General features: G+C 48.6%; 42 protein-coding genes (2 of these 42 running past the window's edge). 13 read left to right on the forward strand and 29 right to left on the reverse strand.

Annotated features, from left to right (window positions below; all coding sequences use genetic code 11):
- Nucleotides 1-443: the final stretch of an oxidoreductase gene (locus ACJJIV_RS04615; RefSeq protein WP_444890914.1), read on the forward strand. 1,594 nt of this gene lie to the left of the window's left edge; 443 of the gene's 2,037 nt are visible here — the last part of the coding sequence; the start codon falls outside the window, past its left edge; its stop codon occupies nt 441-443.
- A gap of 139 nt (nt 444-582) precedes the next feature.
- Here the strand turns inward: ACJJIV_RS04615 and ACJJIV_RS04620 are convergent, their stop codons facing one another.
- Nucleotides 583-1,854 carry an MDR family MFS transporter gene (locus tag ACJJIV_RS04620; RefSeq protein WP_444890915.1) on the reverse strand — a complete coding sequence of 424 codons (1,272 nt, stop codon included), beginning with the start codon at nt 1,852-1,854 and terminating at the stop codon, nt 583-585.
- A 574-nt stretch (nt 1,855-2,428) separates the two neighbouring features.
- On the opposite strand from ACJJIV_RS04620, the gene ACJJIV_RS04625 reads away from it, so the two are divergent.
- The 3 genes from ACJJIV_RS04625 (at nt 2,429) to ACJJIV_RS04635 (ending at nt 9,475) form a co-directional block, all read left to right on the forward strand.
- Nucleotides 2,429-6,808, forward strand: a complete 4,380-nt coding sequence (locus tag ACJJIV_RS04625; protein ID WP_444890916.1) for a CapA family protein — start codon at nt 2,429-2,431, stop codon at nt 6,806-6,808.
- A 542-nt stretch (nt 6,809-7,350) separates the two neighbouring features.
- Nucleotides 7,351-8,916, forward strand: a complete 1,566-nt coding sequence (locus tag ACJJIV_RS04630; RefSeq protein ID WP_444890917.1) for a carboxylesterase/lipase family protein — start codon at nt 7,351-7,353, stop codon at nt 8,914-8,916.
- A gap of 10 nt (nt 8,917-8,926) precedes the next feature.
- Nucleotides 8,927-9,475 (forward strand): histidine phosphatase family protein, encoded by a 549-nt coding sequence (locus ACJJIV_RS04635; protein WP_444890918.1) that lies wholly within the window; start codon nt 8,927-8,929, stop codon nt 9,473-9,475.
- Nucleotides 9,476-9,553: 78 nt separating this feature from the next.
- Here the strand turns inward: ACJJIV_RS04635 and pepN are convergent, their stop codons facing one another.
- Nucleotides 9,554-12,184 carry an aminopeptidase N gene (pepN, locus tag ACJJIV_RS04640; protein WP_444890919.1) on the reverse strand — a complete coding sequence of 877 codons (2,631 nt, stop codon included), beginning with the start codon at nt 12,182-12,184 and terminating at the stop codon, nt 9,554-9,556.
- 996 nt (nt 12,185-13,180) lie between these two features.
- Between pepN and ACJJIV_RS04645 the strand changes: the two genes are divergently transcribed.
- From ACJJIV_RS04645 to ACJJIV_RS04655, 3 genes are all read left to right on the forward strand, one after another.
- Nucleotides 13,181-16,171 carry an intermembrane phospholipid transport protein YdbH family protein gene (locus tag ACJJIV_RS04645; RefSeq protein WP_444890920.1) on the forward strand — a complete coding sequence of 997 codons (2,991 nt, stop codon included), beginning with the start codon at nt 13,181-13,183 and terminating at the stop codon, nt 16,169-16,171.
- A 191-nt stretch (nt 16,172-16,362) separates the two neighbouring features.
- Nucleotides 16,363-16,557 carry a YnbE family lipoprotein gene (locus tag ACJJIV_RS04650; RefSeq protein ID WP_252085095.1) on the forward strand — a complete coding sequence of 65 codons (195 nt, stop codon included), beginning with the start codon at nt 16,363-16,365 and terminating at the stop codon, nt 16,555-16,557.
- Nucleotides 16,558-16,568: 11 nt separating this feature from the next.
- Nucleotides 16,569-16,895, forward strand: coding sequence for a YdbL family probable chaperone protein (locus ACJJIV_RS04655; protein ID WP_444885655.1), 327 nt, complete (start codon nt 16,569-16,571; stop codon nt 16,893-16,895).
- A 115-nt stretch (nt 16,896-17,010) separates the two neighbouring features.
- Here the strand turns inward: ACJJIV_RS04655 and rpoS are convergent, their stop codons facing one another.
- From rpoS to ACJJIV_RS04725, 14 genes are all read right to left on the reverse strand, one after another.
- On the reverse strand, nt 17,011-18,060 hold the full coding sequence (rpoS, locus tag ACJJIV_RS04660; RefSeq protein ID WP_444890921.1) for an RNA polymerase sigma factor RpoS: 1,050 nt from the start codon (nt 18,058-18,060) through the stop codon (nt 17,011-17,013).
- A gap of 202 nt (nt 18,061-18,262) precedes the next feature.
- A complete protein-coding gene (locus ACJJIV_RS04665; protein WP_444890922.1) occupies nt 18,263-19,000 on the reverse strand; it encodes a peptidoglycan DD-metalloendopeptidase family protein in 738 nt (245 codons plus the stop codon).
- Nucleotides 19,001-19,221: 221 nt separating this feature from the next.
- Nucleotides 19,222-20,184, reverse strand: a complete 963-nt coding sequence (locus tag ACJJIV_RS04670; protein ID WP_444890923.1) for a DUF368 domain-containing protein — start codon at nt 20,182-20,184, stop codon at nt 19,222-19,224.
- A complete protein-coding gene (locus ACJJIV_RS04675; protein WP_444890924.1) occupies nt 20,181-20,852 on the reverse strand; it encodes a protein-L-isoaspartate(D-aspartate) O-methyltransferase in 672 nt (223 codons plus the stop codon). Before ACJJIV_RS04675 ends, ACJJIV_RS04670 begins: the two co-directional genes overlap by 4 nt.
- Nucleotides 20,853-20,900: 48 nt before the next feature.
- Nucleotides 20,901-21,863 (reverse strand): tRNA pseudouridine(13) synthase TruD, encoded by a 963-nt coding sequence (gene truD, locus ACJJIV_RS04680; protein WP_444890925.1) that lies wholly within the window; start codon nt 21,861-21,863, stop codon nt 20,901-20,903.
- Nucleotides 21,856-22,341, reverse strand: coding sequence for a 2-C-methyl-D-erythritol 2,4-cyclodiphosphate synthase (gene ispF / locus ACJJIV_RS04685; RefSeq protein ID WP_252085088.1), 486 nt, complete (start codon nt 22,339-22,341; stop codon nt 21,856-21,858). The genes truD and ispF overlap by 8 nt, the downstream gene beginning before the upstream one ends.
- Nucleotides 22,341-23,060, reverse strand: a complete 720-nt coding sequence (gene ispD, locus ACJJIV_RS04690) for a 2-C-methyl-D-erythritol 4-phosphate cytidylyltransferase (protein ID WP_252085087.1) — start codon at nt 23,058-23,060, stop codon at nt 22,341-22,343. Before ispD ends, ispF begins: the two co-directional genes overlap by 1 nt.
- Nucleotides 23,057-23,344 carry a septum formation initiator family protein gene (locus ACJJIV_RS04695; RefSeq protein ID WP_252085086.1) on the reverse strand — a complete coding sequence of 96 codons (288 nt, stop codon included), beginning with the start codon at nt 23,342-23,344 and terminating at the stop codon, nt 23,057-23,059. The genes ispD and ACJJIV_RS04695 overlap by 4 nt, the downstream gene beginning before the upstream one ends.
- A gap of 85 nt (nt 23,345-23,429) precedes the next feature.
- Nucleotides 23,430-24,716 carry a phosphopyruvate hydratase gene (gene eno / locus ACJJIV_RS04700; RefSeq protein WP_444888392.1) on the reverse strand — a complete coding sequence of 429 codons (1,287 nt, stop codon included), beginning with the start codon at nt 24,714-24,716 and terminating at the stop codon, nt 23,430-23,432.
- Nucleotides 24,717-24,942: 226 nt separating this feature from the next.
- On the reverse strand, nt 24,943-25,788 hold the full coding sequence (gene kdsA / locus ACJJIV_RS04705; protein WP_444890926.1) for a 3-deoxy-8-phosphooctulonate synthase: 846 nt from the start codon (nt 25,786-25,788) through the stop codon (nt 24,943-24,945).
- A gap of 55 nt (nt 25,789-25,843) precedes the next feature.
- Nucleotides 25,844-27,478 carry a CTP synthase gene (gene pyrG / locus ACJJIV_RS04710; RefSeq protein WP_252085084.1) on the reverse strand — a complete coding sequence of 545 codons (1,635 nt, stop codon included), beginning with the start codon at nt 27,476-27,478 and terminating at the stop codon, nt 25,844-25,846.
- A 125-nt stretch (nt 27,479-27,603) separates the two neighbouring features.
- Nucleotides 27,604-28,926, reverse strand: a complete 1,323-nt coding sequence (tilS, locus tag ACJJIV_RS04715; RefSeq protein WP_444890927.1) for a tRNA lysidine(34) synthetase TilS — start codon at nt 28,924-28,926, stop codon at nt 27,604-27,606.
- A gap of 199 nt (nt 28,927-29,125) precedes the next feature.
- Complete coding sequence (locus ACJJIV_RS04720) at nt 29,126-31,672, reverse strand: glycoside hydrolase family 3 protein (protein ID WP_444891694.1); 2,547 nt, start codon at nt 31,670-31,672, stop codon at nt 29,126-29,128.
- 290 nt (nt 31,673-31,962) lie between these two features.
- A complete protein-coding gene (locus ACJJIV_RS04725) occupies nt 31,963-33,330 on the reverse strand; it encodes a sugar MFS transporter (protein ID WP_444890928.1) in 1,368 nt (455 codons plus the stop codon).
- A gap of 353 nt (nt 33,331-33,683) precedes the next feature.
- Between ACJJIV_RS04725 and ACJJIV_RS04730 the strand changes: the two genes are divergently transcribed.
- Nucleotides 33,684-34,856 carry a sensor histidine kinase gene (locus ACJJIV_RS04730; protein WP_444890929.1) on the forward strand — a complete coding sequence of 391 codons (1,173 nt, stop codon included), beginning with the start codon at nt 33,684-33,686 and terminating at the stop codon, nt 34,854-34,856.
- The gene (locus ACJJIV_RS04735) at nt 34,853-35,689 is read left to right on the forward strand and encodes a LytR/AlgR family response regulator transcription factor (RefSeq protein ID WP_444890930.1); all 837 of its coding nucleotides are present in this window, start codon (nt 34,853-34,855) and stop codon (nt 35,687-35,689) included. Before ACJJIV_RS04730 ends, ACJJIV_RS04735 begins: the two co-directional genes overlap by 4 nt.
- A gap of 181 nt (nt 35,690-35,870) precedes the next feature.
- On the opposite strand, the gene ACJJIV_RS04740 is transcribed toward ACJJIV_RS04735, so the two are convergent.
- The 7 genes from ACJJIV_RS04740 to ACJJIV_RS04770 form a co-directional block, all read right to left on the reverse strand.
- Nucleotides 35,871-37,130, reverse strand: a complete 1,260-nt coding sequence (locus ACJJIV_RS04740) for a sugar MFS transporter (RefSeq protein WP_444890931.1) — start codon at nt 37,128-37,130, stop codon at nt 35,871-35,873.
- Nucleotides 37,131-37,457: 327 nt separating this feature from the next.
- A complete protein-coding gene (locus ACJJIV_RS04745; protein ID WP_252085077.1) occupies nt 37,458-38,414 on the reverse strand; it encodes an acetyl-CoA carboxylase carboxyltransferase subunit alpha in 957 nt (318 codons plus the stop codon).
- 92 nt (nt 38,415-38,506) lie between these two features.
- Nucleotides 38,507-42,025 carry a DNA polymerase III subunit alpha gene (gene dnaE, locus ACJJIV_RS04750; RefSeq protein ID WP_444890932.1) on the reverse strand — a complete coding sequence of 1,173 codons (3,519 nt, stop codon included), beginning with the start codon at nt 42,023-42,025 and terminating at the stop codon, nt 38,507-38,509.
- Nucleotides 42,026-42,083: 58 nt separating this feature from the next.
- Entirely contained in the window at nt 42,084-42,299 is a 216-nt protein-coding gene (locus ACJJIV_RS04755) for a DUF1289 domain-containing protein (RefSeq protein ID WP_444890933.1), read from the reverse strand.
- On the reverse strand, nt 42,292-42,828 hold the full coding sequence (locus ACJJIV_RS04760; RefSeq protein ID WP_444890934.1) for a gamma carbonic anhydrase family protein: 537 nt from the start codon (nt 42,826-42,828) through the stop codon (nt 42,292-42,294). Before ACJJIV_RS04760 ends, ACJJIV_RS04755 begins: the two co-directional genes overlap by 8 nt.
- 98 nt (nt 42,829-42,926) lie before the next feature.
- Nucleotides 42,927-43,451: a methylated-DNA--[protein]-cysteine S-methyltransferase gene (locus ACJJIV_RS04765; protein ID WP_444890935.1), complete on the reverse strand. Its 525-nt coding sequence runs from the start codon at nt 43,449-43,451 to the stop codon at nt 42,927-42,929.
- On the reverse strand, nt 43,448-44,914 hold the full coding sequence (locus tag ACJJIV_RS04770; protein ID WP_444890936.1) for an AlkA N-terminal domain-containing protein: 1,467 nt from the start codon (nt 44,912-44,914) through the stop codon (nt 43,448-43,450). Before ACJJIV_RS04770 ends, ACJJIV_RS04765 begins: the two co-directional genes overlap by 4 nt.
- Nucleotides 44,915-45,518: 604 nt before the next feature.
- On the opposite strand from ACJJIV_RS04770, the gene ACJJIV_RS04775 reads away from it, so the two are divergent.
- Complete coding sequence (locus ACJJIV_RS04775) at nt 45,519-48,104, forward strand: thrombospondin type 3 repeat-containing protein (protein ID WP_444890937.1); 2,586 nt, start codon at nt 45,519-45,521, stop codon at nt 48,102-48,104.
- A 58-nt stretch (nt 48,105-48,162) separates the two neighbouring features.
- Here ACJJIV_RS04775 and ACJJIV_RS04780 read toward each other — a convergent pair whose 3' ends face one another.
- The 6 genes from ACJJIV_RS04780 to ACJJIV_RS04805 all read right to left on the reverse strand — a co-directional run bounded on the left by ACJJIV_RS04780 (nt 48,163) and on the right by ACJJIV_RS04805 (nt 55,460).
- A complete protein-coding gene (locus tag ACJJIV_RS04780; RefSeq protein WP_444890938.1) occupies nt 48,163-48,945 on the reverse strand; it encodes a PhzF family protein in 783 nt (260 codons plus the stop codon).
- Nucleotides 48,946-49,143: 198 nt separating this feature from the next.
- Nucleotides 49,144-49,575, reverse strand: a complete 432-nt coding sequence (locus ACJJIV_RS04785) for a hypothetical protein (protein WP_252085069.1) — start codon at nt 49,573-49,575, stop codon at nt 49,144-49,146.
- A 385-nt stretch (nt 49,576-49,960) separates the two neighbouring features.
- Nucleotides 49,961-50,620, reverse strand: a complete 660-nt coding sequence (locus ACJJIV_RS04790) for a glutathione S-transferase family protein (RefSeq protein WP_444888376.1) — start codon at nt 50,618-50,620, stop codon at nt 49,961-49,963.
- Between the two features lie 309 nt (nt 50,621-50,929).
- A complete protein-coding gene (locus tag ACJJIV_RS04795) occupies nt 50,930-52,648 on the reverse strand; it encodes a DUF8614 domain-containing protein (RefSeq protein WP_444888375.1) in 1,719 nt (572 codons plus the stop codon).
- A gap of 72 nt (nt 52,649-52,720) precedes the next feature.
- Nucleotides 52,721-54,553 (reverse strand): ABCB family ABC transporter ATP-binding protein/permease, encoded by a 1,833-nt coding sequence (locus ACJJIV_RS04800; RefSeq protein ID WP_444890939.1) that lies wholly within the window; start codon nt 54,551-54,553, stop codon nt 52,721-52,723.
- Nucleotides 54,554-54,674: 121 nt separating this feature from the next.
- Nucleotides 54,675-55,460 carry an SDR family NAD(P)-dependent oxidoreductase gene (locus ACJJIV_RS04805; RefSeq protein WP_444890940.1) on the reverse strand — a complete coding sequence of 262 codons (786 nt, stop codon included), beginning with the start codon at nt 55,458-55,460 and terminating at the stop codon, nt 54,675-54,677.
- A gap of 430 nt (nt 55,461-55,890) precedes the next feature.
- Here ACJJIV_RS04805 and ACJJIV_RS04810 point away from each other — a divergent pair, with 430 nt between their 5' ends.
- The 3 genes from ACJJIV_RS04810 to ACJJIV_RS04820 form a co-directional block, all read left to right on the forward strand.
- Complete coding sequence (locus tag ACJJIV_RS04810; RefSeq protein WP_444890941.1) at nt 55,891-56,331, forward strand: DoxX family protein; 441 nt, start codon at nt 55,891-55,893, stop codon at nt 56,329-56,331.
- Nucleotides 56,332-56,493: 162 nt separating this feature from the next.
- A complete protein-coding gene (locus ACJJIV_RS04815; protein WP_444890942.1) occupies nt 56,494-57,369 on the forward strand; it encodes an SMP-30/gluconolactonase/LRE family protein in 876 nt (291 codons plus the stop codon).
- Nucleotides 57,369-57,671, forward strand: partial view of a cupin domain-containing protein gene (locus tag ACJJIV_RS04820; RefSeq protein WP_444890943.1) — the 5' portion only. 153 nt of this gene lie beyond the right edge of the window; only the first 303 of its 456 coding nucleotides appear in the window; it begins with the start codon at nt 57,369-57,371; its stop codon lies beyond the right edge, outside the window. The genes ACJJIV_RS04815 and ACJJIV_RS04820 overlap by 1 nt, the downstream gene beginning before the upstream one ends.

Raw genomic sequence — 57,671 nt, forward strand, 5'->3', positions numbered from 1 at the left:
ATAAAGAAGAGTTCTTTAGTGAATGGGGTGTGGATATTGAGCTGGAACAGCGCTCTGGCCTGAAACCCCGTGAAGCGGTAAGCACCCCTCGCCAGGTTTATCTGCTACAGCGCAAAACCACCAAAGTGGGTGCGGGCCTGGGTAAAACTACTGGCTGGATTCACCGTGGCAGCTTGCAACACCGCAAGGTTGAGATGATTGCCGGTGCTCTTTACGACAAAATTGACGAGCAGGGATTGCATGTTCGTGTAGGCGATGAAGAGCGACTGCTAGAGGTGGATAACATTATTGTCTGCGCCGGCCAGGAACCTGCTCGCAAACTGTATGAAGCGCTGCAGGAGCGCGGAGTAAAGACCCACCTAATCGGTGGTGCCGACGAAGCCGCAGAACTCGACGCCAAGCGCGCCATTGACCAAGGCTCACGCCTCGCCGCAGAGATCTAAAAAAATTCCCCGGCAATATTCTTGTCGGGGATTTTCTCAGGCAAATCAGAACGGGAAACTCCATGCTTACTACTGGATTTCCCGTTTTTTATGCCTCACAGACACCATCTATTTCTATATCTGAAAAACCTCTTTTTAACTATCCAGTGATTTTGGCACTTTCACCTGAAGAGATTGTCTGCTCTTTCTGCTCCGGCCACTGTGGGCGGGAGAGGTAAGCTGTTGTGCGATAAAGCGCGAATACTACACCGCAAAGCGCCAGCAACATCCAATAAAGCGTCGGTCCACCCCACCACTCTAAAACCACCCCTCCAGCCAAAGGAGCCAGGGCCCAACCAAGAGCGTAAAAGGAAGAGGCCCCAAAATAGGTACCGCGTAAATGCTCAGGCGCCAACCGGTCTATCTGTACACTCATGGTTGGAAAGAGAATCGCTTCAGCCAAACTGAGGACAAAGGTCGCCCCCATCCAGCCCCAAAACCAGTGCACCGGATTGAGGGCAAACCACATTTGTGCCGCGGCCAATATCACCAGCCCGATCATAATTCGCCCATTAATATCCAGCTTGCGCATCAACTGCATGAGTGGAAACTGCAATAACACGATGGTCATTGCGTTCACAAAGATCATACTGGATATCAGCTCAACCAATCGCGGAGCCTCCGCCCGTGTCAGATATTGCACCAGACTGGAATCCATATGGGCATAGATAAACATCGTGAGAATATTGGCAAAAATCACCACCATAAACACATGGTCCCTGCGCAATATCGCCAGGGTACTGCCTAAATCGACAGAACCATCACCATTGCTCTTTGAGAGCTGTCCCTTCTCTGTTTTTGCAAATCCCCAAATAAACGCCAGCGCCAAAAGCAGATAACTGAGAGAAGTTAAGCCAAAGGTGGACTGCTGCGCACTAAGCCCCGCCCAGACACCAACAATGGGCCCTAATGCCGCTCCCGCATTAATAAGGAAGTAACGCAGCTGCAGAGCTAACTCACGACTCGCCTGGTTATCAATTAAGTCGCCAATCAATGCGCTGGCTGGCGGTTCCCAAACGGCGCGACCAATTGAGCAAAGAGTCATCGCCAGAATAAATCCCGCTAATGTCTGGGTCACTGCCAACAGCGCAAAAGAACATAAGTTTATTAGCGAACCTAATAGCAGGATATTCCGACGCCCATAGCGATCAGACAAGGCCCCCACAAAAAAGCCCAATAGCGCCGCACCAATTGCTGAGGCACTGAGAATCAAGCCAATTTCCGCTGCACCCAACTCAAATTTATTGAAAAGAAGAATGGCCAGAAAAGGCCAAACCATAAAATAAGTGCCACGACTAAAAAAACTGCCTACTAATATTATCCAGACCAGAGGAGGAAATCCCCTGAGGTTCTGCCACCAATTCCAACGCATTGCCTAATACTCCACTTCTATTTCTTCCTTGATCTCTAAAAGCCCTCTAAGACTCTTTGAGCTCCGCACCAGGTAGTAAAATTCAAACAAAACCAGGGAGGACAACCCTTCGCACAGACTTAACGCCCATGTGCCGCCTTAAAAATCGACAGGGTAATCAACCGCGAGAACCAATCTTTAATTGGTCGGTTAATAGTTTTCTGACAAAAAACCCGAAAGGGTCGCCTTTCGGGTTTTAGGGATTGGCAAGCGTATAACCTGCAAACTCATTCAACCTGGAGTTAACCCTTTTAAGTTGCTTATGGGTTAATTGTGAGAACCTTCGACACTTTGCGTGCCTTCTATTCTTAAGCGCGGTATCCCTAATACTATCCAAGTGGATTAGTTTTGAAAACCTAATTTTCTATATTCATAAAAAATTTACCTGATCAGATTTTTCCTGCAAGATTTCTCTCATTACCAGCAGAATCTGTTCGCATGTCTATACTCCAGCAGGAAAGTCCTCTTTTAGTTACCCAGTAAAGCTATACGAATAATGTAGCCGTCACCCCGATCCACAGAGAATAATAGCGACATGTCCCTATCCAGCATGCTTAGACGAGCACGCCCCATGGTAGAACGGGCACTGCGTGATCTCAGCCCACCCTATACGCTTTTTTTTTCTATCAGTGACGCCAAGCAACGAGCTCAAGTACGGCACACCCATGCTAAGGACTTCCCAAGCGCTTGGCAGACTCTCACTGAAATTACCCATAGGGCAGCTAAAAGCTCCAAAATAGAACCCTGCTGGCTACGGGTAGATTGGGTTACCCGCAGGAGTACAATGACTCTTGCCGGTTTACATGAACTTCTCCAGGACACCAAGCGCTCCTACTTCCGCTACGGCCTTGCATTGGATGTCGATTGCAAATTTGCTTTTCTCGAACAAGAGCTAAACGGGAATGCCATGCTACATGGCGGCGATAAAATCGAGCATGGATTCCTCAGTGAAAAGAATTTTACTTCATACTTCAAAAAACGTTTTGACCAGCAAGAAGATCTGGATTTTTCCGATGAACGAAGCATTGTACTTCTGACCACTGCAGGGCTTTTTTGCGAAGAAGAACTGGAGCCTTTGTGCCTATATGAATCGGGATTGAATACTGGACGCCGGGTTATTGAAGAGCTGGATAGCCAGAATGTTACAAAGATTATTGAAAGTAGCAGCCACTATCTAGCTGGTCAGATAACGCCCAGTGGGCATTTTTACTATGGATGGCATGCCTGTTTCGATCAAGAGATTATCAATAACAAAAACTTATGCCACGCAAGTAGTATCTGCGCGATGGTTGAGGCCTGGGAAGTCACCAAAGAGCATTCTCTATTGGAAGCCATAGAGGAGGCATTGAAATATCTTACCTCTAAATTAATCCAAATAACTCTCCCAAACACAAGTGAAGTCGCTGCCTTTTGGGTAGAACAGCATAGTGAAATCAACCTAGCTAGTAACGCGGCAAGCCTATTAGCTCTGGTTAAATATTCTGAGGCTTTGCAGTGCAGAACTTATGCAGACCTGATGGAGCAATTAGCCAGGGGCATAGAATTTATACAAAACACGGACACTGGGCAGCTTCCCCTTGTTCTGGAGTTTTCTTCTTTCACCATTAAACAACAGCCGGCCTCGAATAACCCTCTGGGTAAAGCAGCTTTCGCATTAATATGCCTTTATGGCTGGGATAAGAATCCGCGCTGGTTAACACTGGTAGAGAAAAGCTTGGATCATTTTATAGCGGCTGAGCACTGGCGCACTCACGATCACTGGGTGAGCCACTGTGTAAACCTGCTCACGATTTATAGGCCGAAGGAGAAATACTATCAGTTCGGTATCCGTAACTTTGCCAGTATTCTGGACTTTGTTGAGAAGCATATAACTGCATCCCCAAGGTTACTCGAGTTAATGGTGGCTGCGGCAAAGATGATCTCGGATCTAAACACCCAAGAGGCATATCAATATCTACTGGACCAAATTGATCTTGAACACTTTTATCGTGCATTACATGGTAGGGCCCATCACCTATTAAACGGCTATTTTTGGCCTGAGATTGCCATGTTCTTTAAGAATCCGACGAGAGTCACTGGCAGTTTTTTTACTCGTCATGAAAACTTCAGGGTCAGATTAGACGAAGTGAGTCATTGTCTTTCTAGCTTGATCGCCTATAGGAAATATCTTTTATCCCAAGCAACTAAAAAAACAGGGGCTACTGCCAATCTATACCATTCCAAAATCATTACTGATGGGCAAGCCACCGCGCCCCCTGTCGCTCAAGATCAGCCAGTGATTGCCTGGGGCGGTGATGTAAATCTGGGGCGCAGACAACACTACCGTACAGCCCAGCTGGGCAATGAACAGGTTCTGGGGCATGTCCCAGCAATGAATAATGCCGATCTCAGCGTTATCAATCTGGAGTGCGTGATCGCCACTAGCGGTGAGCAGGGTATTCCTAAGGGAGAGGCCTCCCCATGTTATTACCGCGCTAGACCAGAGATGCTGTCCATACTCATTAATGCAGGAATAGACATAGCCTGTACTGCTAACAATCACAGTGGCGATTATGGGCCTGCCGCATTAATGGAACAGGGGCAGTGGCTTGATTGCACAGGGATTGGACATTCAGGTTCCGGCAGGAATCTTGAGGAGGCACTCAGCCCTGTAATCAGACCTGCTGGAAATATTAATGTAGCGATATTCTCTCTTGATGCCACCCAGCCTCGTTATGCTGCCGGCCCCACGCATCCTGGTTGTGCTCACCTCCCCCTATCAGTACCAGAGCTATGGTACGACACTCTGCGGCCCCTTATTACTGCAGCTCGCAAGAAAGCCCAGGTGGTTCTGGTAGCCGTGCACTGGGAAGCAAACCCTAAGGCTCACCCCTGTCCGCAGCAAGTCATCGCAGCCCACAAAATTATAGAGGCTGGCGCAGATGGTATTCTGGGCTCTGGCAGTCACAATCTACAAGGTATAGAACTATATCAACAGCGCCCTATTATCCACGGTGCCGGGGACTTACTCTTTGATTGTATCCGTGAAAGCGTGTCCGATAGTGGCGTTTTTCGCCTGCACCTAAGTACCAGCGGCATTGAGCAAATCACATTTGCTCCTGTTGAAGCTGGTTTTGGCTACTCAAAGCAATTATATGGTGAAGCTGCTAAAGCACACTGTAAAAGGTTTTCCCAAATTTGTTTGTCACTGGGAACCCAACTCCATTTATGTGAAGACGGCACAGCCAATCTAAAGCTTACTCCGCCCTCACGCCTGGCAAGAAAACTCTCTATTAGTAGCAAAACCACTTATCGGCAAGAAAAGATATTAGCAAAACGCCCAATAAACCCCCAATGGCAGGTTCCTTCGGTACCTGTTGATGCCCAAATCCCCCCCCAAAAAATTGGCCCTCTAGTGCTACTGGGGGTTAAATTAACTCCTAGAGAGCTAATATCCCGGCAGATGCTATGGGTGGAGTCCTTTTGGAAAATCGAAAGTAAACTCTCTGAGGACTTCAGACTGGACTTCCGCGCTATACCAACTTTGCAGAGTTCCATGCCCTGCTGGGGAACCTCTATGGACCACGACCCCTGTGACTGGCAGCTCCCCACTAGCCACTGGGAGCCCAACACGATTTACCGTGATTTTTTTGGGCTTAGAGCCCCTGCAAGCAGAGATCTTAGTGATGCGGAGCTACATCTATATGTCGGTTTGATTTCCAATAAAACTAAAATCAAGCCAATACCTATTCCAGGAGTAATGAGCAAACTAAGCCTCACTCCGCAACGTGAATACCAAAAGAGCAAAATTCCAGTTTATAGAACCAAGTTTCCAGACATTATTTATAATCATCTACCTGGGCAAACTTGGAATGCAGAACAGCTGGCCACTATCTCTGGAGGCACCTGGCTGGAACCTCCCCCTAAAGATAAAGAGTGGTTCGTAAGCAGTGTAGTTTCAGATAGTGGATTTATTGAAGCATCATCAGAGCCAGTTCTCTTCGTTGCACACACAAACTTGGATCGCTCCTACCATGCGCCGATTCCGAAGGTCTCAGCAAAATTCTGGGATTCTCACAAAAAACTACCATCGTTTGCTGACCGAATTGCCGGAGCTATAGTCTCACGCCCTATCCCCGGACTGCCTAAAGGACTGCCAGTGTTAAAGGTGGATGACCCTCTTAAGACGATCATAGAGCTAGGTCTTGCAGCCCGCGAGCGTTTCGATGGTGAAGTCATTGCTATTACTGGCACATCAGAGGGGCTTCCTATACGAAACATGATCACACATACACTTGGTCCAAAGGATAAAGTTCTAACTAATTCTGGTGCAGACAACTCATGCATAGCAGCCCCATGTGTGTTGGCCAGTCTAAATAAGGATCATGAAGCTGCGATTATTGAAGTTACGCAAATTGCCCTCAGTATGAAGCCTGGGCCAATTACACATCGTATTAAACCGACAATATCTTTAATTACTGAAATTGATTTACCGTCCACTAACCAAACGGCAACTTCGATAGCCGAAATGGCCAAATTGAGCTCTCGGATTTTTGAAGGTTTAACCGGTCCTGCTATTGCAATAGTTGGAGAACACCTTCAATGCTTTGACTATATATACAAAAAGGCTAAGAAACACGCTCGAAGAGTTATTCTATTTGGGGAAAGCACTAATGCTGAAGTCCGTATCAATAAAATATGCGCAAACGACAATGATAACTCGGTTTCCCTACAGTTACCAAACCGAGAATTAGAAATAAGTTTACCAAACTCAAGTAACGAAGTTTTATATCGCATAGCAGGAGTAATTAGTATCATCTATGCAATGAATGGCAATATTGAAGAGGCAGTTTCTAAACTTCAAAAAATCAATTTGAATGCGAAGTCCAAGCAACAAGAAGCCATCTCTCCACCACAATATATCAACTGGACATGATCACTAAACACACAAACCAAGTTACAATGGTCATCATTAAGGGAACGCATGAAGATCTTCAATCTCATAAAAATAACAATCGACTAAAAAGTGGGACAAATTATCTCAAACGAGGCATGTTTCTCATAAACGTTATAAATAGTGAAGTCAGCGTTTTCAAAGACAAGAAATATGAAAATATGAATTTTTTATGAATGTAACATGACCAATCAGATTGCAACATAAAATTCATGAAATCTCCAACCACTTTTTAAGGCCATCACTTAATACCCGACCAGCAGTGCACTCCCCCATGACTAATCATCCTTAAAAACCCTAATCTAAACAAACCTCAGACTAATAGACAGCTAATACCCCACCGTCAGCAATCCGCTGACTAAATTATAATTCACCTCATTAAAATTACGCTCATGGTATAAGTATGCACTCCCCAACAGCGACTTTTTGTAAATATGATTTCAGTTGAGCCTGTAACAGTCATGCAACCATTCACACTGAAAAAACAAATCTGAGATTTCATTTTAGAGATAGGGGCGCCAGAAATGACTAAGGATCCAGATATTGGCAAACACTTAAATAAAAATCTGACGCCAATAATAGAAACTAGCTCTGGCCCCATCATCGGTAAAAGTGATTTGAAATTGGGGATCCATAAGTTTCTTGGGATACCTTATGCCCGCCCCCCCGTAGGAGAACTACGCTGGAGTCCTCCTGAAGAGCTCCCCCCCTGGACAACTCCATATCATGCAGAAGAATTCGGCATGCCGGCTGCGCAAAACCCATCCACATTAATGGAAGTCCGAGGACGAGATGGCGAAATTCCTGAGCGGGAGGAGTGTTTACATCTCAACATTTTTTCTCCCTCAGTCAACCCCTCACAGAAGCTTCCAGTTATGTTCTGGATTCATGGGGGATCTTTCTATATGGGCTCTGGCTGTCAACCTATTTACAATGGTAGTTACTTAGCTGCCAGTGGCAGGGCCATCATCATTACATTCAACTATCGACTAGGCTCTTTTGGGTTTTTGCGCCTCAAGGACATCAGCGAGATTCCCTCTACCGGTAATGAGGGCATTCTGGATCAAATTGCCGCACTTAAGTGGGTAAAGAATAACATCTCCGTATTTGGTGGAGACCCAGACAATATTACACTTTTTGGCGAGTCTGCAGGCGCCATGAGTATCGCCTCTATTTTGAATATTTCTGAATGCCAAGGATTATATGCTCGTGCCATTGTGCAAAGCGGCCACCCCAGAACCCTTCACTCTATCGAGCAGGCAAACCAGATGGCAGAAGCCTTTACTTTTCATCTCAGGAAAATAAGTAAAGGAAAATCACTTTATCACTATACAGCAAAAGAACTTTTACAAGCACAGAAAAAAATTCTAGAAGCTACACAGCTACATCAAAAATGGGGAAAACTTCCGTTTAAACCCGTTATTGACAATAAACTTATAAAAGATACAAAACTTAGTAAAAAACCAACAGAAAAAGACCTCCCACTCCTTTTAGGAAGCAATCTAGAAGAATGGAACTTGTTTAGTGCATCCAATCCGGAAATATATACACTTACTTATCAAAAGATTTGTAAACACCTAGAGTGGTTAATTCCTGAAGATAAGCTAAAACCCATTATCAATTATTATTATCAACAAGCCTCTATAACTAAAGATAATCATTGGCCAATATGGAGTAAAACCTGGAATCTAATGCTTACAGATATGGTATTTACCCTCCCAGGCCTCAGGCATCTCAATGGATATCCCGGTAATTGTTTTCACTACCATTTCACACAACCCCTTGCCTCTCAACCTCTGTTAGGGGCTTGTCATGCAGTAGAGCTCGGCTATGTATTTGGAACCCATGGCGAAGATTCTCTTAAGATGCTGTACGGTGGAGAAACCGAGGCCCATCTGCTCAGCGCCTCTATTCAGGGAGCCTGGCTTAGCTTTGCTGAAATAGGTACTCCTGGAGGGGATTGGGCTGTCTATTCAGGAACCAACAGTAAGCGATTAGGCCAAAATTCAACCTCTAGAGAATTTAATGCCACGGATTTACTCAACTTATGGCAAGATATTCCCAATGAAGCCTTAAATAAATACCTATAAAATCAAAAGCATGATAAAAATTCTACTTGCCCGTCATGGTGAGGCCGAAAAAGGTCCTCTTATACCTGACCCAACTCTCACCACCTTGGGACATAAACAAGCCTCAACTTTAGCTCAAAGTTTCACTGAAAATACGGATCTTAATATAGTTAGTAGTCCCAAACTTCGCGCACAGCAAACTGCACAACCTTTAGCAGAGAAGTGGAGGAAAATCGTTACTTTAGAAAACAGAGTCAGCGAAATCCCTACACCCAAAGGGGTCACATTACAGCAACGCTTACCTTGGCTACGTTCTTTATTAGATCAGAATTGGGACCCCAACAATACACAACAAAAGAAGTGGCGTGACGGAATCATTCACTATCTTTTAAGTGTTCAAGAAGACACTATAGTATTTTGCCACTTTATGGTAATCAATTCTGTAGTAGCACATGTTCTGGATAACTCTAAAATTCAGCAGTTCCGCCCTGACTATACATCCATTACCGAACTAAAACTACTCAACGAAAAACTTAACTTAGTTAGACTTGGCAGCGAGCGGATAAGACCAATATTATAAAGAAATTTAGAGTGCTTCACGCTCAAGTCACAAGTGGGGCAATTTATCGCCCCATTTAACGAACTCGACAACTGAGCTTTAGTTTATACTTTTACTCACCACCTCAAAAACATCCTTAGATAACTCACCAGAATCAAGAATACCCTGAAGAGCCTCTCTCATTTTACCCGAAAGATCATCACTGTATTTTTGCCAGCGTGTAATCGGCACAACAAGCCGTGCTGCTATCTGTGGATTAATTTTATCTAGCATAACGACCTGCTCAGCAATAAAGAAGAAGCCGCTACCATCTTCCTTATGAAACTGCTTAAAGTTTCGATTAGCAAAGCCACCGAGTACCGCTCGAACTTTATTTGGATTTTTAATCTCAAAGGAGGGATGCTTTATTAAATTTTTGATATTGGCAAGAGTCCCGTTTCGGGCACTGCTACTTTGCAGCCCTAACCAAAGCTCCACAACTTGAGTATCATCTTTCCAGCGCTGATAGAATTCTTGTATTGCTGAATCAACCTTCGGAGCACTTCCGTAGTTAATCAATGCACTAAGTGCGGCGGCGCTATCAGTCATATTCCCAGCTGTCTCAAACTGCTTTTGTACAATATTTAACGCATCATCTTTTTCTGTAGCTGCAAGATAAGATAAGCAAGTATTTTTCAAACTTCGCTCAGCAATATCTTTTGCATTGGGACTATAGGGTTTCTGGTGATCCAACGCTGTATATCTTTGTAACAGCTCAGGAGCCAATGCCGTTGCCAAAGTTTTTAAGGCGAAATCTCGCGCTACAACTATCGCTTCAGCATCAATAAGATCATTCATCTCTGCAACGGATTGCTCACTTGGCAATCGTAGTATTTCTGCCACTAAGGCGGGATCTAGTGTGCTATCTTTTAGCACATCCCGGTATGCCTCTATCAGTTCAGGCTGTAACTGAAGTGCCTCTCCACTACGATAGTCTTGCTGTAGTTGTGTAAGGGCCATAAATGCAAGACGCTGCGATGCATCCCAACGGTTAAACGTATCTGAATCATTACGCATCAGGAAAATCAACTGTTTCCCGGTATAGGGGTAACGAACCTTGACAGGCGCAGAAAAATCACGCAGAAGTGATGGCAGGGGTTTTTCCCGAAATCCACTAAACTCAAAGAGTTGCTCAGGCTGAGTAACCTCTAGAACTTCCTCAATGTCCCCTTCATTGTTGAGAATAGAGTTATTTCCATCCACATCCAGCAAACCAATTTTAATCGGGATATGAAGTGGTAGACTTTTATCCTGGTTCGCCCTAGTTGGGCAAGACTGAGAAACTTTAAGGCTATATCTGCCCGTTGCTTGATCAAAGCTGTCTGTAACCTCTAAGATTGGAGTTCCAGCTTGGCTATACCAATGTCGAAACTGGGTGAGGTTTACCTGATTAGCATCTTCCATCGACAGGATAAAATCTTCACAGGTTGCTGCACTTCCATCATGTCGTTCAAAATAGAGATCGCTACCTTTGCGAAACTTCTCCTTCCCCAATAGGGTGTGCAACATCCGGACTACTTCCGCGCCTTTTTCATATACTGTTAATGTATAGAAATTGGAAATCTCTATGTAAGAATCTGGTCTTATTGGGTGAGACATGGGGCCCGCGTCTTCAGCAAACTGGTTGGTTCGTAATAGTGAAACATCTTCGATACGCTTAACAGCCCGAGAATTCATATCAGCAGAAAATTCGGCATCACGAAACACCGTAAAACCTTCTTTTAAACTGAGCTGAAACCAATCCCGGCATGTAACTCTATTTCCCGACCAGTTATGAAAGTACTCATGCCCAACGATAGATTCTATTCTCTGGAAGGCAGAATCGGTTGCTGTCTCAGGACTCGCCAGCACACAAGCTGAATTGAAGATATTTAGCCCTTTATTTTCCATGGCCCCCATATTGAAATGATCTACCGCCACGATCATAAAAATATCTAGATCATATTCTCTGCCATATACTTCCTCATCCCAACTCATAGCCTTTTTCAGGGAGCGCATGGCATGCTCGCATTTACCGATGTTTTTTGCTTCAGTAAAAATTTGCAGTTTTACTTCACGCCCGCTACTAGTAGTAAAAGTATCCTCTACATTTTCCAAATCCCCTGCCACCAAAGCAAATAGATAAGATGGTTTCGCAAAAGGATCCTCCCAGGTCGCAAAATGACGACCATCCTCACAATCGCCAAAATCAATCTGATTACCATTGGATAGCAATACAGGATGATCTTTTGGCGCAACGATAGTAGTGGTGAATTTCGACATCACATCTGGACGATCGGGGTAAAAAGTTATTTTTCTAAACCCTTCTGCCTCACATTGTGTGCAATACATACCATTTGAAAGATACAAACCTTCTAAAGAAGTATTATCTTCAGGATTAATTCTATTATGGATTTCCAATATGAATTCAGGCTTATCCACCAATATAGACAATCCCTGGAGGGTTTCTTGATATGAGACCTCGGGAAGAATTGAACCATCAATTGCAATAGATAACAGCTCTAAATCGACGCCATCCAGAAGTAAAGGCGGCAAACCTTGACCTGCCTTGGGGTTCCTACGGATTTTTAGCTGTGACTTTACCAGAGTCGCCTTGGGCTCCAATTCAAAATGAAGATCTGTGCTATCTACCAGATAATCTGGTACTTGATAATCTTTGAGGTAAATAGTCTTCGGCTGAGCGTCTTGCATTTTTTAAATATCCTCATTCAATTCGCCCCCATGGAAGATTAATTCCGTGTAAATTGGGCTTGTATATGCCAACACAGGCTAAAGAAAACATAAATAGATAATACCTCTTCTAATTTTGAATATCTCTAAGATCCATCCCCTGTTTACCAATCACAAATTAGGCTCAACTTGCACAGCTCAAGCAAAGGTTCCTAAACAGATTCAATACCCACCCAGTATCATCTCCGTGTTTATCCCTCTAGCGGATGGTCAATTTTTTAGCTATTTAAGCCTCTCTCCACCAATCACCGACTAAAAACCTTATATTTTTAGTTTGATAAGAATGGGGTTCTTGAACTGTTTGTTGGTCCATTGACAGAGGTAGTCGTTTAGTAGGGGTAAACTGATCGGTTATCTTCTAATCAATGAAAACTTCTAGTTACCCGCCACTCCTGTGGCAGCTTTCAGCCTGGACAGCAACTCTAACCACGTACGGACTGCCCCCTATCGTGCGAGAGAAACTCCATAACATAAACAATTAGAAGACCCTCAATAATAGCTTCAGGCTATTTAATATGCACCTTAATCACTGAGTGAGTCTTTAAAAGATTCCAGGTGTTACAGGTCAAGATACCCCTCCCTCATGAGGTATCTGCATTGCTATCAAAGCCCAATACAGCCTTAATACTTCATTCGAATGGGACTGCATGGCTAAGCCTGTTGCTTTCTGGCTTTTACACCCAAAGCCGGAGAATAATAACAGATGCAATGACACCTAAAACTGCTGCAGGACAGAGTGGCTGATATCTTATGACTCAACATTCATTTCTCATTTTGGTGGGTAGGTGAACCATCTTAGTAGTCAATAATCTAACTCTCACAAAGTATTATCCTGACAGTCTGATAAGATATCTTGTTACAGATATGCAAAAGACGCTATTAACCCGTTACACGACTGCTGCAGTTTTCTAGCGATTATACAAAATCACCTCCACTCTATAAGTTAAGAGTTTTAAAGTGCGAAAACCCCTTATTCTTATCATTGTGACTACAGTACTCTTAGCTACCTTTCTAGTTGGTAGTTGGTGGAAAAAAGATATTGTTGTCTCTCAGATGATCAACCTATTTGCAGGCGAAGTTGTTATTCAGCAATTATCCGGATTGAAATTAGGCATCAAGGAAGCTTCTATCGAACAAGTCCGCCTTCAGTCCAACCGAAAAAATAGCCTTATCCTGAACAAGGTTAAAATACTCTATCCTTTTCATATTATTTTTGATCGGGATAATACCCAAAAGATTGAGCTATCAATTGGCAAACTCACATACTCTAAAATAAAAAACTCTACATCAAGCAAACCTAACAAAACTGAAAAGATACCCTCTAAAGAAAACACTCTCACCTTAAGTAATTTAACTCAGAATATAATAAGCTTTATACCTGGATCAGTATTCGTAAGAGAAATTGAATTTGGTGGTGATTTGAAGGCTGGCCCACTGAAAATTAACCGGCATAATACAGAGATCCATATACAAACACCTTTCAGCTCAATCAAAACCGGAAATCACGAACTTTCACTAAAAGCCAATTTGACTTCAAGCGACATTACTACAGTTACAGAAATAAGCTCTGACTTAATTAAAGAACCTTCTCGACTGGAAATAGATATATCCAAAACCCATAAAAATCAATGGGAACTAGATGCGAGTGCATCATCAAACCTAAATTCCATTGAGTCGATTCTAAACATCTCTGAAGTATTGGCCGAAACCCCTGTAGATGGGATGAGAGCCAGTGGGAATATACTGATTAATGCTCGCGCCTTCATTCCAGACGAAATCTTATCCAAGGCAAACTATCAGGATATTCTATTTAAAGTTGAGAGTGATAACCTGGGATTGAGCTTACCCATTGAATCTTCCAATAAAAAGATACAGGCTCACTTGTCAACTCAGTCACCCATAGAACTCAAACTAAAGACTCTAAATCCTATTCAGTTAGAGTCCGTCACTGGTTCTGGCTCAATTGAGGTTTCAACACTAAAAGATTCTGGCAGCAAAAATCTTTTGGCAAATCTTAGGTTCGAATATAGCGAACTAACACCCAACCCTAAGTTCCAATTGAAGGGCTCTGTCGATCTGGCTGGCGCAGAACCACTAATCAAGCCCCTTTTGACTAAGAATTACTTTCCCTCACTCAAAATTACCAATCCCAAAGGATATCTCAGTTTTCAAAGTGAGGCTCACTTAAATTTTACCGAAACATCGTCTATAAATAAAAACTGGCTTGAGCAAATTCGTCTAACTATCTTACCAAAAAGCAATTTACTGTTTGATGCAGAAATAACCGGTCTGAAAGAAGAGTCTCCCTTACTCACCAGCGGGTTAAATCATAATCATATTCAAGCCGAAGTTAAGAAGAACATTCATATTACCGGGAGCCCCTCGGAATCCAACTCCTTCAACTTACAAATTCACGATGGATTAATTGTCACTCAGCTAAAAGCCAAAAACACCCCTAATTCAGCCTCTTCAAAAATTGAACACATTCAGTGCAACATCAAAAATTTTACCGAGTGCAGGTTTAAGCTCGAGGCCAAATCTCCTGTGCTAATTGATATGCCCGCGGGTGTTATTCTCAACAAAATGGATATCTCCTCTACCATTCACTTCCAGGAAGATGGCGACATTCAGAATTTAAAACTGGAAAAAGTTAAAGCCTCATTTGGAGAACTGAAAGCTAAGGAATTCAAGATTAGGGAAGCGAAATTTATAGCGCCTAAAGTCAATTGTGAAATTTTATCAGGCATCACAAGTTGCATTATTGAGAAATCAAACAACCATTTTAACAACCTCTCCAATGAGCATGCGACTTTATCTGGAACACTAGATCTGAATAATATAAAAGTAATATCTTCAAGAGATAGCACACAGTTCAGCAGTGACTTTAGTAGTAACAGACTTAAGGTCGCTACCCCTGAAAATTATACCCTTGAGACTTCTCTTACTGGCTCTCTCTCCCTGGACGGGAGTAAGCTTGAGGGACAAAGCCAAGTTAAGGCCGGTAATTTACAACTCACCTCAAGTTTGCATCATGATATCGAGTTAGCAGTTGGCGCTTTTCAATTTTCACTGCCATATGTTGAGTTCAATTCCGCAGCACCCCTCAGTAAGGTTTTCCAAGGCTTACCTTTAGATATCGTTTCTGGGGGGCTTTCTGCCAATGGCGCTATATCATGGCCTCGCCAATCAACTGATACTATCGACATAAGTTTAACTAATATCGCTGCGATCTACGATAGTAGCTTTGCTGCAGGAGTTAATGGGAATGTTCTGGTGGAAACTCATAGAGGAAAATGGTTTACATCTAAACCACAGCCTCTGACTATAGAATCCATCAACGCAGGATTACCTCTAAATAATTTGTCCTTTTCTCTGTCTGTAAATAAAACACAAGATCTTATCCTAAACGATTTTTCTGCAGAGTTTCTTGATGGAAAACTGTCTTCCGAAGCTTTGTATTGGAATCTGGATAATATAGAGCGCAACAGTACCTTGTACGCAGAGCATGTATCTCTTGAAAAGCTAGCTCAAGAAACCGAATCGGAAAGTTTCAAAGCCAAAGGGCGTCTAAACTTAACCATACCTATTACCACAGGCCCCCAAGGGATTACCGTTAAAAATGGTCATTTGGAAGCAGTCGAGCCAGGCGGAGAGCTAAGATATTATGGTGCCTTTTCTCAGCAGATGCTCAAGGGCAATCCCCAGCTGAAACTGATCTCAAATGCCCTTGAAGACTATGACTTCCGCACCCTGGAAGGCAATTTGCAATATCCCCCCAGTGGAGACCTATTACTCAACTTAAAACTTGTCGGGCGTAGTGAATCAATGGATTCAGAAAGAGACCTGATTATTAACCTCAACCTTGAGAATAATATTCCTGCAATGTTGCGCTCGTTACAGGCCAGCCGTGACCTGACAACAGCGTTAGAAAAGCAACTGGACCAATAGGTTGCTAGTACAGTAGGCTCTCCCCACTAGTGCATAAGGTCGACTAATTCAGAGCGGGTTAAGGTAGAGCCATTACAATTGCCAAATGTGGTCACTCCCGACGCAGTTGGCGAACCTGGCCTGATTTTTGACGTAACTGCTGAAGATGCAACAAATAAAAGGCGCCTAAGTGGCACCATAAGGAGTATCAGATGAGGGCCAGCCGGCTGATTCTTTTAGGAGTACTGTACACTTTGATTGCTATAGGTTGCACACCTACTGTAGCAGTGAAGGCCCCCAGCGAGCCAATTACTGTAAACCTGAATGTTAAGATTGAACATGAAATCCGGGTCAAAGTGGACAAGGATCTTGAAAACCTGTTTGACGACAAGGAAGGCATTTTCTGAGGAGATAGAATATGAGTATGGTAAAGAAAGCTCTATTAGTTCTGGGCTTGATAATGGCGTTACCCGCAATGGCGATTTCCTTAGAAGAGGCCAAAAAGCAAGGGTTAGTGGGAGAAGCAAACAGTGGCTATATCGCTATTGTGGACGCCAGTTCGCCTGAACTGGAGAAGCTGGTAAAAAAAATAAATGCGGAACGTAAGCAGGCCTATACCGAGATTGCCAAAAGCCACAATGTCGATATTGCCCAAGTTGCGGCACGTGCTGCCGAGAAACTAGAGGCCCGCCTATCCCGTGGGGAGTACTACCAGGACAACCTTGGTCGCTGGGTGAGAAAATAAGCGCTCGTGGAGTAGAAAAACGGAAACTGTGACGTATTACATCGCTATCACAGTTAGTTTGAGGAAGCCCCACGAAACACACCTTTCATGGGGCCTCCCTATTTAGGGGCCAAAATTAGAGATTTCCAAACAGGGATTGCCCGTCAAGTCCCTGCTTTTCCATCACTTCCCTTAAACGTTTCAGTGCATCAACTTGGATTTGGCGAACCCGTTCACGAGTGAGACCAATCTCACGCCCAACTTCTTCTAGGGTGCTCGCCTCAAATCCACGTAATCCGAAGCGCCTGGAAACAACTTCACACTGCTTGTCGGGAAGCTCACCAAGCCAGCGATTAATGCTATCGAAAAGGTCGCTATCCTGAAGGAGTTCTGCCGGATCAGACTCCTGCTGGTCGGGTATAGTATCAACCAACGTCTTCTCGGAAGAAGGGCCTATAGGGGTATCTACGGAGGTGACTCTCTCATTGAGCCCCAGCATCCGTTCGACGTCCTCTACTGGTTTTTCCAACAAGTTAGCAATCTCTTCTGCAGATGGCTCGTGATCCAGCTTCTGTGCAAGCTCACGAGATGCTCGAAGATACACATTTAACTCTTTTACTACATGGATTGGCAGGCGAATAGTGCGAGTCTGATTCATAATGGCTCGTTCTATTGTCTGACGTATCCACCAAGTAGCATAAGTAGAAAAGCGGAAACCTCGCTCCGGATCAAACTTCTCAACAGCACGAATTAACCCCAAGTTGCCCTCTTCGATTAGGTCTAACAATGCGAGGCCACGACTAACGTAGCGACGGGCGATTTTTACAACAAGGCGTAGGTTACTCTCGATCATACGCTTTCTTGATGCAGCATCACCACGCAAGGCCTTGCGTGCGTAATAAACCTCTTCTTCAGCGGTCAGTAGGGGGGAAAAGCCTATTTCATTGAGATAGAGCTGGGTGGCATCCAGGTTCTTCTGTAAATGGCCATCGCCATCCAACCTGCTAACCCGACTCTTCTCTGTGGGGGAGGAAACGGAGTTATTTTTTGCCGCATTTCTCCGCGTACGGCCACTACTTTTACCTTTATCGGAATTTAGTTTCTGCTCATCATTCTCTACCGCCAACTCAGGAGGAAAGTCTTCTGCCTGGCCAGTCATGGACTGGTCTTGCCGTTGTGCTTCCATTTCCCCTGCTCCTTGTACTTTGCCAATATCAACCGCATAGCATGAGACCAGAATCGGTCTAAAAAACGACCAATCAAGTACACATGTGCGACAGCCACAGAATCGGCTTGACCATTTGGTCGCCACGATTGCTGTGACCACCCCAAGTGGTATTAGTTAAAAGTCCATTTTTATTTGCAGAGCTTTAGAGCACTCTCCCGACTTAAGGCAGATACGCGAGAGGGTCCACTGGCTGACCGTTTTTTCGTATTTCAAAGTGGAGCTTGTCGCGGTTGGTACCACTCGAACCCAGTTCCGCTATCCGTTGTCCAGCTTTGACCTTACTACCCTCTTTCACCAGCAGTCGGTGATTGTGGGCATAAGCACTCAAGTAAACATCGCTGTGCTTAACGATCAGCAGTTTTCCATACCCTCTCAGTGCACTGCCAGCGTAGATAACAGTGCCATCAGCTGCTGCCGATACAGATTCTCCCTTTTCACCGGCGATATCAACACCCTTCCGCAAGGGGTCTCCAGAGCGGAACTTGCTGATGACTTGTCCACGGACAGGCCAACGCCAGTGAATCGCCCCTGTTCGCTTACTTTGAGGCTTATGGCGCGTAGAGCTTCTCGTTAAAGATTTTTTATTCTTGGCGGGAATAGCTTTTTTTGTGGGCACAGGCTTAGCCACAGTTTTTTTTCTTGCTACAGGGGAGCTTGAGGCGACTTGACGCGGCACTCTACCATTCAACTGTAAGCGTTGGCCGGGATAAATATTATAGGGAGGCTTAATGCCATTGATAGCCGCCAGCTTGCGGAAATCCTGACCGTAACGCCAGGCAATAGAATACAGGGTATCCCCGCGGCTCACAGTATGATGATTGAGACGGATACTTGGAGGCTGATTTAGGGAACTACTCGGTGCTCTGTGGCCAGCACAGGAAACCAGGGCTATAGCCACGACACAGACGCCTAATATTTTTAACATCAAAGTCAAAAAATGACCAATATTAGGCTTATTGTTCCGCCAAAAATGGGCCTCAACTTGTCGTAAAAGATGACATTCCATTATTCTCTTTTTACATCAGACCACGGCATTTATGGAAAAAGTGTCTAAAGAAAAGCTCTAAAAATCATTGGAAAAGCTTCATAAAAAGCTGCCATACCGAGATATTCCAGATCTTATTGCGGTGTGGCGCAGGATTTACCTCGATGCCCTCCTCCGAAATAGTCCACCGCGAGAACCAGTACTGCAGCAACCAAAGCGGCAATAATCGCAGGCCCCAGATTCGCATTCTCACCTGTCTGGGCCATAAAGTTCGACGGGGATGTATTGGCGAGTAATGGCGCAAGCTTACTAGAAACAGTTTCGGCGCCATTGATTGGTAGCTTCCAGGGCCAAATTATTTTCAGGCTACCTAATAAGATCCCTGCAAGAAAAGCCAATGTGCGAGCGACATATTTGTGCATCAACCAGGAAAGCAATCGGCTAAAAAGCATTAACCCCAGAGCGGCCCCAACCGCAAAGTACAATAAATTCGACAATTGCAGCTCATGTACTGCAGTGAGCACCTTGGGATAAATCCCAATCATAAGCAGGATAAAGGCACCTGAAATTCCGGGCAAAGCCATGGCACAAATTGCCAATGCTCCAGATAAAAATAAAGTAAGTGGCGTGGCTGGGATATCCCCAGGACGAAGCTCACTGACAACAACTGCCAGCGCGATGCCTAGAAGGAGAAAGATCGCTGTCGAAAGAGACCACCTGGGGATATTGCGGAGAATAGGCAAAGTAGAAGCCAGCACTAGGCCGAAAAAGAAAGACCAGACGAGAATAGGATATTGCTCCAAAAGGCCACTAATAATCCTCGCCAGGCTGAAGATACTGATCAACACCCCCAGAAACAGGGATAACAGGAAGCTGCCATTGATGTGCTTCCACGCCGCTGATAGCCCTTCCTCCCGCATTATCGTAATACAGTGAGGCCCTATCCGGCTCAAAGAGTCGAGTAACTCCTGGTAGATCCCTGTGATAAAAGCAATGGTCCCCCCGGAAACCCCCGGAACAACATCTGCAGCACCCATTCCCATACCACGCAGCACTACACCCGGGTACCGGCTCTTAAAGAGCTCTCTAAATTTCATCGAACCACACCACTAAGCAGTGGCACAAACCGCACTGCTTCTAGCTTTTCCACATCGAACTGATCGGTATCCTGGCGACGAGAGATCATCATCAGGTGCTGTTGCTCCGAACCCACAGGAATAACCAGCACACCATTTGGTCCCAACTGTTGCTTGAGTTCATCGGGAACCGTTGAGGGAGCCGCTGCTGCCAGGATTGCATCATAAGGCCCTTTTTCCGGCCAGCCAAAACCACCACTACTGAGATTGTATTCAATATTCTGATATCCCAACTCGGTAAGACGCTGGCGGGCCTTATCGAGCAAGGGTTCGACACGCTCAACAGAAAAAAGTTGTTCAACCAGCCTAGAAAGAATTGCGGTTTGGTAGCCGGAACCCGTACCAACTTCTAAAACCCTATGCAGGGATTTGGCCCTGCTCAGCAGCAACTCTGTCATGCGGGCAACAATGTAAGGTTGGGATATTGTCTGGCCATAGCCAATTGGCAGAGCTGTATCCTCATAGGCGCGGATCGCCAGGGCTTCATCCAGAAAAAGGTGCCTGGGGGTCGAAGCCATCACATCGAGGACTTCTTCATTGCTAATGCCCTCATCCCTCAAGCGTTGGATCAGGCGATTGCGAGTTCGCTGGGAGGTCATTCCCAAGCCTTCGTGTCTCAAGCGGTCCATAAGCTTTTATTCCATCCCCTGTATAACTCTCGCTTTCAGCCACAAATTTTATGTGTCCGAGTTCACATTGACCAGCTGTGCCACCTCCCTTAGCAAGGCTGTTGCGAATGCCCCAGGCGGCAACGCAAATTCCAAGAGGAGGTCATCAGACTGCCACTCAAAACGAAAAGCCTCTGGACGTAGGGCCAGTGGTCTTCGCTCTTGCTTGAGCCCGCAATGTTCCAGCCAGTTACACCAGCTCAGCCACTTCTCTAGTACTTGCTGCTCCAATTCGCCTTGAGGACCTGTGGCGAGGTTTCTACCGCGCCCCCACAAAGGACCACTGGGCTCACTTTGTGGCTCACCCTCAATACTTTGCTGCCAGCAGTCTTGAGTGATTCTTTCTGCCAATACCTGATTAAACAGCCAACTGCGCGCAGCCGACATGGCAAAGGCCTTTTCATTCTTACGACAGCGTCCCTCTTCTTCCGCCAGGTGACGCGCCAGGTTCAGGTTGCCGCCATCGATACCAAAGCGCTGCTCACCGAAGTAATTTGGCACTCCGCCGCCTACCTGTTTAAGCACCTCTTCCGCAGCCGCCCGATCACCGCTTACATTGCGCAGGCGAATTTTAAACCGATTGCCTACATGCTCCCCGCGACGTAGTTTACGGCCGCCTCGAAAAAACCTCAGAAGTGAAACTTCTTCACTATTGATCTGCGACCAATCTGCCTCTGGCTTCTGTCCGAGCCAAACACTAAACCACTGCGTGGTTACGGCATGTCGATCCTTCAACCCAAAGTAGCTGACATCCAGAGGGCGTACTCCGGCGAGTTTGGCTAGCTGTTTTGCCACCCAGACAGTATTGGCCCCCCGCTTCTTAATATGCAGGTACACATGCTCCCCGCCCTCTGTAGGTTCGGGAAAAGCCATCTCATCGACAACAAAATCTTCCGCAACAGTACGAAAATCAGCAGAGATTGCCGCCCCACCCAAAGCGCGGGGCCAATTTAGATTCCAGACTTCAGACATCATATCGCTCAAGTAAAACAGTGGCCTGGGCCGCAATTCCTTCACTCCTCCCGGTAAAGCCAAGCTTCTCCGTAGTCGTTGCTTTCACACTAATATCGGCGATATCCACACCGCAATCCGCAGCAATATAGCCGCGCATGGTTTCTATATGAGGAGCCATCTTGGGAGCCTGCGCAATGAGAGTGGTATCAGCATTCACCAGGCGATATCCTCTTTCCTTAATTAGGGTCATAACATGTTGCAAAAGGGCGCGACTATCCGCGCCACTAAAACGCTCATCCGTATCGGGAAAATGATGACCGATATCACCGAGAGCCAAAGCACCAAGAAGCGCATCGCAAAGTGCATGCAGCAACACATCCCCATCGGAATGGGCTTTTAAACCAAAGCTATGGGGAATTTTTGCTCCACCAAGCACAACATGATCGCCAGGGCCAAACGCATGCACGTCAAAGCCCTGGCCAATTCTAAAACTCACTATCGATAATCCTCGGTGGGAGCGTAGCGCAGACGTAAAATGGTCTCTGCCATTACGATATCGGTGGGGTGGGTCACTTTGATATTGTCACTCCGACCTTCAACAAGTTGCGGAGAGTGACCAAAAATTTCCAACGCACTTGCCTCATCTGTAACAGCTTCACCTTGCTGCAATGCTTGACTGAGGCAGGAGCGAAGTAGTGCAAGAGGCGCTCGCTGAGGGGTCTGCGCAAGCCATATCTGTTTGCGATCCAGGGTTTGTTCAACACATTGAACACCGCTTATCTCAGACCCTCTCTTTACAGTATCACTGGCCTGACGCGCTAGCAGCGCGGTCTGTGCAACCTGGCTGTGCAATAGTGCACTAATGTCTTCCATTGCAACACATGGCCGAGCGGCATCATGTACAAGCACTGGGGTGTCGCCATGTTCCCGTTGAGCGAGAAATTCCAGGGCTGAGAGGACAGAATCCGCTCGCTCAGCGCCACCAATTACAGTGTGCATTAATGGGTGAGAGGCTTCTTTCAAGTGCGGGAAAAATTCATCATCCTTTGATAGGGCCACAACAACGCCAGCAAGTCCCGGCCAACTTAAAATATTCCGCAGGGTTAGGGACAATAAAGGGCGCCCCAGTAATGGTAAATATTGCTTGGGGCGATCGGCTCCCATGCGTTTACCAACACCCGCAGCGGGCACAACCACCCAATAATCTGTAATCACTTTTTAGCCTCTTCCGAGTCCAGGAAGATAAACAGGGTTTCCCCTTCCTTAATCAATCCCAAATCATAGCGTGCCTTGGCTTCGACACCATCAGTGCCCACTTTCAGGCTTCGTACTTCTCTCAACAACTGGCGATTTTCCCGCGCTAAAGCTGCATTTTTTTCCTGTTGCTGAGCAAGCTGTCGTTTGAGACGGGTAACTTCGGCAAGACTGCCATCACCAACCCAGAGACGATACTGAGTGGCAAGCAGAATAAAGGTAAGAATTCCCAGCAGCCATTTCATACGAGATTACGATATTTCGCTTGTTCGTATTATAGGTATTGCAGAGGAATCCCTCTGCAATACCAATGTGCGATTCAAATATTGATTATTTGAATTCAGCACGGCCACGGTAAGGAGCGGAACCATTCAGTTCAGCTTCAATACGCAGCAGACGATTGTACTTAGCTACGCGGTCGGAGCGACACAGGGAGCCGGTTTTGATTTGGCCAGCAGCGGTAGCTACAGCCAGGTCAGCAATGGTGGTGTCTTCAGTTTCACCAGAGCGGTGAGAGATTACAGCGGTGTAGCCTGCATCTTTTGCCATCTTAATCGCGTCCAGAGTTTCGGACAGGGAGCCGATCTGGTTGAACTTGATCAGGATAGAGTTACCCACGCCTTTCTCGATACCTTCTTTTAGTATCTTGGTGTTGGTTACGAACAAGTCATCGCCTACCAGCTGTACTTTTTCACCTATCTTGTCGGTGAGAATTTTCCAGCCGTCCCAATCGCTCTCGTCCATACCGTCTTCGATAGACAGGATCGGATAGTTGGCGGACAACTCAGCCAAATAGCTGGCGAAACCTTCGCTGTCGAACTGCTTGCCTTCGCCAGCCAAGTCGTACTTGCCATCTTTGTAGAACTCGGAAGAAGCACAATCCAGAGCCAGGGTAATGTCATCACCCAAGGTGTAACCGGCCTTTTCTACCGCTTCAGCAATCACTTTCAGAGCGGCTTCGTTGGATGGCAAGTTCGGAGCAAAGCCGCCTTCATCGCCAACCGCAGTGTTCAGGCTGTTGCTGGACAGTACTTTTTTCAGTGAATGGAAGATCTCAGCACCTTGACGCAGGGCTTCGGCAAAAGATTCAGCTTTAACGGGCTGAACCATAAACTCCTGGATATCCACATTGTTATCGGCGTGCTCGCCGCCGTTTAGGATATTCATCATCGGAACCGGCATAGAGTATTCACCCGGAGTGCCGTTTACTTCAGCAATGTGCTGATACAGGGGGATTTTTTTGGAAGCTGCAGCGGCTTTAGCGGCCGCTAGTGAAACCGCCAAAATAGCGTTGGCACCCAGGTTAGCTTTGTTTTCAGTACCGTCGGCATCGATCATCGCCTTATCCAGGGCGCGTTGATCAGTTGCGTCCATACCTTTGAGCAGATCGGCGATAGTGGTGTTGATATTCTCAACCGCTTTCAATACGCCTTTGCCCAGGTAACGACTTTTATCGCCATCGCGCAATTCCAGAGCTTCACGAGAACCAGTGGAGGCGCCAGAAGGAGCGCAAGCGGAACCAATGGAACCGTCTTCCAGGATTACATCGGCTTCGACGGTAGGGTTACCGCGGGAATCCAGCACTTCGTAGGCTTTAACAGCGACAATCTTGCTCATTAACAATGGGCTCCGTATTAGTACTAACTAAACTTGTTACTTATTAAAAAGGTAATTACTGAAAGAAATTTTCCAATAGCTGCACGCAACAATTAAGGGTTCTTACTCTTGTGAAACTTTTTCTCACAGTTTTTTGTGAGTATCTCTAATCGTAGCTTCCATGAATAATAGCTACAGAATAAGTACCAAGTGCCCAAAAAGGGCGCGCGCTATGTATTTCTTACTTTTATTCAGTATCCAGAGGCGTAAAGCCTTTGATTAAATCATCCACAGCTTTCATCTGTGCGAGGAATGGTTCCAGCTTCTCCAGTGGCAATGCACTGGGGCCATCACACAATGCCTTATCTGGATTCGGGTGTGCTTCCAGGAACAGGCCGGCAATACCAATAGCCAAACCTGCTCGGCCCAGCTCAGTGACCTGTGCACGGCGACCACCAGAGGCAGCACCGGAAGGGTCGCGCATTTGCAGTGAGTGGGTGACATCAAAAATCAGCGGCGCACCGCCGGAGGCATTGATCATGGTACTGAAGCCCAGCATATCGACAACCAGGTTGTCGTAGCCAAAGCAGGCACCGCGCTCACACAAAAGAATATTTTCATTGCCGCACTCAGCAAATTTCTCCACCACATTTTTAACTTGCGGAGGGCTCATAAACTGGGGCTTTTTGACGTTGATCACTGCACCAGTCGCTGCCATAGCGGCGACCAGATCAGTCTGGCGGGCCAGGAAGGCCGGCAGCTGGAGAATATCCACGACTTCGGCAACCGGAGCAGCCTGGTGTACTTCGTGGACATCGGTAATCAAGGGGACCTTAAAAGTGTCTTTGATTTCCTGAAAAATCTTCAGGCCTTCTTCCATACCCGGTCCGCGATAGGAGTTGATGGAAGAGCGATTGGCCTTGTCAAAAGACGCTTTAAAAACATAGGGAATACCCAGTTTTTCAGTGACTTTTACATAGTGCTCAGCCACCTGCATCGCCAGGTCGCGGGATTCCAGTACATTCATACCGCCAAAAAGCACAAAGGGCTTATCGTTGGCGACCTGAATATTTCCGACTTCAATTGTTTTCACTGTCAGCTCCCTGTCATCTCACCCCCAATCACAGAGACCGGGGGCGGATTACTGATTAACCCTGGTTTTCACGCTGCTTCATTGCGGCGGCAACAAAGCTTTCGAACAGCGGGTGGCCGTCGCGCGGGGTTGAAGTAAATTCCGGGTGGAACTGGCAAGCAACGAACCAGGGGTGGTTCGGCAATTCAACCATTTCTACCAGGGTATCGTCTGCAGACCAGCCGCCAATTTTCAAACCGGCTTGCTGCAGGCGATCAACGTAGTTGTTGTTCACTTCGTAGCGGTGGCGGTGACGCTCTACAATGACGTCTGCGCCGTAGATATCGCGAGCCTTGGTATCTTTAGCCAAGCGACACTCCTGGCCACCCAAGCGCATGGTGCCCCCCAGGTCAGACTGCTCGTCGCGCTTCTCGATATTGCCTTCACTATCGATCCACTCTGTGATCAGGCCGATAACAGGGTGCGGGGTTTTAGTATTAAATTCAGTACTGTTGGCACCTTCGAGACCGAGCACATTGCGCGCAAACTCGATAACCACAGACTGTAAACCGAGGCAGATGCCCAGGTAAGGAATATTGTTTTCACGAGCGTAGCGAACAGATTCAAGCTTGCCCTCTAAACCGCGCTCACCAAATCCACCGGGAACCAGGATTGCATCGGCATCCTTGATCAGGTCAATGCCGTTTTCACCCTCAACGTCTTCAGCGTTGATAAAGTCGATATCCACTTTGCAGCGATGCTTGATACCCGCGTGGGTCAGGGACTCGATCAGGGACTTATAGGCATCCAGCAACTCCATGTATTTGCCAACCATGGCAATTTTCACTTCGTGCTGGGGGTTCAGCTTGCCATCGACCACTTCATCCCACTCGGAAAGGTCTGGTGCCTGGCATTCCAGCTGCAGTTTTTCCACAACGATATCGTCGAGGCCGTAACTGTGAAGAAGACGCGGGACGCCGTAGATGGTTTTGGCATCGGGCAGCGGTACTACAGCGCGCTCTTCAACATTGGTAAACAGTGCGATCTTGCGGCGGGAGTCCTCATCGATCTCGCGCTCGGAACGGCACAGCAGAATATCCGGCTGCAAGCCGATAGAACGCAACTCTTTAACAGAGTGCTGAGTCGGCTTGGTCTTGGTTTCACCAGCAGTGGCAAGAAAAGGCACATAGCTCAGGTGGATCAACAGGGCGCGATTGGTGCCCATTTCCACACGCAGCTGACGCACAGATTCCAGGAACGGTTGGGATTCGATATCACCTACGGTGCCACCGATTTCAACAATAGCGACGTCGACATCGCGGCCACCTTCTACAACGCGGCGCTTGATCTCGTCGGTAATATGGGGGATCACCTGTACGGTGCCACCCAAGTAGTCACCACGGCGCTCTTTGCGCAGTACGGTCTCGTACACGCGGCCGGTGGTGAAGTTGTTACGCTTGGACATCCGGGTACGGATAAAGCGTTCGTAGTGACCCAGGTCCAGGTCAGTCTCGGCACCATCCTCGGTGACATACACCTCACCGTGCTGGAAGGGGCTCATGGTACCCGGGTCTACGTTGATGTAGGGGTCCAGTTTGAGGATGGTAACCTTGAGGCCGCGGGCCTCGAGAATGGCGGCCAAAGAGGCGGAGGCGATACCTTTCCCCAACGAGGAAACCACGCCACCAGTTACAAAAATATAGCGCGTCATGCAAAACCTTGGTCAGTTGAGCGCTCGATGAATGTCGAGCTTACAGGGCTGGCCCGGGCGGATAATCCAGCTTCTCCCGGTGCCTTTGAGACGGGGCGCCAGGGTAGCAGAAAACCCCTCTCCGCTCAATCGAAAAACCGCCAGCTGGGCGGTTTCACCGAAGGTGCTACTGGCAAAGTGGAGCAGCCCGCCTTACAGCAGAATAAATCGGCAACTGCCACCAGCTCTCCATCCAGATACACGAGCGGTATCCGGTCTCGCAGCCAGGGTTCCAACGCCCTCTCCTGCAGCACCTTCTTGAGAGTTTGGGAGCGAAGTCGGTCGAGAGGCTGAACGCGCTCACCGCCCCGGCGGTATTTCACTTGATATACCCCCTGAGGCCAACCCTGCACCGATTCCAGTACACCACCTCTGGGCAACAGTAGTGCTGACACGCCATCCCATTGAAGGCTTTCATCGGTGGTAGAAAAGGGCTCCATGACAGGGGTCAGATAGAGGCGCCGCTGAAAGCGTCGCACTACACACCCACCCAGTCGTACTTCCACCTGGGCATCCGCACTCGCTTTCTCAATTTGCACCAAAGCTTCTTGCAGAACCACGGATTCCGGTGCCATACCACCCTGCAGCAACACCCAACCGCGCAGTAGATTTTTGCGCCGCGCAATACTGAAATTCATGAACGTCGCTAAAAAGAGGCTCTCCCCTAACCTCTCTCGCCTGATATCACAGATCTGCAAGTCAGCAAGCGCCAACTCCTCTAGCAGTAATGCAGATTCCCTAAGATTATCTGCAGCCCGCTGAATACTCTGCCGTGCCGACCAACGGGTGGATAAAACAGGCATGACCTGTTGGCGTAAATAGTTGCGCTCAAAAGCCTCATCAGCATTACTCTCATCCTCAATCCAGCTGAGCCCGTGTTCAAGGGCCCAGGCTTCCAGCTCACGGCGCCCCGCTGACAACAAAGGACGAAGTAAGGATTTACCCTCACCCAACGGCCGACTCTCCGCCATACCCGAAAGCCCAAGGACGCCCGCTCCCCGCAATAGTCTATATAGAAAGGTTTCTGCCTGATCATCCCCATGGTGACCGAGCAAAATTTGATCACCGGAGGACATCACCGAATCAAAAGCCTTGTAGCGAGCCTTACGCGCCCCCTGCTCTATCCCACCACCGCTTCTATCGACTTGCACACGCACCGCAACAAAAGGCACTTGCAGCTCACGGGCAACAGCTTCGCAGTGGCCAAGCCAGCGCTCTGCATTACTACTTAGGCCGTGGTGCACATGCACTGCCTTAACGGGGATACCATTCTGGTTGAGAAGATGCAGCAAGACAGTGGAATCCAAGCCACCAGAAAATCCAACCCATAGCTGTCCCAGAGCCGGGTGGCGCTGCATCGAAGACTTTATAAGTTGCGGTAGAGAATTTGCTGCGGATTTGGAGGTCACGGCCTATACCCTGGAACTGAGATCGACACAGTATACCGGTGCTGGCAACTTGAGTTGATGGACTTCTGAGCGGGAAGCGGGATATTGCAGAGCTACAGCTCTTCAGCAACTCAATCACTTAAAAGAGAGGTGTAGCCCAGACCTCAATTTTTACAGACCCGGGCATTTAATTACCAAAAACGGCTAGAGATAAAAGTCACTAACCCGCACAGCGAATATCAGCAGAAGCTGCCGCATCGGGTACCAATCGAACATTGGCTACGGCTATCGCTGCGACCCCCTCACTCTCCAAGCGGAAGGCACTGAAAACCTTGCTAAAGTCAGCGCCAGCTTTGGCGAAGCATTGCAGGTCCACCGAGAGACGGGTCCAGTTATTCAGCGGCATGGTTTTCAGAGTGGCTTGCAGCGGCACTCTGGCAATACAGCCCTCTCCACAGGTCACCGCCGCTTGTAACGGTTCACGCAGCTTCTGATCAACGCGAATATTCAGGCTCAAGGCTGAGCCCTCCTCCAAATAAATGTCCAAGTTCTGCATATACTCCGCAGACAACTGCACAGCACCGGGGCGCAGGCCCTTCCACTCGATCAAACGCGCATCTTCTTGAGAGGACATATCAATCGAGGTCACAACGATATTGTTATCCTCACCACTGGCCGCTCGGTTGCCATTCACTGGAACTGCCTTGGCTCCGTCCTCGGCAATATTCAATACCCAGGGAGCGCGCGGACGGGAAACCAATAACCAGGCATCCTCCAGTCCACCCGCAGCCATATTTTCGCTGGTCTCAGGCAAGTCGTTGCTGACCAGGGATTCCTCATTCACACTCAAGCCGTAACCCAAAGCAAACAGGGGATCGTAGTGCTCGTGGTATGGATTCAAAACCGTTTGATTGGTGTACATCGGCCAGCTAAAGGGCAACTTACCAGTGAAATCGTATCGAATCTCACCTTTGGCACCTCGGAATAATACATCGGCCACACCGGCACCCTCAGACCCCGGCAGCCAAGCGGCCACAAAAGCATCCGATGCATTTAATTCACTGTTCACCCAAAGCGGGCGACCGGACAGGAAAACACTGACAACTGGAATTTCCTGTTCATGCAATTTCTTCAACAGTGCCAGATCTTTCTTGTTACCGCGCTGGTATTCCAGATTTGTGATATCACCATGCCATTCCGCGTAGGGTTCTTCACCATAAATGGCAATAGCCACCTGGGGTGCCTTGCCATTGGCAAAGCTGGCATCGGTAAAGCTTCCATCCTCACTCAGTATGGCTTCACCACCCACGCTCTTTACGGCTGCGGCGATGCCCTCAAAGATGGAAGTAGCACCGGGAAAATCTTCACGGGTATTACCAGTGCCCTGCCATGATATTGTCCAACCACCACTTTGTTTGGAGAGGTTGTTGGCCCCATCGCCGACGACTAGAACATTCTGCTTCGCGGCTAGCGGCAACAATTGATCATTGTTTTTCATTAACACCAAAGACTTCCGCACTGCCTCTCTGGCGATAGCGCGGTGCTCGGCATTGCCGAGAATACCAGCCTTGCCCGCTAGGGGCATATTACGCTCGAACAAGCCGGCGCGAAGTTTCACTCGCAGTATGCGGCGCACCGCATCATTCAAACGCTCAGTGGGGATTTCACCGCTCTTCGCCTGAGCCAAGGTATTGTTGTAGAGGGCCTTCCAATCCGCAGGCACCATAAACATGTCCAGACCAGCGTTAATTGCCGCGGCACAACTTTCCAGAGTGCAACCCGGTACGAAACTGTGACCATTCCAGTCCCCGACTACAAATCCATCGAAACCCAAACGCTCCTTCAAGACATCTGTCAGCAAGTATTGATGGCCATGCAGCTTCTCACCATTCCAACTATTAAAAGAAGCCATTACCGTTTGCACACCAGCAGGCAAAGCGGTCAGGTAACCTGCCGCATGTACTTCTGCCAGTTCCTTTTCAGGCACAGCGTTATCCCCTCGGTCGATTCCACGTGTAGTTCCACCGTCACCGACAAAATGCTTAGCCGTGGCGACCAGGTTTTCCCCGCGAAGAAAATCGACTTCGTTCTTGCCCCCCTGCAACCCTCTCACCATGGCTTTTGCATAGTCAGCCACTACAGCCGGATCTTCAGAATAACTTTCATAAGTGCGTCCCCAGCGGTCATCCCGCACTACCGCCACAGTGGGGGCAAAGGTCCAGTCGATACCGGTAACAGCGACCTCGCGGGCGGTCGCGCGACCAATACGCTCGATCAGCTCAGCATCCTTCGCCGCCCCGAGGCCAATATTGTGGGGAAAAAGAGTTGCCCCAATAACATTATTGTGACCGTGCACCGCATCGGAGCCCCAAATCAGGGGAATAGCAACACCGCCATCGGAAGTGTCCATGGAAGCCTTGAAAAAGGCATCGGAAAGCGCGAGCCAATCTTTAGGCGTGGCAAACTTATCGTTGTTTGGAAAGGCACCACCACCGTTTAGCACTGAGCCCAGATGGTATTTCTTAACATCTTCAGCGGTGACGTGGCGGATCTCCGCCTGAATCATTTGCCCCACCTTCTCTTCCAAAGACATGCGCGACATAATTTCGGAAATACGCGCTTCCAGCTTTTCGCTGCGTGGAAACGCGGGCTCGAGTAGCGGCCAGTTTTCCAGGCTACCGCCACTGCTTATCTGGGAGTTATCCTCTTTTGACGGAACTTCTTCCCCCTGCGGCTGACAGCCAACAAGTGCCGAAACACAGAGCATTAAGCTCAGTGAAAATCGTTTTTTTAATTTCACGGATAACTCCCAAAGTTTTCCCACGCGAGTCCTTCTGTCCTACCAATTCCATCGCTATCAGAATGAGTAACACAGATATTATTATTTCGGTGTAAATCCCATACTCCAGCCACAGCCAATAAGGCCCCGATTGGATTTCAGGTATTCCACGCAACGGTATCAACGGAGCAAAGTGCAATACTTGCCGAGGAGCGCCAATAGAAATCCGATGGATTGGGCCAAATCACAGATAAGGCGGAAAACAATTTCTAGCTGGACTACTTAAAAAATAGCCTGGAGAAACGTTTCAGCTGCCTTTGCCCACTACTCCATCGCAGCGCCGGAGAAAAAGCACCGTAATAAGCGATATAGCAGTAGCACAGCAGCGGTACTAAAAAAGAAATCTGAATACCCGCTTCATCGGCGAGCACCCCCTGAAGCAATGGAATAACCGCACCGCCAACAATGGCCATGCACAGGACACCGCTGCCCTGACTGGTGTACTGACCCAAACCTCGCAACGCCAGGCTGAATATGGTTGGAAACATAATGGAGTTGCAACCCCCCACAGCGACAATCGACCATACAGCCAAATAACCAGAGGAGAGCATCGCCACCCCGATAAGTACTACAGAACCCAGTGAACACACTGCCAGTGTTTTTCCCGCAGAAACATAGCGCAGCAGCAGGGCCCCGGCAAAGCGGCCTACCATAGCGCCACCCCAGTAGTAGGAAACATACTTTGCCGCTTCAAATAACTGCATTTCAGCAACAGAGGATTCACTAAAAAAGCTAACCAGGAAACTTCCTATAGCTACCTCGGCGCCTACATAGGCAAAAATACCAATTGCCCCCAGTGTCAATCTGGGAAAGCGCCAAATGGAAAAAGTCTCACTGCGGGGCGGGCTTGTACTGTAAGAAAGGCGGTGTTCGGGGATTGTCGGCAAGCGAATCCAGGAGAAAAAAGCCACCATCATCAACAGCACTACTGCCAACCAGAAATAGGGTTTTTCCACCAGGGCCGCCTCCCTAGCGCGAAATTCATCGACACTAGTTGCCGTATCGGGATCGGCGCCTATTGAAATCGCGGCAAAAAAAACGGCACCACCGGCAACCGGCGCCAAGGTAGTTCCCAGAGAGTTAAATGCCTGGGTTAGGTTTAAACGGCTTGGAGCCGTTTTGGCACTACCCAAAGCAATAACGTAGGGATTTGCTGATACCTGCAATACTGTAATACCAGAAGCCAGTACAAAAAGCCCCAATAAAAACACTTCATAGATTTGCAGGCGCGCAGCAGGAATAAAAACCAAGCAACCAGCACAAGCCACTAATAAACCAAAGACCAACCCCAACTGATAACCAACTCTACGCAACAGCAACCCAGCAGGAACGGAAACCAGAAAATAGGCTGCAAAAAAGTAAAACTGTACCAGGACAGCGCGGGTATAACTCAGCTCAAAAACATTTTTAAGATGTGGCACCAGAACATCATTCAGCCCGGTGATAAAACCCCACAGAAGAAAAAGCGAAGTCAACGCTGCAAGATTTAAATACCCTGGAGAGCGCCCCTCTTGAGCCTGGGCATCTGAATCACAAACAGCCATTTCGTTCGAGTGAAGACTCGAATCGGGCAACATCTGGCGCATTGGAAACCGATCCCCAAATTTCAAACTCGTTTCTTGGCGATTATACTGTTCTTCCTAAACGCTTTTGAGTCGCCAGCGGAAAATTAAGGACAAAATGTGCAATTTTTTATAACCCTTAATAAAAAACACTTTCACTCAATGAAAGTTGTCTTATGGGTCCAGATTGCCGAAAGTAACTTGACTAATCACCCCGAAAAGCGACAAAAAGGACTAAATAAGGGCTAAGCTGGAATCCTAGCGCACAGGCCCACTGGCGGGCACCGGTAAGCCAAGGTAATATCTTCCGGATAATAATGAACGCGATGATGAGCGTCTATCCCGTCATTTTCACAAAATTAAATATACGGGACATCATGCAGTACTCTACCCGTCAATACTGGAATACAACTGCGGAAATTCCTTCGACCCGCTGGTTTTGGAAATTACAGCTGGTCAGCTGGATTGGCATTTTGCTGGTGACATTCCTCTCCCTGACTCTCTGGCATTCACCCACTGAGTGGCCAAGCTTCGAGCCAGCAAATACTATTTTCCAGTGCGCTGTGGCTTTTGTTCTCTCGGTATTCCTAAGACCCATTTTTGATATCGCCTGGGACTCTGAACTGGCCGTTCGCACAGTTATCTATCTACTCGCCGTTGCGGTGATTTCCGGCATCTGGACCCTGGTGCGCATGGAGGCCTATATCCGCTTGAGCGGGGAGCACTCCATCTGGTCTGAATTCGGCGGCTGGTATTATGCCTCCCTCTTTGTCTTTCTTTTTTGGAGTGCACTTTACTGTGGGGTTAAATACCACATACTGCTGCAAGGGGAACACAAAAAAATGCTTGAAGTGGCCGAGGACAACGAGCGCGAGCAACTTCGTAGACTCCAGGCAGAGGCTATCGCCAATGAGGCCCAGCTTAAAATGTTGCGCTATCAGCTCAATCCCCACTTTTTGTTCAATACACTAAATTCCATCAACGCCCTGATTCGCTTTCAACAGGCCGATGAGGCCCGCGAAATGGTTGTACGACTCAGTGATTTCCTGCGCCTCTCCCTAAAAGAGAGCCCTATGCAAAAAGTAGAACTTGAACAGGAAGTCAAAGCAGCACTCCTCTATCTGGAGATTGAAAAAACCCGCTTTGCTGACCGCTTGGTTGTAGATCTCAATGTCGATGAAACGGCCCGGCAAGCATTGGTGCCCAGTATGTTGTTACAACCACTGGTAGAGAATTCAGTAAAATATGCCATCGCCCCCAATGAACTGGGCGGCACCATTGGAATCCATGCGAAGAGTAGTGGCCAACGCCTGTTGCTGGAAGTACAGGATTCAGGCTGCTCAGAAGATTGCGCCGGCGAGAGAAATTTCCAAGCAAGTTCCACCGGTGTTGGACTGAAGAATGTACGGGAGCGACTTTCCAGCCTCTATCCACAAAATTACCATATAGAGCAACAGGAAAAACCTGACTGCGGCATGTCGATACGAATCAATATTCCACTAGAAATAGACACTTATCCCACCTATAAAACACGGGGAGAAGTCCAATGAACAAACTCACTGTCGTGCTGGTGGACGACGAACCCCTAGCCCTGCGCTTTCTGCAAAGCATGTTTGAGGAATTCCCTGATATAGAAATTTCCGCCTGCTGCCGCAATGGACGCGAGGCGTTGCAAGCCGTATCTGAATACAGTCCAGACCTACTGGTTCTGGATGTACAAATGCCAGGCATGAACGGCTTTGATGTGGTCAGTCGTCTACAGGCCGACACCATACCATTGGTAATATTCGCCACCGCTTTCGACGAATATGCCCTCAAAGCTTTTGAAGTTCACGCTGTCGATTATGTTTTAAAACCCTTAGATAGCGCCCGCCTAGAAACCGCCCTTGATCGCGCGCGCCAGCGCTTGCAATTGGCACATGTCGGCAAAAAAGACATCCACCAGGAAGAAAAAAACCGGCTGCTGCGCTCTATTGAGGAAATGAGCTTAACCAGGGGACAAGCCTCTGAGACTCGCACCCCAGTGATCAACAATCGCCTGGCGATTAAGGATCGCGGCAGTATTACTATGGTCAATCAGCAGGATATCGAGTGGATAGATGCCGCCGGTGACTATATGTGTGTGCATGTAAAAGGGGAAACCCATGTTATGCGCAGCACCATCAAAGACCTGCAAAAACAGCTGTGCCCGGATAATTTCAAGCGTATTCACCGCTCCACCCTGGTAAATCTCAACTATATCGAACACATCAAAGTACTTACCAAAGGGGAGTACTTTCTCACCCTAACTAGCGGCGCCAAAGTCAAAGTCAGCCGTAACTATCGCCTACCGATCAAAGAATTTCTTGAAGCCAATCGACACGTAGCTTCGGAAGTTTCCTGATAAGACGTCCATTTCCATTCACTCAATACTGGCAGGGATTTGCCGGTATACCTAAAATTTTCAAACGAGAAAAACTTCAACCACACTGCCCTCCAGTTAATACAGGGTTATCATTTATTTGTAAGCAAAAAAAGCCGGCATGGAAATGCCGGCTAAACGAGCTCAGAAGAGAAGAAAAAAATTAAGCGCGTTTGTCTGGGCGGTGACCAATGGCACCGTAGTAAAGAATATAGAGGTAGCAGAAAATAGGCAGGACAAATGCCAACTGGATACCCACTTGGTCCGCCAATAATCCCTGCAATAACGGCACTATAGCGCCACCGACTATAGCTAGGCACAAGATACCAGAACCCTGACTAGCCGCCTTGCCAAGTCTCGCAAGAGCCAAACTGAAAATTGTTGGGAACATAATGGAGTTACACAGCCCCACCGCCAAAACAGCATACATTGCCAGGTAGCCGCTACCGGCTACAGTGATAAGCAGAAGTAGGCAGGAGCCCAGGGCACAAATTGCCAGCACTTTTCCCGCAGAAATAAAGCGCATAATCAAGGCACCGGCAAAACGCCCAACCATGGCCCCACCCCAGTAGAGGGAGATATAGAACGCTGCCTTGGATTCCTCAAGACCGGCAATAGAGTCTTCGGCAATAAAGTTCACCAGGAAACTGCCGATAGAAACTTCCGCACCGACATAAACGAAAATCGCTACCGCCCCTAATACAAGATGGCGATAATTCCAGGCCGAAGCTTCACCTACCTCCGATGGGGTCTGTGAAGTATTGCTGACAATAGACGGCAGATTCAAAAACGCAAAAACCAGAGCCAACACGGATAGGGTAGCCGCCAGAATCAGGTAGGGCACTTCGATCACTGAGGCACTGACTGCGCCGACGGCAACTCCCGCAGCTGGGAGAATTAATAATGCACCGAATTGTGGGGCTACGGTGGTACCTAGTGCATTAAAGCCCTGGGTCAAGGTTAGTCGGCTGGGTGCCGTTCGCTCATTTCCCAAGGCGGCAACATAGGGATTTGCCGACACCTGTAAGATAGTAATACCGGAAGCGAGAATAAACAGGGCCCCAAGGAAAAGCCCATAGACCTCCATGCGCTCCGCAGGAATAAATAGTAAGCAACCCAATACCGCGATAGTGAGGCCTGTGACGATACCTTTTTGGTAACCAATCTTACTCACCAGACTACCCGCCGGCAGGGAAACCAAAAAATAAGCCCCAAAAAAACAGAATTGCACCAACATCGCCTGGGCATAATTCAGCTCAAAAATCCCCTTGAGATAGGGAATCAGGATATCGTTTAAACAGGTAATAAATCCCCACATAAAAAACAGTGAGGTCAAAGCTACCAGCGCAAATTTTTGTCCCGCTTGATCACCAGCTTGTAACTGCACAGCATCCGTTGCCGTATTCCTCTGCAAAATTGCCATATTTGATTCCCAGAAACTTCTGCCGCAACTAAACCGTAAATGGCAAGCCAGCACTTAAACACTCGTTATTCTTTTTGCTTTCTACCATGGAGGCACAGATACGACGCAGCGGTTTTCGACAAGGGGGGTTAAAAATGGGGGCAGAAGGGACAGTGTAAAGTGCCCTGGGCACGCTCAACTAGCGGGACAAACAAATAACAGAAGAGGAACAAGCAACCCAACAAATGGGGAATCGCCAAATATAGAGCAGATCTCGTAAAAAGAAACTGGACTCAAAAGAAAGAAAAAAGGGCAGCGCCATGATCGGAACTGCCCTTTTTAAGAATATTAAGAAACGATATTGCCGTAGCTCATCAGACGCTGGTAGCGCTTTTCCAGCAACTCATCAATAGGAATAGCACTCAACTGCTCCAGTTGTTCACCGAGGCGCTCCTTCAGGCTCTCAGCCATGGCATCCGGATCGCGGTGCGCACCGCCGAGGGGCTCGGGGATGGTTTCATCCACAATACCTAACTCCTCCAACACACTGGAAGTCACCCCCATAGCCTCGGCAGCCAGTGGAGCCTTCTCTACGGTTTTCCAGATAATATTGGCGCAGCCCTCTGGAGAAATCACAAAGTAGGTGGAGTACTGCAGCATATTGAGCTGATCACCAACACCAATTGCCAGAGCACCACCGGAAGAACCCTCACCAATCACGGTACAAATAATCGGCGTGCGCAAACGGGACATCACCGCCAGGTTCTGGGCAATGGCCTCACTGATGCCGCGCTCTTCACTATCGATTCCAGGGTAAGCCCCTGGAGTATCGATCAAAGTCAGCACCGGCATTTTAAAACGCTCGGCCATTTCCATAATGCGCAAAGCTTTGCGGTAGCCCTCCGGCTTAGGCATACCGAAGTTACGCGCAACCTTCTCATTCACAGAGCGCCCTTTCTCTTCACCGATCACCGCTACCGGCTTGCCATTCAAGCGTGCGATCCCAGTAATAATCGCCTTGTCATCACCAAAATGACGATCGCCGTGCAGCTCGTCCCAATCAGTGAATAGCCGCTCAATATAATCCTTGGAGTATGGACGCTGCGGGTGCCTGGCCACCTGGACCACTTGCCAGGGGCTCAGGTCTGCATAGATGGACTCGGTAAGAGTTCTGCTCTTATCCCGCAGCCGGGTCACTTCATCGGCGATATTCAGCTCATTGTCGTCCCCGACCAGCTGCAACTCTTTAATTTTGCTTTCCAGCTCTGCAATCGGCTGCTCAAACTCGAGAAAGTTGAAATTCATGAAATCTGCGCCTTAACTCTTTTCCATGCCTCTGGGCAATCACAGCGACATAGCTTAACTGTACAGAACCGACCAGTCGAGCCCAGTGGACTTTAACGCCGCTCAGCGTATTGAAGTGCCACCCGCTCACGCCCCAGCAACTCCCGCAGGGACTGAACCATCTGATCATTCGGCTCCACATTCCATTGTGGAGGCAGGCGGTAGAGACCTCGCGCATCGTGGCGCAACACTTCCAGACTGACCCCGCACTGGCCACCGGTATAGGGCTGCAAACACGAGGCCAAACGCTTGGCTAACCCAGGGGCCACAACACCGGTATCGACTTGCAGACGCACACCGGTCACCCGGCTCTGACGCAGCTCATCCAGAGTGGAAACCCCATTCACGGTCATTTTCAGACCGCCGCTGTAATCGTCATTGGCCACGGGGCCTTCGAGTACCAGCAGCGCATCCTTAGCCAGCTTGTCGCGGTGTTCGCCAAATGCCTCGCTGAACATGGCCGCCTCAATACGGCCGCTGCGATCATCCAGGGTAACAATAGCCATGGAATCGCCACGCTTGGTCTTCATCACCCGCATGGCAACCACCAGGCCCGCCACTTTTTGCGCTTCGCGGCCAGGTTTTAAGTCGGCGATTCGCGCCTTCACCAGGTGCTGTAACTCACCGGCATATTCGTCAATGGGGTGGCCGGTGAGATACAGACCCAGGGTGTTTTTCTCACCCTCCAAGCGCTCGCGAATACTCCAGCAGCGAGTGCGACGGAAGTCCTCGTACACATCACCATCGGAAGATTGGGGCACCACCTCACCGAACAAATCCATCATGCCTGCATTGGCATTAGCCTTTTGCTGTTCCGCCGCCTTCACCGCTTCATCCAGCGCGTTAAACAGTACCGCGCGGGAATAATCCAAGCCATCACTGCCGCCAGTATCCGGCCCAATGCTGTCGAAGGCACCAGAGCGCACTAGCGCCTCTAGTGCGCGCTTATTCACCTTGCGCGGATCGACACGCGAGCAGAAATCGAACAGATCGGTAAAGGGACCGCCCTCTTCCCGCGCCGCAATAATATTTTCAATCGGCCCCTCACCCAGGCCCTTGATGGCACCGAGACCGTAAATAATACGGTTATCGATATCCACCGAGAACTGGAAGCTACCCAGATTCACATCCGGCGGCACCAGCACCAGCTCCATGGCGCGACACTCTTCGATAAAGGTCACCACCTTATCGGTCTTATCCATATCCGAAGACATGGTCGCCGCCATAAACTGGGCGGGATAGTGCGCTTTCAGCCAAGCGGTCTGGTATGACACCAGTGCGTAAGCCGCAGAGTGCGACTTGTTAAAACCATAGCCTGCGAACTTCTCTACCAGGTCGAAGATCTTAATCGCAAGTTCGGGGTCAATTCCTTGCTCTTTTGCCCCATTTTCAAAAGTGGCCCTCTGTTTGGCCATTTCCTCCGGTTTCTTTTTACCCATCGCCCGGCGCAACAGGTCAGCGCCACCGAGGGTATAGCCCGCCAACTCCTGGGCGATCTGCATAACCTGTTCCTGGTAGACGATCACGCCGTATGTGGGCTCCAGGATCGGTTGCAGTTTCTCGTGCTGGTATTTGGCATCCGGGTAGGCCACCTGAGCGCGACCGTGCTTACGGTTAATAAAGTCATCAACCATGCCCGATTGCAGCGGACCCGGACGGAACAGAGCCACCAAGGCGATCATATCTTCCAGGTTGTCCGGCTGTAGGCGCTTGATCAGGTCCTTCATGCCCCGGGATTCCAACTGGAATACCGCAGTGGTCTCTGCCCGCTTGAGCATCTTGAAGGTTTCATCATCGTCCAGTGGCAGCGCGGCGATATCCAGAGGTTCCAGCCCCTCGCGCGCACGGGTCTCATCCACCATGCGCTTGGCCCAGTCGATGATGGTCAGCGTCCGCAGGCCGAGGAAGTCGAACTTCACCAGGCCCGCATCTTCCACATCGTTTTTATCAAACTGGGTCACCAGGCCTGCACCGGTCTCATCACAATAGAGCGGTGCGAAGTCGGTGAGCTTGGTGGGGGCGATAACCACACCACCGGCGTGCTTGCCCACGTTACGAGACACCCCTTCGAGCTGCAGGGCCATCTCCCAGATTTCCTGGCCCTCGTCATCGCTTTCGAGGAACTCGCGCAATATCTCTTCCTGGTCGAAGGCCTTCTGCAGGGTCATACCTACATCAGGGGGAATCATCTTCGACAGCTTGTCTGCGAGGCCGTAGGACTTGCCCTGCACCCGCGCCACATCTCGCACCACCGCCTTCGCGGCCATGGTGCCGAAGGTAATAATCTGACTCACCGCTTGGCGGCCATAGTTATCCGCAACGTAGCCAATTACCCGGTCGCGCTTCTCCATACAGAAGTCGATATCGAAGTCGGGCATGGATACCCGCTCCGGGTTGAGGAATCGCTCGAACAGCAGATCGTATTGCAGCGGGTCCAGATCGGTAATATCCAGCGAGTAGGCTACCAGGGAGCCGGCACCGGAACCCCGCCCCGGGCCCACCGGGATATCGTGGTCTTTAGCCCACTGGATAAAGTCCATTACGATCAGGAAGTAACCGGGGAATCCCATCTGGATAATGATATCCAGCTCAAAGCGCAGCCGGTCTTCGTAGACCTTGCGACGCTCGGCATAATTCGTAGCGGACTTGTCCAGGATAGTTTCCAGGCGCCGCTCCATACCCTCGTAAGAGACCTTTTCGAAGAACTGGTCTTCGGTCATACCCTCGGGAATCGGGTATTCCGGCAGGAAGTATTTACCCAGCTGGATTGGCGCCGAACAGCGCTTGGCAATCTCCACGGTGTTTTGCAGGGCTTCGGGGATATCGCCAAACAGTTCCCACATCTCTTCCGGCGTGCGGAAATACTGTTCGGCGGAATAACGGCGCTCGCGGCGGGGGTCATCGAGGGCGCGGCCTTCGTGAATACACACGCGCACCTCGTGGGCCTCGAACTCGCTCTCTTCCATAAAGCGCACATCGTTGGTGGCTACCACTGGCAAATTTAATGCCTGCGCCAAATCCACCGCCGAGTGCAGGTAGTCTTCATCGCCGGCGCGACCGGTGCGCTGTAACTCCAGGTAGTAGCGGCCGGGAAATAACTCCGCCCACTCCCGTGCCAGCTCCTCTGCCTGGGCGCGGCGCCCCGCTACCAGTGCACGGCCCACATCGCCGTACTTGGCACCGGACAGCATCAGCACCCCTTCGCTGTACTCCTTAACCCATTCGCGTTTGATATAGGCGTTACCGTGGTACTGGCCTTCCATCCAGGCGCGGGAAATTAGCTCGGTAATATTGCGGTAACCATCGGCATTCATCGCATAGAGCGTGATCAGCGTCGGCTTGCCTTCGCCGCCTTCGCTGAGCCAAAAATCCGCTGCGGTAATCGGCTTGATACCGGCGCCCAAACAAGCCCGGTAGAATTTGATCTGCCCGTAGAGGTTGCACTGGTCGGTAATCGCCAGGGCTGGCATTTCCAGCTCCTGGGCGCGGGCGATGGCCGGCTTGATTCTTACCAGGCCATCGATCAGGGAAAATTCTGAGTGAATTCTTAGGTGGACAAAGGGTTGGGTCATAGTCGCATTTAGTTCCGGGCCCTGCGAGGCCCGGCCCCGACAAAGCGCTATCGATTGTTTACCAGATTCGGCCCATTTGCCGCGCGCGCTCAGTGCAGAGTTTTAACACTACACGGCGCTCATCATTGTTCATGGAGCCCCAGCGGCTGATTTCATTACCACTGCGAAAACAGCCCTCGCACAGGTCCTGCTCATTCAGGGCACATACGGAGATACAGGGGGATTTCACCGGGCGCTCTTTCGGCTCCACGGTTTTTACCGGTTGTTCAGACATCTTTAGCCTCAAGCGGGACCAGTTCACTGGCGAATTGTTTGCCGTTGGCCGCATAGTGATCGCTGCTGGCTTTGAGCAGCTCGTAGGTGGCGGGATCGAGAGATTTTACTACCTTGCCGGGAGAGCCCAGCACCATAGAGTAATCGGGAATTTCTGTGCCCTCGGTCACCAGCGCATTGGCGCCAATGATACAGCACTTGCCGATTTTGGCCCGGTTTAAGATCACGGCATTGATACCAATCAGGCTGTAATCACCAATGTCACAGCCGTGCAGCATCACTTTATGGCCTACGGTGACACCGGTGCCGATGGTTAATGGCACACCGACATCGGCATGCAGTACCGAGCCATCCTGTACGTTGCTGTATTCACCGATAGTAATAGGCGCACAGTCACCGCGCACCACCGCGTTAAACCATACGGAGCTGTGCGCAAGCATACGCACATCTCCAATCACATGGGCACCGGGCGCAATATAGTGGCCCTCACCTTCCAGTTGTGGCTGTTTATCCCCCAATCTGTACAGCATTTGGCCTCCGGCTCGATATGATTATGAACCGCTTATTATCTCGCGCCAAAGAGGCCGTGGCTAGGGAGAGATGATTGCGCTTTTCCCAATATTACCCGCTAGAGCAGCTCGCCCTGCTGGACAAAGTTGGCACCCTCAAGGGTGAGCAAGCGCGCTTTCAAAGACAGGCCGCCAGCGTAGCCGGTAAGGCTGCCATTAGCTCCGATTACGCGGTGGCAGGGAATAACGATGGCAATCGGATTTGCACCATTGGCCCGCGCCACCGCACGAATAGCCCGTGGCTGGCCCAACCACTGGGCTTGCTGGCTGTAACTGCGGGTTTCGCCAAAAGGAATTTGCAACAGCGCATCCCAAACCCGGCGCTGGAATTCAGTGCCTTTTGGCGCCAGTGGCAGATCAAAATTTTTGCGCTGGCCGGCGATATATTCCCGCAACTGCTGGACGGCCAAATCCGTCAGCTCCGAGGCGCCCCGCTGCCAACCGGCCCCCAAACGCAATGGTCGTTCATCGTCATAAAACTGGAGTGCAACTATACCTCTGGCGCCTCGGGAGAGCCCCTCTTGCTCGCAGGCTGCGATGGCAACATCCCCCAATTCCGTGGTGTAACTCTCATAGACAATCATTTTTTCTCTCCAGATTTCAGGGACTGCCACAACAAAATGGCTCCATATGCCCGCCAGGGCCGCCACTGCTCTGCCCGCTCCAGGGCCTGCTTGGGTTTTGCCTTTTCACCATCACTGCCCAGGGCTTGTAGAATACCCAAATCCGACGCGGGGAAAGCATCCGGCATCGACAGGCCGCGCATAGCAATATAATGCGCTGTCCAATCGCCAATACCCGGCAGTGCTGTGGCTTGGCTGCACCAATCCTCCAGGGACTGATCAGCAAAACTCAAACGGCCATCCAAAGTTGCGGCGACAAACTCCTGTAGGGTTTTCACCCGAGCCCGGGTCAAGCCCAGATCGACAAAATCCGCCTCGGCGAGACGCTCCGCCGTTGGGAATAAAAACCGCTCTCTGCCAGCATCGTCCACAAACGACTCCCCGTAGCGGGCCACTATACGTCCGGCAATAGTGGTCGCCGCCGCGACACTGATCTGCTGACCGAGAATCGCCCGCAGTGCATATTCGAATGGGTCCCAGGCACCGGGCAAGCGCAGGCCCGGATTCTTCGCCAACTGATCTGCCAGCAATGGATCTTCGTTTAATACTGTCTGGATCTCCTCAACATCCGCATCCAGATCAAACAGCCGGCGCAGGCGCTGGTTCAGCAGATATAACCCTGCCCCACCTTCCTGACCAAAAACCTCCACTACCAGGCGATTGCGTTCCGGATCGTGGGAGACCTCCATCACGCCGCGACAAGCATCCAGTCCGAAACTGCGTGAATAGACCTCCCCCTCCACCTGCTCTACCCCCGCCAAAGCGCGAGTTCCCAAAAAAGCCAGGAGTTGTTGCCAATCTAACGGCGGGCGGTAATCCAGGTACAACCGCACCCGTGTGGCACTCGCCTTCTCCACGCGCACTGCGTGCCCCTCCCTGCGCACCTCGGATGGAGTGCGTTGATAGATCTGTTTGAATACGCCGTTAAAGCGTCTCAAACTGTTAAAACCAGCCTCGTAGGCTATTTCAGCAATAGGCAAGTCCGTATCTCGCAGTAAACGAAAAGCAAACAGTGCCCGCTCGGTTTGCCAAACCGCTAAGGGGCTTACCCCCAGGTGCTCAGAGAACAGACGGCGTAAATAGCGGCTGCTGACTCCGAGACGCTCTGCCAGTCGCTCCACAGATTGAGGCTCGCGCTCACTGCGCATCAGTTTTAAAGCGCGCTGCACGGTGGTCGATACCAATCCCCAAGCTGGACTGCCCGGCGCAGAATCGGGGCGACACCGCAGGCAGGGCCTAAAGCCCGCATTGGCCGCCTCCGCCGCAGTCTCAAAATAAGTGACATTGCGCTCCAGCGGAGGCCGAGCGGGGCAGATGGGTCGACAGAAGATACCTGTCGTCTTCACCGCCGTAAAAAAACGCCCATCAAAACGCCGATCGCGGGCAAGCCGCGCGCTGGAACAAATTGCCGCATCAATTTTCATTTGCCCTCCCGAATCTGACCTCCAGTGTATTTCCACGCTGCCTTGAAAACTAGTCAAAAACGGAACTGACCCAAAAACCATTAGACCCGATAGTCATAACAAGACTCAAGCCTTCGTTATCATGAGAAATCAATTCACATAACCAACGTTTGCCGCGGCAAGGACTATATCCGGTTGCCCGATTAATTTACGCACCTGATTACTCTTTACAGCTCACAAGAAATTTTCAAAACTATCAACGTCTTTCCGCTTATTCCCCATCAAAAATACACACCGGCAACAAGTTGAAAATTTCTCAGCACAAATGTGCAGGCATTTTCACCTCCCTCACTGCCAACAAGAAAAACTAAAAAAATAAACTGCCATTATTTTTTCAATCATTACCTTTATTCAGAGAAATCACACATATTTATCCACATCGAAATTCGGTGGCCTATCTATTCTGATAAGAAATAAAAATCAGATATTTACTCCACCAATTACATCTATAGGGAAGCAACCTTCAAGAAGTGGGCACTTATTTTCACTTCTATTTTCTCGTAGCAAATGACAGTTCTTCCCCAAAAGATAACAAAAAAGTATTTGTTTCCAGAGATTTCAAAGCATGTCAAAAATATCGTTAATTGTATTTTTTCTTTCGCTACTGCTATTGAGTGCCTGCGGATCGGACAAAGGAAAAGCCCGAGCCGCCGATAACTTCCCCCCGGGCTCCAATGTGACAGACAGTGATGGAGATGGCGTTCGCAATTCCGACGATAACTGCCCCAGCATCAGTAATCCCTCCCAAGATGACCTCGACAGCGACGGTAGCGGTGATGCCTGTGACAACGATGATGACAATGATAATCACCTGGACTTAGAAGATAACTGCCCACAAATCGCCAACATCGATCAGGCAGATAGTGACGGCGATAAAGCTGGCAATGCCTGCGATGAAGATCTCGATGGTGATGAAGTAGTCAACGATTCGGATAACTGTCCTGCAAACGCCAACCATGAACAGAGTGACATGGATGGCGATGGTGTCGGTGACAGCTGCGATAACGACCTCGATGGCGATGACTTCACCAATAGCCTCGATAACTGCCCTACCGTCTCCAACCCAGACCAAACCGATCTAGACAATGACGGCATTGGCGATCTATGTGATAGCGACAGTGATACCGACAATGATGGCCTGGATGATGGTGTAGACAACTGCCCGCAAGTGCCCAACGAAGATCAAGTGGATACCGACAACGACGGCACGGGCAACGCCTGCGATAACGACGATGACGGTGATAGCATCGAAGATATCAGTGACAACTGTCCTGGCAAACCAAACCCAGCACAAGAGGATCAGGACAACGATGGATTAGGCAATGTCTGCGATCCGGACCTCGATAACGACGGCATTCATAATGAAGCTGATAATTGTCCTTCTATCGCCAATACCGACCAAAGTGATATCGACTCCGATGGAAAGGGCGATCTATGCGATAGCGATGATGATGCGGATGGCATTGAAGACCATGCCGATAATTGTCCCGTCGATGCCAATGCAGATCAAACCGACACCGATAGAGATGGCAGAGGCGACCTATGTGACTCCGACCGGGATGGCGATGGGGTAGACAACGATGCAGACAATTGCCCCCTCGTGGCCAATGAGGACCAGGTAGATACCGACGGTGACAGCTTCGGCGATGCCTGTGATAACAACTCTGATATCGACGGGGATTTAATTACTGACTATGTCGACAACTGTGTAAACATTGCCAATACCAGCCAATTCGACCGAGACGGAGACGGTATTGGTGACGCCTGTGACAGCGATAAGGATGGTGACGGCAGTGTCAACACAGAAGATAACTGCCCTGCCATTCCCAATCGAGATCAAGCCAATAACGATAATGACCAGATCGGCGATATCTGTGACAGCGACGATGATAACGACGGTATCATCGACCTGATCGATAACTGTCGCTTCGACCCCAATGCCCTCCAAAAGGATAGCGATACCGACTACCTCGGTGACGCCTGCGACCCCGATCTGGATAACGATGGCATCGTAAATAGCAGTGACAATTGTCCCCATAACCCCAACACACTTCAGGAGGATCATGATGGGGACGGCGTCGGGGATGCCTGCGATACCAATACCGATGCAGATAACGATAGCTTCGACGATGGTGTAGACAATTGCCCCGCAGTAGCGAACCCGAATCAGTCAGACCAGGACAACGATGGCCTGGGAGACATTTGTGACAATGACCGGGATGGCGATGGTACGACGAATGAACAAGATAACTGTCCCTTAGCTCCCAATGATCAAAGCGATAGTGACGGCGACGGAAGCGGTGATCATTGTGACAACGATGTCGATGGAGATAGCATCGAGGACACCCTAGACAACTGCCCACATGTACCAAACCCGGAGCAGGAAGACGGGGATGAAGATGGCAACGGCGACGCCTGCGATAGTGATATCGATAATGACACCTTGGATGACAGCGCAGATAACTGCCCAGCTATATCCAATCCAACGCAAACAGATAGTGATGGAGACGGACAGGGCGACGCCTGCGACCCCGACGTAGATAACGATGGTGTGGAAAACACCTCAGATAACTGCCCTCAAACCTGGAATCCGAATGGAGAAGACTCTGATCAGGACGGCATTGGTGACGCCTGTGACTACGATACTGTCCTTTCCTGCACTTCCTTCGAGGGGCTTGAAATAATGGATGGCGCTAGCACAGAGCTGGAACATGGTATCAATGCTCCCTGCGATGGCTGCTCAGTAGTTTCATTAGCCAAAGTAGGCAATGGAATACCCTCCGATGCCGCCAGAATGGAAGTTGCGAGCGGCGCTGGAGGCAGCACTTATATCCAGGTCAACCACAGTAACGTGAAAAGTGGTCGCTACCTACTTAGCTTCCTGGTGGAAAATACGAGCTCAGTACTGGATCTTATCTACCTCAACAGTATTACCATCAGTACCTATCTGGACGGAACTGCTACAGGTGAAAGCATCAGCGGTTATAGGTTAGCTCCATTTAAGGTCAATGGTGCCCAGAATCACCGCCTGTTACTGGCAAATACTCAGGCAGACTTTAACCAGGTACGCCTGACTCTTGGCGGATTGGAGCTCACCAATAACAAGCTGGATATCTATCTCGCCTGTGCGGTTCCCATAAGCCTGCCGTAGTAAAGCCCTTATAAAAGCAATAAAGCCCCGAGTTCCGGGGCTTTATGTTTACAAAGGTTTATTGAAACGATATTTGACCGCGCATATAGTCAACGGCTTGGCCGATAAGAATAACCTCATCACCTACAACCTCACAGGTGAGCACTCCGCGCCTCTTTGATAGCTGCATTGCATTGAGATGTGACCTACCCAAAACCTGACTCCAATAGGGTGCCAACTCGCAATGTGCAGATCCTGTTACTGGGTCTTCATTGACTCGCAGCTTGGGAAAAAAACAGCGACTGACAAAATCACAGTGATCTCCCGGTGCGGTAATCACCACCCCCCTCAAATCGAGCTCAGCTAGCAACATGAAATTAGGCTTAACGCTCTTTAGTTGAGTCTCGCTATCCAATACCACGATATAGTCAAAGGCAGCCAAAGTTTTCACAGGAACCACACTTAAAGCCTCAGCCAAACCTGAGGGACATTCCGTTGGGGCAGGGATACTGATAGGAAATCGCATTTTATAGCCGCCTTCGCAGAGCCCCACTTTTAACAAGCCACTGCGCGTTTCGAAGTTGATAACAGGCTTTGCGTACGATAAATGTTTAAACAAAACATGGGCTGCTGCCAGGGTGGCATGACCACAGAGATCCACCTCAGCTTCAGGTGTAAACCATCGCAGCCTATAACCCTCTCCCTCTGGAACAAAAAAAGCCGTTTCAGATAAGTTATTTTCTTCAGCAATATTCTGCATCTGTATATCTGTGAGCCACTCATCAAGTGGACAAACCGCGGCCGGATTACCAGAAAACATACTGGATGCAAAGGCATCTACCTGATAAATATTAATTTCCATGTTCTTCTAAACCTCCCACTTATAAAATAACAACTAGATTATTACTAGTAGCGCCTCTATTACAGGCAATATATACAACGCAGCACAAAATAAACAAATATAAAAAAGGGACAACTTAGTGCCCCTTTAAGTAGAAACCTGGCTTTAAATATTAAATTACATTTTCACCTTATCCATACCGCATACTCCAGAACTCTATCAATCCAAAGGGCAAACACTTGCCAGGGAGGTAGTAAAAGCCCGCTTCATAAACTCAAACTGCTCATTGGTTTCCATATGTGCACTCAAGGAATTCCTGGCCGAGAGAAAGCGCTTTTTCTCAAGCTCCGTCATGCCGTCATGATAGAGGTATAATTTTTCAATCGGCTTCATGGCCGACTTTTCACTTCTATAAAATTTATCCTTGGACATAGCAAGGTCAACCTTATCCCGTATTGATCCATCCGGCATTATCTGAACAGACACACTGGGCACATAGTTTGCAATTGGCCCCTTTAGATTTAACACCTCGGGGTTCAACTCACTAAGTTTCTTGGCGATATAGACTTTCAGTTTGTTATTTCTAACTTCCAACTTCACAAACGGCTTTATTATTTTGAATTTATCTTTATCTTCTTCAAACAACTGCACAGACGCCTCCAACATCACTAAACTCTGGGTGTTTAGAAAACGTTCATATTCCTCTAATTGACAAGACGCCTGTACATACTGACTAAAGAAGAAGGCAAGAACCAGGGCTGGTATTTTCATAGTTCTAATAATTATCCTTAATTTTTAGATATGGACCGCCCAATTCCACTGGGCAAATCTGACGTATATCACACCCTATTCTAGTCGTCTTTTTTTCTTGGATAATCTATAGGTTCACATTTGCGGATCTTCCCACATAAAATACGCAGCTTCCTTCATTTTTCAGGTTATATACGCCATTTGAGGACGACACAAAGAGGTAAAAGAACTAGTTCCTAAAGTACCCATTGAGTGAGGAAACCAGTAATGGAAGCCTCTCTCCTCTTTACCTTCGGTAGTCATCCAGAATTACCGGCGGCAAGCTTTTGGCTTCCGACATCCACTCTTCCACACTCTCTCTTGCCAGAAGCCTCATTACCCATTGATGAGCCCGGGGCCAATCGCACATTTCCGGGCTATGGGTATACAACCTGATAACCGTGGGCACCAGTACCAGATCTGCGAGGGAGAGATCACCACAAAGGTAAGGGCCACCACTATGGGCTAATTCTTGCTCCCAGCAGTGAAACAGTCGCTCCGCATCTGCCTGCTCAGACTGGGTCATCTGACGCTTATCCTGATAAAAAGCGCTTTCAAAAGAAAGTCGTGGACACAACCCTGAGAGACCCGCATGTTGCCAACTTAAGAAAGAACGTGCTCTAGCCTTGGCCAAAGGATCTGAGGGAAGTAAACTTCCGCCGCCAATATCGTTGGCATATTCCATAATGGCTAGGGAATCAAAAATAACACTCTGGTTTTCAACCAATACGGGTACTGAAACAGCGGGGGATATCTCACCAATCCGGCGAAGATTTTCAAAGCGCTGCGGCTTGCGAATATCAACAACCTGCTCTTCAAATTCAATACCCAGCTCCCTAAAAGGTAGCCATGCCCGAAAAGCCCAGCTGGAGGCATTTTTAGTACCAGTGTATAAAATACGTTCCATGTTTTTCCCTTAAAATTTTTAGATACGGTCTTTAAAACAGATAACAGGGTAATTAAATAGACTCAACTATAAATCCAAAATGATGATCAACCTACTTTAGTGTTTCTTCAATGTAAACCTCCTCATTTTTTGTGATTAATCACTTAGCTTTTTCTATCAACCGATAAAAGAGTCTCCGTAAAAGCAATATCTGATACTCAATATATGTTGCATCTAAACTTTCCCCTACTTTTTCCCTAAGAGTTTATTCCAGGTAAAAATAAAAAACCCGGCAAATGCCGGGTTTTTAAGATGAAAATTTGCTTAGCTTTACTTCAAGCCAAGAACTTCTTTACCCTGGATGAAAGTAACATCCACGGGTATATCCGCCTCTGCCAATCGATCCAGGTCAGCCTGCAACTCAGGACCGATAACCCCTTTTTCAGCGAGCAGAGTTTTGGCCTGCTCGTAGTTACCATCACCCTGAATAGTCAGGATCAGGCGCGACAGGTTGGTCATGGCCTGCTGCATTTTTTCGAAATCCACACTGTATTGACCGGTTTTCGGATCGCGGGTAAAGGCGCCCTGCTCTTTGAAGAAGTTAAAGCGCATCATATTGGCCTTACCGTGGGCACTGGCTGCACCGAAGCGCACGCTGCGGAAAATACCAGCGAGGAAGGTAACGTAGTTATCCATCAGCTCGCCCTCTTGGATCTCGCCTTTCTCATGCAAGCGGGTCACCATATAAAGGCCGAGAATATCGGCTTTGCCTTCTTCCAGAGAGGAAGAAGTCTCCTTCAACACCTGGCGTACATTTGCTCCGCCGGTCACAGTCTTCTTAATACCCAGGCCGTGCGCCACCTCGTGGAACATGGTATTGGCAAAGAAAGCGGGGAATGTGATGTGCTTGCGCTGATCTGGAGCAATCAATACATCGCTGATGGGCACCAGGATCTTGTCAAACTTGGCACGCATAGCGTTTTTCAGCTGCAGCCGACGAGTGCCTTTCGCCAGCTGAACTTCTTCATCGTTAGGCAGGTTAATGGCAATCGTCTTGGAACCCGCATTGCTGTGACCTGCGTAGAAAAGTACATCGTACGCATTCAGATCAGAATCGGTACCTGGCTCTTCGGCCTTGTACTTTTCTTCTACCGGCAAGCCTTCCTGTAATTCAGGCAACAGTGCAGCAAACTTGGCCAGCTTCTTACTCCACTCTTTATCTTTGAGGAGTACGTAAGACTCGTAAGCCGTGCGATAGGCGAACATTTGATCTTCGTAGTTTTCAATGGGGCCGATCACTACGTCGATATCATTTTCCTTCATGTCCATCCATGCCATATCGCTGGGACGGAAATTATCATTGAGCAGCGCGTCGGCACGCATGCCCAGATAGTTGGCGAATTCTTTACTTTCCGCCAGCGCGGCTGCCTGGCGCAGGATATCCGCTGCCTTCTTCAGGTCAGCATTGTAGGCTTTGCTGTAGGGGATCAGCTCCAGCTTACCGGCATCGTTGCGGCGCACCAGAGAGTAGAGGCCATCTTTTCCAGGTTGGTCCCAGTTCTCAAACTCTTCGCGAGTCATATCTGCCGGATAGAAGTTGGCACCCAGGGGTTTGAGACCGTAGCCAGTGATAAACGGCTTATTGTCATTGAGGCGATCCCAAGGACCGTAATTAATCTCGGCAAACTTGCGCGCGCGGTTGTCTTCGATATCAGGCAGCAGCACTTCTGCTGGGCCGTAGGACTGCAACCAGAACAGTCGATCCATAATCCGGCTGGCATCAATCAACAGGCCGATCATCTTACGCTGATTCTCGCTAAGATTACTCATATCAGCGGTAAGTTCTACCGGTACATAAATATTAAAACGCTTATCAGCGTTTTCTATGGCTTGGCCTGCGGGCGGTGTGACCGTCTCAGATTCTACAATCTGTGCCTCCGCTTCATCTTTACGGATTTCCTCGGCCTGTTTGTCTTTGCTACAGCCGCCCACCAGCGCCATGGCCAGCAGTGCGGCAGCGATCTTGGTAGTGTGAAAGGGAATGGTCATATCGCTCTGCCTATCATTTTTTTGTTTCGGCGCCACATTAGTCTGGCTACACACAATTATCAAGACAGGCTTTTATGGCTCCGCCACCTGAGAAGCCACAGGAGTTTCCTCTCCTATTCCAGCCGTACGCTCCTGCTGCTGCATGCGCCACAGGGTCGCATAGTGCCCGCCTTCCTCCAGAAGCTGGCTGTGGGAACCCTGCTCAACGATCTGGCCTTGATCCATGACCAAAATCTTATCGGCATCCACAATTGTCGAAAGACGGTGGGCGATCACCAGTGTGGTCTGTTCGCGGGCAATTTCTTTCAGAGAGGCGACAATACTGCGTTCCGAACGACTGTCCAGAGAGGAGGTGGCTTCATCAAAAATCATAATCGGTGGTTTTTTGAGCAGCGCCCGCGCTATGGCAACCCGCTGTTTTTCACCACCGGATAGCTTAAGGCCGCGCTCACCAACCAGAGTATCCACCCCCTGGGGCAGCTGGCGGACAAAATCCGACAGGTGAGCATGATGAATTGCAGCCATCACTTCCTCATCAGTGGCATCCACCCGCCCATAACGCACATTTTCTTTGATTGATTGGTTGAATAACACCGCATCCTGGGGCACCACACCAATAGCGCGACGCAAGGATTCCTGACTGACCGTACGAATATCCTGGCCATCAATGCGAATCGACCCATCACTTACATCATAAAAGCGGAACAACAACTTAAACAGGGTCGACTTACCGGCCCCGCTGGCTCCCACAATCGCCACTTTCTGGCGTGGCAGCACGGAGAAGCTAACTTGGCGTAGAATTTCACGATTGTCTTTGTAGCCAAAGCGCACTGCATCAAATTCAATTCGCCCTTCCTGCACTTGCAAATCTGAGGCCTCGGACTGATCGGCCACCGCTGGCTTAACCCTGAGCAAAGAGAACATCTTTTCAATATTGGCCAGGGCACCTTTCATTTCCCGATAGACAAAACCGAGAAAATTCAGCGGGATAAAAATTTGCATCATAAAGGCGTTAACCAGGACAAAATCTCCGATGGTCATCTGCCCTTTGGTCACGCCTACCGCCGCCAAAACCATCGCTGCGCACATGGCAGAGGCAATAATCAGTGCCTGGCCAGTGTTCAGGCTAAATAGCGATAGGCGGTTTTTACGCCGGGCCCGCTCCCATACCGCCAGCTCACGATCGTAGTGATTCGCTTCATGCCGCTCATTGGCAAAATATTTCACCGTCTCATAGTTGAGCAAGCTGTCTACCGAACGACTGCTGGCCTGGGATTCGGCTTCATTCAGGGCGCGTACAAAACGGGTGCGCCACTCTGTGGCCACGACAGAGAAGCCGATATAAACAATAACGGCGACCAGCACTACCAAAGCAAACACGCCGCTGTAATTCCACCAGAGCAAGCCCGCTACCATGGCGATCTCAAGCAGAGTGGGTACGATATTGAACACCATAAAGCGCATCAAAAAGCCGATGCCGCTATTGCCCCTTTCAATATCCCGAGAGAGCCCCCCGGTGCGCCGATCCAAGTGAAAGTCCATATCCAACTTGTGTAGGTGCCGAAATACCTCCAGGCCAACTCGACGCTGAGCCCGTTCCGTCACCCGGCCAAAGATGGTATCCCGCAACTCACCAAACAGAGTGCTGGAGAATCGCACCGCACCATAAGCCAATAACAGTCCCAGTGGCAGGGCTATGGATTGGGCAACACCACCGGTTTTATCCAGATTGTCGACGATATGTTTGAGGATAAAGGGTAAAGTGACCCCCGCAATTTTTGCCCCAATCAGGCACAAAATTGCCAGGGCGACAGCCCGGCGAAACTCCAATAAGTAGGGGAACAGGGTTTTCAGCGCACCCCAGTGCACCTCGTCCAGAGAAACAGTGGACTTGGGTCTCGGCATAATCAGTTCCGAAAGGAAAAATAGCCGCCTATTATAAATAGACTTAAAGGGTTAAATAGACGCTCAATCGCAGAAACCGATTGGATACAGTACCCATAGACCAAAAGTTGAGCAGCAAATCTCAAACCTTGGCTACCAAGCCTCCATCCACATTAATCGTTTCTGCCGTGATAAAGCGAGAGTCATCTGACGCCAAAAACACAGCGGCATTAGCAACATCGAGCGGGTATCCCGGCCCCCTCAGCATCTGCGCGGGCTCTAAGAAGTTAGTAAAGACATGCTTGCCCTCTGGAGAGGTCACCGCCTCGGTCAGTATCTGCCCAGGCCGCAAGCAATTGGCTCTGATATTGTGACGTGCCCCAATTCCGGCAATATAACGAGTAAAGGCTTCCACCCCTGCTTTCGAGGCATAGTAAGAAGCTGATGGCAGGAAACTAACCTGCTCCAATTGCGTATCGGTTGGCGCACTCTGCGCAGCAAGCGAAGACACATTAATAATGGCACCACCCCCTGCGCCAATCAGGTAGGGCCAAACCGCTTTACACATCAGAAAACAGCCAGTCAGGTTGACTTTAAAAACCTCCTCCCACTCCTGTAAGCCCTCGTAGGGAAACATATTCGGCGCACCCGTCCCTGCACCGTAAAACAGGATATTGATTGCCCCATAGCAACTGATTGTCTCCATCACTGCTTGACTGACTAACTTGTTATCGGTGACATCGCAGGGGATATAAGTAGCTTCTCCACCGGAAGAACGAATGGACTGCTCGACCTTTCGCCCCTCCAAAGCGCGGCGCGCCAAAATAGCCACCTTGGCGCCCTCCTCCGCAAAGCGATGAGTAGTCCCATCACCGATACCTTCATTACCGCCAACAACAATGGCGACTTTGTTGCTTAGTTTTCCCATAGTCGGCACTGCCAAAGTCGATAATTACTGTATTGATGAAGAGAGTACTTATAGTTAAGGAGTCCCTGAAAAATTCCGTAATACATTTGTGGACCCCTAAGGCTGTAGAGGTTAGACAAAACTCCTGACCAATAGCCTTTGCAAGAGCTGAAACCCAGCAGTTGCAACCTTCAACATCAGCCTTCTAGCTTTCAAAGCAGCCTAAAGAATTATGAAGAAATTCCTTAATTTTAGGTTAGTTATATAAAAGCCTAGTATCACCGTGCGATATGCCAACCAACAAATCGACCAAAGAATATTTTCATGCCTCCATAAAGAGCATATGAAAGACATGCAAATATACGACCGCAAGAAAACTAAGCCTCGTTAAAAGTGTGATTTCAGGAAAATAGATTAGATGCCATCGACAGAAATCAAAAGAGAAAGCTCAATGCAAAAATTAAAGGAAAAGCCTTACCGCAACTCCGCTGATTTACAACTAGCGCTGATACGTATTTATATTGGGCTTAACTTTACTCACCATTTTGCTGAAAAGTTCGGACTTCTAGGCGCCAAGACTTACGAAGAAGTCGTTCAATATTTCACAGCTATAGGTTTTTCCAGCATCATGGTGGTTATATCTGGGCTTTGCGCATTTGCCGCATTTATTGGTTTCACTTTTGGCCTATTCACTCGTTTCGCAGCAATAGGAACGTCACTTTACTTGCTCATCGCCTTGTTTTCAGGGCGTCACTATCTCGCCGGCTTCTCCTGGGCTGACCATACTAGCGGCATTGTTATTAATGGTGTAGAGCAAACCGTTTATGGGTGGATGGGAATACCCCTTATTTTGGTCATTTATCTGCCTATCGTTCGTGTTAACGGGTGGTAGAAAGTGGTCCTTAGATGCACATTTAAGAAAATCCAGCTCTGCTATTATTAGATTTTTAAGCCAGTGAGTTACTGCGAAGAAAAAATTATCGGTTTGGAAAATTACAAGCGTCTAGGCGATAGGCCTCTTTAGCAATGAACAACAAACTTAAAGGGTAAATCTATGCAATATAGCCTTCACCCACTAATTGAAACCGATGCACATGAAGGCCTCGTATGGGTCGATTGGCAAAAGAGATTATATTTCACCTCCAAACCTTCAAGTGATTATCGAACTCCATCGGCCATTCGTTATTTTGATTTTAAAGACAGGTCTATACATACGGTAATTGAGCGAAGCAATATGGCTAATGGTATGTGCCTGGCAGCTGATAAAAATCACCTGCTAGTGGCTGAGCAGGGATTCCATGATAGTCCTGGATGTATTAGCCGCATAAATTTAAATAGCTTTTGCCGAGAGATTATTGTTGATAACTTTAAAGGACTACCCTTTAACTCACCTAACAAGATTGTCCAAGCAAACTCCCACTTTTTCTTTACCGACCCCGATTATGGTTACTACCAGGGGTTTAAACCACAAAGCGAATTACCCACCGGATTATACTCCTATGATGTACAAGCATCGCAATTATTTTGCCTGGGCGATGAATTTATTGTTCCTCACGGGCTTGCACTCTCCCGCAATCAAGAAACTTTGTTTCTAGTTGATAACTGCAGCATCACAAAAGAAAAGCCTTTTTACGCCCCCAACCATGAACAAATTATATTCACCCTCCAGCTCAGCTGTGGGTCAAGCAATGCTCAAACAGAAACAATCATCAAAATACCCCCACAGGGTTTTATCGATGGAATAATTATTGGAGAGAACAAACAGCTAATATTTACCAGCTTAAATAAGTTGATGACCTGTTCAGTACAAGGAGAAAACTTGCAGTGTCTCTACGAAAACTCTGAGGATATTAACTTTGTAAACATAGCAATGGCAGAGGGAAGACTTTACGCCACTTCAGATAATGCCATCTACTATCTTGAAACTTAATGAAAAATATGAAAACAAACCATGAAGCCCAGCAAAAGTACTACCACCTTTGGACAGACAAAAGTCATATTTCCAGGACAACAGAGCACTATTTAACTGGCTTTACATTAATCCAATATTCCAATCCCAATCCAGAATATCACTACAAAGATTTGCCAGAGGTAATAAACAGTGAGTTTGCCATCTTACCTCCCAGCTGGGAAAGCGATTTCCACCCAACCCCCAGTCCACAATGGGTCATTACCTTATCCGGCCGATGGAGAACAACAACAAAAGATGGGGTTTGTGTAACCTACCAACCA

It is taken from the genome of Microbulbifer mixtoriginis (SeqCode) (genome assembly GCF_052466765.1).

Excerpts from the sequence above, each read along its gene's own strand:
- ACJJIV_RS04740 (WP_444890931.1), bottom strand. The coding sequence starts at position 37,130 with ATGGCAATTTTGCAGAGGAATACGGCAACGGATGCTGTGCAGTTACAA.
- ACJJIV_RS04745 (WP_252085077.1), bottom strand. The coding sequence starts at position 38,414 with ATGAATTTCAACTTTCTCGAGTTTGAGCAGCCGATTGCAGAGCTGGAA.
- ACJJIV_RS04810 (WP_444890941.1), top strand. The coding sequence starts at position 55,891 with ATGCAAAAATTAAAGGAAAAGCCTTACCGCAACTCCGCTGATTTACAA.
- ACJJIV_RS04775 (WP_444890937.1), top strand. The coding sequence starts at position 45,519 with ATGTCAAAAATATCGTTAATTGTATTTTTTCTTTCGCTACTGCTATTG.
- ACJJIV_RS04730 (WP_444890929.1), top strand. The coding sequence starts at position 33,684 with ATGCAGTACTCTACCCGTCAATACTGGAATACAACTGCGGAAATTCCT.
- ACJJIV_RS04735 (WP_444890930.1), top strand. The coding sequence starts at position 34,853 with ATGAACAAACTCACTGTCGTGCTGGTGGACGACGAACCCCTAGCCCTG.
- eno (WP_444888392.1), bottom strand. The coding sequence starts at position 24,716 with ATGAGCAAGATTGTCGCTGTTAAAGCCTACGAAGTGCTGGATTCCCGC.
- ACJJIV_RS04695 (WP_252085086.1), bottom strand. The coding sequence starts at position 23,344 with ATGAAATGGCTGCTGGGAATTCTTACCTTTATTCTGCTTGCCACTCAG.
- ACJJIV_RS04620 (WP_444890915.1), bottom strand. The coding sequence starts at position 1,854 with ATGCGTTGGAATTGGTGGCAGAACCTCAGGGGATTTCCTCCTCTGGTC.
- ACJJIV_RS04670 (WP_444890923.1), bottom strand. The coding sequence starts at position 20,184 with ATGAAATTTAGAGAGCTCTTTAAGAGCCGGTACCCGGGTGTAGTGCTG.
- ACJJIV_RS04790 (WP_444888376.1), bottom strand. The coding sequence starts at position 50,620 with ATGGAACGTATTTTATACACTGGTACTAAAAATGCCTCCAGCTGGGCT.
- ACJJIV_RS04760 (WP_444890934.1), bottom strand. The coding sequence starts at position 42,828 with ATGCTGTACAGATTGGGGGATAAACAGCCACAACTGGAAGGTGAGGGC.
- dnaE (WP_444890932.1), bottom strand. The coding sequence starts at position 42,025 with ATGACCCAACCCTTTGTCCACCTAAGAATTCACTCAGAATTTTCCCTG.
- ACJJIV_RS04650 (WP_252085095.1), top strand. The coding sequence starts at position 16,363 with ATGAGGGCCAGCCGGCTGATTCTTTTAGGAGTACTGTACACTTTGATT.
- ACJJIV_RS04815 (WP_444890942.1), top strand. The coding sequence starts at position 56,494 with ATGCAATATAGCCTTCACCCACTAATTGAAACCGATGCACATGAAGGC.
- ACJJIV_RS04675 (WP_444890924.1), bottom strand. The coding sequence starts at position 20,852 with ATGGACCGCTTGAGACACGAAGGCTTGGGAATGACCTCCCAGCGAACT.
- ACJJIV_RS04635 (WP_444890918.1), top strand. The coding sequence starts at position 8,927 with ATGATAAAAATTCTACTTGCCCGTCATGGTGAGGCCGAAAAAGGTCCT.
- ACJJIV_RS04755 (WP_444890933.1), bottom strand. The coding sequence starts at position 42,299 with ATGTCTGAACAACCGGTAAAAACCGTGGAGCCGAAAGAGCGCCCGGTG.
- pyrG (WP_252085084.1), bottom strand. The coding sequence starts at position 27,478 with ATGACGCGCTATATTTTTGTAACTGGTGGCGTGGTTTCCTCGTTGGGG.
- pepN (WP_444890919.1), bottom strand. The coding sequence starts at position 12,184 with ATGCAAGACGCTCAGCCGAAGACTATTTACCTCAAAGATTATCAAGTA.
- truD (WP_444890925.1), bottom strand. The coding sequence starts at position 21,863 with ATGTCTGAAGTCTGGAATCTAAATTGGCCCCGCGCTTTGGGTGGGGCG.
- ACJJIV_RS04720 (WP_444891694.1), bottom strand. The coding sequence starts at position 31,672 with ATGCTCTGTGTTTCGGCACTTGTTGGCTGTCAGCCGCAGGGGGAAGAA.
- ACJJIV_RS04765 (WP_444890935.1), bottom strand. The coding sequence starts at position 43,451 with ATGATTGTCTATGAGAGTTACACCACGGAATTGGGGGATGTTGCCATC.
- ACJJIV_RS04780 (WP_444890938.1), bottom strand. The coding sequence starts at position 48,945 with ATGGAAATTAATATTTATCAGGTAGATGCCTTTGCATCCAGTATGTTT.
- ACJJIV_RS04795 (WP_444888375.1), bottom strand. The coding sequence starts at position 52,648 with ATGACCATTCCCTTTCACACTACCAAGATCGCTGCCGCACTGCTGGCC.
- ACJJIV_RS04625 (WP_444890916.1), top strand. The coding sequence starts at position 2,429 with ATGTCCCTATCCAGCATGCTTAGACGAGCACGCCCCATGGTAGAACGG.
- rpoS (WP_444890921.1), bottom strand. The coding sequence starts at position 18,060 with ATGGAAGCACAACGGCAAGACCAGTCCATGACTGGCCAGGCAGAAGAC.
- ACJJIV_RS04800 (WP_444890939.1), bottom strand. The coding sequence starts at position 54,553 with ATGCCGAGACCCAAGTCCACTGTTTCTCTGGACGAGGTGCACTGGGGT.
- ACJJIV_RS04655 (WP_444885655.1), top strand. The coding sequence starts at position 16,569 with ATGAGTATGGTAAAGAAAGCTCTATTAGTTCTGGGCTTGATAATGGCG.
- ACJJIV_RS04630 (WP_444890917.1), top strand. The coding sequence starts at position 7,351 with ATGACTAAGGATCCAGATATTGGCAAACACTTAAATAAAAATCTGACG.
- ACJJIV_RS04770 (WP_444890936.1), bottom strand. The coding sequence starts at position 44,914 with ATGAAAATTGATGCGGCAATTTGTTCCAGCGCGCGGCTTGCCCGCGAT.
- ACJJIV_RS04725 (WP_444890928.1), bottom strand. The coding sequence starts at position 33,330 with ATGCGCCAGATGTTGCCCGATTCGAGTCTTCACTCGAACGAAATGGCT.
- ACJJIV_RS04805 (WP_444890940.1), bottom strand. The coding sequence starts at position 55,460 with ATGGGAAAACTAAGCAACAAAGTCGCCATTGTTGTTGGCGGTAATGAA.